Genomic DNA, 57,671 nt, shown 5'->3' on the forward strand with positions numbered 1-57,671 from the left:
GCTCATTTGTTGTAGAATAATGGGCGGGAATTTCTAACTGCGAAAAATACTGTTAGGATTGGGTCCCAAGTATCCCATTTTGGCAAATTACCATACTTTAGTTTAATGCTAAAATGGGAAGTTATTTTGGACTCGATCTTTAATTAATGACATTTCAGTTAAAGAGGTATGTAATAAAAAATGAGCATAGTTAAAGTACGAAATATTTTTCTCATCGGACCCATGGGTGCAGGTAAAAGCACTATAGGTCGTGCTTTGGCAAAGGAGCTCAAGTTAGAATTTTTTGATTCGGATGAAGTGATTGAAGAGCGCGCTGGTGCCGATATATCTTGGATTTTTGATATTGAGGGTGAAGAAGGTTTCAGGCGCCGTGAACAAAAAGTTATTGAAGAATTAACTCAAAAAACCAATATTGTTTTGGCAACAGGTGGTGGTGTCGTAATCACTCCCGAAAACAGAAATGCATTGGCAGGGCGTGGAACTGTAATTTATCTTAAAACCTCATTACAACAACAATTCGAAAGAACGAAGCGGGATACCAAGCGTCCTTTACTGCAGACAAACGATCTTGAAGGAAGATTGGAGTTATTGAGGGATGAGCGCGAGCCATTCTACAATGAGTTAGCTGATGTTAGTTTTGAAACCGATAAATTAACAGTCAAAGCGGTTGCAAATAATATAATAAAATATATTTATGGCGAACTTTGAGGTTTATGAACAAGTTGATGTCTCTTTAACTGAACATCACTATCCCATTATTATTTGTCGCAATGGTTTGCAAAGCTTGGATTTTTTGCAAACGATTGTAACCTCTTCGCAGATTCTAATTGTTACCAACCAGACTGTAGCTCCTTTTTATTTAAAGTATGTGCAAGCTGCTTTCTCTGAAATTCAATGTGATGTTTTGATTTTAGAAGATGGTGAGCACTATAAAAATCAACAAAGCTTATTTGCTATTTATGATGCATTAATCCAAAACAAACATCATAGAGATACAACACTTATAGCTTTAGGTGGTGGTGTGATTGGCGATATGACTGGATTTGCAGCATCAACCTATCAACGCGGGGTAAAACTGGTTCAAATTCCCACAACTTTATTAGCACAAATCGATGCATCTATAGGTGGAAAAACGGGAATTAATCATGCGTTGGGTAAAAATATGATTGGCAGTTTTTATCAACCTCAAGCAGTGATTATTGATTTGAATACATTAAACACACTTCCAGAAAGAGAGTTTCGTGCCGGGTTGGCGGAAATGATAAAATATGCGTTACTTGCCGGAGGTGAGTTTTTCAAATTGTTAAGTGATGCTATCCAGCAGGGATTAACCGCCAAAAGTTCGCAATTACCGCAATTAATTGCTGAGTGTTGTCGTATCAAAGCCCAATTTGTTGAAACCGATGAAAAGGAAGCTGGACAGCGAGCCTTACTGAATCTCGGTCATACTTTTGCTCATGCATTGGAAACTTACACTCAGTATCAACAATGGTTACATGGTGAAGCAGTAGCGATTGGCTTATACTGTGCTGCGGTTTTGTCGCATAAAATGAATTTAGTTAATAAGCAATTGGTGGACCAAATAGAACAAATTCTGCACTATGCAGGTTTGCCACATAAAATTCCAGGAACTATTAATTTGAAAAAACTCAAAGAATTAATGCAATCGGATAAAAAAATTAAAAATAACTGTTTACGCTTTGTGCTGATTAAAAAGCTCGGTGATTGTTATCTTGAAGCCGGCGTAACAGAGGATTGTTTATATAATGCACTTGATGCGGCTGTAGAGGAGAACCAAAATGAAAGAGGGAGTAATTCAGTCTGAGGTAGCGGCTGTAATTCAACCAAGAGTATTGTTTAAACCTGGATCTTGGCTCGCTAAGATTGATTTCATTAATCATTTAATTCTTTTTAACAATGTGCTTATTACGATTTTATCAGAGAAAGAAGGGGGTAAAACTTCTTTTGGTACTTTGTTGCAAAGTAATTTAGATCAACAAATCAAATCTGTTTCTATGACAGTAAAGCCTCCTTGCAATAGAGAAAACATTATCCAAGAAATTGCAAGCCAACTACATCTTAATCATGATGAAAATACAGATATTAGCTCTTTAGTTGCACAAATTAATGAACGTAAGGCACATGTCTTGCTATTGATTGATGATGCACAACATTTACCTGAGTCTCTAATTAAAGAAGCAATGTTGGCAATAAAAAATCAAGAAAATTTTAGCTTCTTCCATCTTTGCCTTATATCGGATTACTCAATTGTGGCAACGCTTAATAATTTAGTCGCTTCGTTTTTTGATAATTTAGTCCATAGCATAGAATTGGGGGCACTAAATGAACACGAAACAAGGACTTATGTGTTGCAACGTGCCATGGCCGCACATTTGATCAGTAAACCTTTAACTGATGCACAGTTTAAGCAGTTTTATCAACTTACCAAAGGAAACGTAGCAAAAATTAATAATAATTTGGAATCATTTATATTTAAGTGTGCTACCCAAAAGAAAAAAGAGCCACGAAAACTGATAAAAAAAATAGGTATTGCCGCCAGCGTGGCTGTGATCACCGGACTTATTGGTTTTTATTTTGCCAGAAATTATGATCTTTCATCTTTTTATCATTTAGAGACAACTTCTTCAATACAAGATAAAAGCACAGAAGCTGTAATAGCGAAGCAGCAAGTGCAGCCTGAAGTATTAGTGAGTCAAATCCCTTCTTGGGAAGATTCTTCAACGCGACAATTGGTCTATGCTGCTTTGCCAAAAAAACAAATTTTGGATGACCTCAATGATGAGATGTCTAGTGATACTGTTGCAATTATTGATAAGGTTGTTGTGATTCCCAAATTACAAATGAAAAATTTAACGGAGCAAGAGCCTAGAATTCCTGAGTCTGAGTTTAAACGGGAAAGTCCAGAAGCTGATCTGACACGGGAATCAAAAACAGTCGAGATTCCAACAGCAAAACAAAATGAAAAAGATCATTCATCCTCAAATGCAAGTAAGCCTCTTTATACCATACAGGTTGCTGCCAGCCATAATAAAAATGATATAGAGCGTTTTCAACAGAACAATAAATTACTCACTCAAAATGCCAAAATAAGACATTTCACTAATGCAAAAGGTGTATGGTATATACTGACTGTTGGAGAGTTTGAAAGTAGGGCTGAGGCACAGCGTAATATAACTAAGTTACCAGCAACTTTAGTTAAGTTACATCCTTGGGTTAGGCCAGTATCCAATCTTAGCTAAAGCGTTCTGAGCTTGATTACCCATCATAGAACGTAGCCTGGGTGCAGCGTAGCGCTACCCTCAGGCTACGCGCCACATAATGCTAAGTGTCAGTATTTAATGATTGCGTTATTTGCTCAATACGTTCTTCAGCCGCTGCATAGACTTGCTTAAAAAGATCAAAAAAATCAGGAAAAGATAGTTTTTCCAAAGAATGGGCTGTCACTCCGTGAGGGGTGCTAACACCCGCCCTTAATTGGGCAAAAGAACGTCCTGATTTTTTAGCTAATTCTGCAGCACCAAAAACAGATTCTAAGGCAATTTTTTCGGAGAGCTCTTCTGGAATGCCTCTACTGACTGCTGCTTTTTGCAATGCCTCAAGAAAGAGAAAGACATACGCTGGTGCACATCCGATAGGGGCAGTAAGCGTATCAAGCATGGATTCCTTTTCAACCCAAAATGTGTAACCTACTTCATTAAAAAGGCTCTCAACTAATAATTTTTGTTCCGAGCCTGCAGAGGAATTAGCAAATAAAGCAGATGTTCCTTTGCAAAATTCAGTGGGGGTGTTGGTCATAACACGAATAACGCCTAAATCTTTCTTGTCGAGCCAACGAGTTATGTTATCAATATTTATTACACCCACTAAAGAAATAAAAACAGGTTGTCTTTGTTGTATGGTTGAACTAATTTCTTGACATACATTCTGCATAAACTGAGGTTTTACAGCAAGAATGAGGATATCAGCGTTTACGACTGCGTCAGTGTTGTTTTTTGCTGACAGCACCCCTAGTTCTTTAACCAAACGCTCTGATTTACTGGGATCTCGATTGCTAAATATTATGGAATTTGCAGGATGTCCACTTTTAATGAGGCCGCGTGCTACAGCACTTCCCAAGTGACCTGCACCGATAATTGAAATGGTTTTATTTTTAAACATATTGTCTTATATTTTAAATTTTACTCAAAAATACCAAGATGCATGGGTTTATGTCAAGAATGGATCTAAGAAAGTATCTGCAAAATAACCATTTTACATTGAATATCTTATATATCCTGTTACACTAAAAAATTAAAAAGGATTTAATCCTATATATCTGCCATGCCTGCTTTGTGCGAACGGATTTTGATAAGTCAGTTGGGCATATCAATTTATCAATTATTTTATTATGGACAAAGAATAGTAATGATGGAAACAGTTCAGACGCAAGAAAAAATCCCTGTAAAATGGCGTGATATTAATGGTTGGAACTATTATTTTCTGTTGAAGTTCGCTCTTTTATGGGGTGGATATTTAAATTTTCATCCTTTTATTAATCTAGTATTTTTGGCTTTTTTATTATTTCCTTTACCATCAACATTTCTTCATCGCTGTCGTAATTGGATAGCTATTCCAATAGGTATCGCTCTCTTTTATCACGATACGTGGCTACCTGGTTTAAGTTCAATTATGAGTCAAGGTACCAACCTTTTTGCATTTAGTTCGAATTATCTCCTTGAGCTATTAAATCGTTTTATTAATTGGCAACTCCTAGGTATGGCTTTTATTCTCTTAGTCGCTTACTTGTTTCTTTCTCAATGGATTCGCATTACTACATTTACGGTAATTGCTTTAATTTGGTTAAATATTCTCACTCTAACCGGCCCAGCTATTAGTCTTTTGCCAGTAGAAAGCAAGACTGCTACGAATAACGTGCAAGCTGGAACAGAGGCTAACACAAGCGAGACAACAGAACTTAACAGTAATTTGCCGCCTACTAATGAAAATCTCAATAGATACTTGAATCAATTTTATGAGCAGCAAAAAGGATTACATACCGTTTTTCCAAGTTCTCTTTCTGCTGATGCACTGCCTTTTGATATCATATTGATTCAGGTGTGTTCTCTTGCATGGGCAGATATCGATGCAGTGCATTTAAGAGATCATCCTCTATGGAGTAAATTTGATATTCTCTTTAATCAGTTCAATTCAGCTGCTTCATATAGTGGACCTGCTGCCATACGCTTATTACGTGCAAGCTGTGGTGAAACACCTCATGCTGGTCTTTATAAGCCTGTGGCTGAAAATTGTTATATTTTGGATAACTTAGCCAAACTTGGTTTTTCTCCTGAAATGATGCTTGATCACGAAGGTGAGTTTGGTGATTTTCTCAAAGAGATAAAAGAGTATGGCGGTTTAGAGGACGTACCTTTAATGTCACGTGCGGGTATACGCCCTGATCTTGTTTCATTTGATGGAAAACTGCTTTCAGATGATGGTCAATTATTGGATAAATGGCTTAAGCAACAGAATGACTCAAGCAAGAAACGCAATGCTACCTATTATAATGAAATTTCGCTTCATGATGGCAATACATTTATTGGTGAAAATTCGCCTGCACCCTACGGGACGCGGGCAAAGAAACTTTTTGATCAAACGATGAATTTCTTTACTGCATTGGAAAATTCGGGTCGTAAAGCAGTTGTAGTTTTTATCCCAGAACATGGGGCTAATCTTGTTGGTGATAAATTACAAATGCCAGGGTTACGTGACATTCCTAGTCCAAGCATTACGCATGTGCCTGTTGGAATTAAATTTATTGGTTTGAAAACAAAACCTACTCAAATACAAATAAATGATCCAAGCAGTTATTTGGCTATTTCAGAATTAATTGCGCGTTTAGTAGATGGAAAGATATTCAATCAGGAAAATGTAAATTTAGAAACACTAACTAAAAATTTACCAAAAACTCCTTTTGTTTCATCTAATGAAGGTGTTACGGTGATGAAATATCAAGATAAATTTTATATTTTATTAAAAGGTGACACTAACTGGGTACCTTATCCTCAATAATTTCTAAATTATATGCTGGGGGGTGAGGTATAGTTTGTGGCCTACCTCCCGAATGATTTGCTTACAGATTAAAGATACAAGTCTGGCTGCTCACAGCCAATCCTGATTGCGAACAATCAGTCTACTTGCTAATCTGCGGCACAAGTAAGTCTAAATTTTAACTAGCGAGTTAATCTAAAACATGCAAGCACGAGTGGTTTCATGAATGCGCTGCCAAGTTCAGTTAATTGTGCATGTTGATTAATAACCTGATAAGAATCCTCATCAACTCCTATGATTTTTTTATTAAAAAATGGTCTTGATGTAAATTTAAATCCAGGTTGCTTGAAGCTCCGCTGACGATTAGTCCTCCTGGCTGCAAGCCAGGATATACTCAAGATATTTCATCTAAAGTTGGAGTAGGGTATTAATGGGATAATAGGCATGTTCATATCTCCTTGCCAGCCCTCCAATGAGTAGCGCAGGAAAAGAGCGGCATGGCTTGGGGTATAGTCTGTTGATTGCTGGATATCTATCCATCCACCGATAACAAAATGTGAGCCAAGTCGACGCTCTACCAATGCAAGTACAGAATAACCATAGCCTGTGCCAGGTCCACCTTTTTGTATGAAGTTTTGCGAAGGATCAAAATTTGGAATCAGGTTTGGTAAGGGATAAGCAAGCATATCTTGGGTAGAGTCACGCGAATAGGTTACCGAACCGCCTAATTCATAAGACCAGTTTGCAGTACGCCTGCGATAATTTATCGGGAGTGAAAATGATACATAAAAATTAGGGCTAAAGTACCCGCCTTGCCCAAGATTATATCCAAATAGATTCTTTTCATAGTGCCAGACCATGTTTGTGATTCCAATGGAAAGACGACGGTTATCTTCATTAATAATTTTGTAATAATAACCATCTAATAAAAGAATACGTGTATTAGATACTACGTTTTTTCCGGTTAGCTTACTGCCAATGATATTAGCCCAGAAGCCATGTGCTTCGCCGCGATCATAACTCAGCGACAAAGTAAGTCCGGTAGCAACTACTCCTCCCCATACGATTCCCGTATTTGGATCAACAGTTCCTGAAAAAGAAAGCAGGGAGTTAGTCATAGGTCGTTGGGATGCGGTAATTGTCCAGCCCACATGCCGTATTTCACCGCTGTAATTGATGCCGCCAATCCAATTTTTCACGGGAAATCCTATGGGTGTTTGTCCAATATCAAATCCCCAGAGAGGATTTTGCCATCCTCCATCCCAGCCAATACCTTTTGTCGCCTGTTTAATACCCGTAGTACATCCGTTGATGTCGCAAGTACCAAAATCATCAAAATAAACTCCATCGATTGGAGAAAAACTTCCTGCACCTAAATTGATTTTGTCAGCTCTAAAAAATGCACGGCCATTCGAGTATGCCCAATCTGCTTGCGCTATAGTATCTTCAGCCCGCAGGTCAGAGGTACCGGCTGAACCTGGCAACCGCCAATAATCTTCATCTACAGTAATCCGTGTTTCCTGTTGCCGATAAAGTAGAGCCGCCTCAGATCGAATACTACGTTTAAGCCAATCATCTTCTATATGATTCCGAGTTAACCAGGTATAGTAATCGTTGCTTGCAGGCCATATTGAAGTAATACTGCTTTGAACCATTGCCTTTTTGTAATCTTCCTGAGCTAATTTGGGCATGCGAAGTTGTGTTTCCAAACGAGCAGCATCGCGAAATATAAGCGCACTATCCTGACTAGGTGCCACATTAATACTTTCTTGTTTGAGATGGTTGAAAATAGTTAATGCTTTTTGAGAGTTTCCTACAGCATTCCAGGCATTTGCTAACCTTCTTTGCATGTTAAGATTAAAAGCTAATTTAAGATTTTGCTGCTGTTCCAGCAATTGATACGCTTCTTTCTTATTTCCCAAAGCGATAAGTGATTCTATAACCCCAAGATTCGCATCAGCATTGAGAGGTTCATGAGTTTTCACATCTTGATAATAATTCAATGCTTTTGCAAATTCGCCATCGAGCAAAGCCCAATCTGCTAAAGTGAGTTTGATAGGTGTGGTCTGTGTTTGACTCATTAAATAAGCTACGGCACCTTGATTATCACCACTGTCACGTAATTGTTGGGCGTGTTGTAAAATCAATGTCGTAGTCAGGCGTTCTGCCAATTGACGCATGCCCTCATTCCATTGTTTTTGTGGCAGAGTATGGAGATGATTCAGAGCTTGTTGTAATTGGTCGATACTCGATAAATAAAGGGCATAAGCATATACTTGAATCGGATTTTTTCTTTGTTTCGCTATCAACTGTTTAAATAAATCATGTGCTTTTTTGAACTGGCCTTCATGATTCAATACTAAGGCGAAATGATAAGTTAACCAAACATTATCTGGGTCAATTTTTAGTGCTTGCCTGTACTTTTCTATAGCTTGTTTCCATTGGTTGGCTTTTTCAAGACGTTCCGCTTGCTCTTGTAATAAAGCGCTTTCCAAACTAAGTTGAGCATCTTTAAATTTGCTTTTTAGATCTTCAGGCAAGCTATTTAGGTAATTTAAGGCCTTTTGTAATGATTGACGCTTGTAGATGCCGATAAGCCCAAAAACTGCAGTACCTTTTCCAGGGCTAATGACCAAAGCGTGTTTAAATGCTTGTTCTGCATTGACGAAATTTTTGCGGGCAAATGCTACTTCGCCTATCCCGACCCAAGCATCATAATTCCTATTATCTAAAATTAGGGCTTGCTGATATTGTTTTTGTGCCCAATCAATATTACCGGCTTGAAATGCAGTGTCACCACCGGAAACCCATAATTCTGCCAGTCTCTCTTTGAGAGCATAAGACCAATTATCCTGGTTGTTGTTATTCGAATACACGTTATGTGCTTTTAAAAAATTATAAAGTTCTTGCAAATGTTTAAATGCATTTTGACGCTGAGAAGGTATTCTTGAGACGATACGCCAATATTCAGTACTTAATTCTGGAGTGGGAAAAACCCCATGAAAAAGAGCATCATATTGAGCTTTAGCCAAATCGAGGTGTCCAGACATCGCCATTATTCTTGCCTGTTGCAATTTTAGGTTTGTTTCAGGCTGTGTAAGGAGTAAACTCATTTTAGCTTGTTTGTATTCAACTGAATCAGGGGCTTTTTGTTTTAATTCCTCAAGTAGTTCTTCTGCTAGAATAAGGTTCTTTTGACGTATCGCAAGTTTGATGCGAGCTTCAAGAACCTCGGGATCATTAGGAGCGATTAATTGCAAACGATCAAGAGAGTTTTTTACAAAATCATCTCTATAATAGGTTTCACCCCAAATGACCTGATCCAATAAAAGCTGTTTTGGATTGATATCAATGGCATAAACTTTTAAAGCTATTAAGCTAAACAATAATCCTAGAAAAAACAGTTGAAACCTGCTGCGCAAGCTAAAAGCACCCAATCTGCCAGATTTTTCTGAATTTTTTCGCTCACCGTAGTAATGACTACTGCTTTCGCGAAAAAATTCAAAAAAATCCATCATCTTCAGCACCTTTAATTTGCTCGTTACGGTTTCAATTGTTTTTTCCAGGATAATAAACTGAATCTGCCTATGAACATTCACTAATCCAATTATTTTGTCGAACTATTTCCTTGGAGCTTTCGACTCCGGGTTGATCAAATGAATTTATATTCCAAATTACACCTTGGACAAAAATTTTATGTTCATATAAAGAAATTAGTGAACCAAGAGTTTTTGGTGAGCATTCAGTTAAAGAGAGAATATTGATAGGTATTTCGCCGGCAATATAACTGTGGGGATTTTCTCCGTGATTTCCACCTTTCGTTAATACCTCTTTGTGGGCACGACACATTTTATTAATTACCTTATCATCAAACGTTTGAACGTTAATTAAATCAGCTGCTATTTTATGTGTTCCTTGACACAAAAGCTGGTAGTAGCTGTGTTGTGCATGATTGCCTAGGCCACCCCATATAATGGGTCCTGTCGCATAATCAACTGTACGGCCTTGCTTGTTTATTGATTTGCCATTACTTTCCATATCAAGTTGCTGAAGATAGGGAACAAAATACTGTAAGTCTTGGGAGTAAGTCATGACCAGCAAGTTATTAATGTTTAAAAAATTAATGTTCCATATACCCAATAATGCCATAAGGACGGGTAAGTTTTTTGCAAAAGGCTCCGTGCAAAAATGCATATCCATTTGATATGCCCCAGCAAGGATTTCTGAAAAATGTTCAAAACCAATGGCGATACAGGAAATCAAATTAATGGCTGAGCAGAAGGAATAACGCCCTCCAACCCATTCCCATATAGGAAGAATGGTTTTAAAACCCATTTCTTGAGCTTTTTCAACATTTGCGGTGACGGCAATAAAATGTTGATTATGATGTTGCTCTTGATTTAGCCAAGATAAAGCTTTTTGATAATGAGACAATGTTTCTGGAGTAGTAAATGACTTCGAGGAAACAATAAATAATGTAGTTTCTGGGTTTAGTTTTGTAGTAGCACGTGAGAATGCATTTGGATCAATGTCGGAAATAAAGTGAAATCCTAATCTGTCTGTTACTAAGTCAGTTAATGCATTAATACAAAAAAAAGGGCCAAGCATAGAGCCGCCAATTCCTATATTCACTACATCAGTAATGGGTTTTCCAGAATAACCTAGCCATTCTCCATTTCTGATTTTTGTAGAAATTAGTTTCATCGTATTTCGAACATGAACTATCTCAGGGATGATATTATGTTCATTAACCACTATGACTTTATTTTCTGGGGCGCGAAGTGCTGTATGCAAGGCGGGTCTATTTTCTGTATTGTTAACAGGCTTTCCAGCCATCATGGCATTAATATGTTCAAGCAAAGCGCACTCATGAGCAAGTTCAAGAAGTGAATCTAGAATCTGGCCATTAATATGTTGCTCACTGTAATCCAGAGTAATATTGTGGCTGGATACACAATAATTTTTTGTTTCAGAACTTTGGTTAATGTATGTTTTTGCATATTTTTCGAGTTTTTTCCATGAATTCATTTTTGTAAGTTGTTCCATATACATTCCCAATTAATAAATAATCTAAGCTAAAAGCCACTTGGTAAAATTTTCTCCTTCAGTCGGATGTTTCTTCCCCAAATCTACATTCGCTTTAAGAAAGCCAAGAACACTTCCGCAATCATAGCGTTTCCCTTCATAGGGAAGTGCTAAAACAGTTTCTTCTTTTACTAACCCATTAATTGCATCAGTTAATTGAATTTCTTTATGTTTTTCATGTGGTAATTTCTTGATTTGCTTAAAAATACTTGGGGTTAGGATATAACGCCCGACAATGGCAATATTTGATGCAGCAAGATGCGGTTTAGGTTTTTCCACCATATGATGTATGCTCAAAAGGTTTTTATCCCAGGGTGCACCTTGAATAATACCATAACACTCTGTGAGTTCTTGAGGAATATTTTCTACTGCAACAATGCTCCGACCGTATAGCTCGTACATTTGCATCAACTGTTGGATAACTGGTGTCGTACTCGTCATTAAGTCATCCGCAAGAATTACAGCAAATGCTTCATTGCAAACGATTTGTTCCACACATAAAACTGCATGTCCTAGGCCGAGAGGCTTGGCCTGACGAACATAAAAACACTCCATATCATCAGGCGTTACTGATTGAACTATAGCTAAAATCTCATTTTTATCATGAAGACTCAGTTCATTCTCGAGTTGATAGGCAAGATCAAAATGATCTTCAATAGCACGTTTATTATGGCAAGTCACAAAGATCATTTGGCGTATACCGGCAGCATAGGCCTCTTCAACTGCATATTGAATTAAAGGTTTGTTTACTACAGTTAACATTTCCTTGGGGGCTGCTTTTGTAGCGGGTAAGAACCGCGTCCCAAGGCCGGCAACAGGAAATACTGCTTTACGTATCGGTGGAAATGATGCATTCATTGTTAATCTATCCATTTAGTAACAATTAATGTAGATTGTACAGGTTCATTAAGTATGCACTTAAAAAATTTTGATTTATATAGTTTTTATCAAATTTTTGAAAAGGTTAGGATAAGTTTCAGTAAGGTAATTATGTATTCTTTAAATTGGCCATATGTTAATGGACTGCCAAAGTCCACAGCTCGTTTTAAATGCAGTCCAGAAGATTTTCAGGTGAATGAATTTTTTGATAGTCCATTTTCTGGAGAGGGAGAACATATTGTCTTGAGAATAGAAAAAACTGGAGTTACGACAGAAGAAGTAGTTAAATCTTTAGCAAAATTACTGAATAAACCAGTAAAATCAATTGGTTATTCCGGATTAAAAGATAGACAAGCACGAGCTACTCAATGGCTGAGTATTCATGCTCCTGGTGAGCAGATTCCGGGAATTTCACAACTTACGGCGTCAGGTTGGCGTATTTTGGAATGGACGCGTCATCATAAAAAATTGAGGCCAGGATTTTTAACTGGCAATCAATTTATTATACGTTTGCGTGAAATCTCCCATAAAAAAGATTTGCTGGAGCGCATCGAACAAATTAAAGAGCATGGTGTTCCTAATTATTTTGGAGAGCAACGATTTGGTCGTAATGGCGCTAATTTACTGAAAGCCGAAAAAATGCTGGTTCAAGGATATAGGGTCAGAGACCGATTTTTACGGGGTATTTACTGTTCTGCGGCACGTTCATGGATTTACAATCTGATTTTATCTCGTCGTGTTATGGAGCAATGCTGGAATATGCCTCTGCCTGGTGATGTGATGCAGCTTAAAGGATCAAACAGTATTTTTGCTATTGATCATATTGATGATAAATTACTTCAAAGGATTAAAGATAAAGATATTTCTCCTGCGAGCCCTTTACCTGGAAAAAGTAAAAACAAAATCAAAGATGAAGCATTGCAATTAGTTAATAAAACTTATCTTGATTGGCAGCCATGGTTGGCAGGTTTGGAACATTATGGTTTAGAGGAAGATTGGCGCGCTAATATCTTGCATGTAGAACAATTTGCATGTGTTATTAAGGATAATCTGGCGGAGTTATCTTTTAGCCTGCCTGCAGGGGCTTACGCCACTGCAATATTACGTGAGTTAAGTCTTTATCAGAATGGGTGAATTGTCTTTGTCCAGCGTCGATTTTTCACATAATGGATTATATTAAATCATTCCGCTTTCTACATATCAACTATACTTCTTTTAACAGAATGATAGATGAGATGTTCAATGAGCAGAATAGAATCATTAAAAACAGCGATAAAGCAAAGGAATTTGGCCCAATTTAAAAAGCTACTTTCAAGCCTGGATGAGGAATATTTTTTAACATCAGATGAAGAGGGTAATACGCTGGCACATCTTGCTGTGATATATGATCAACCTGAGATTTTAGAGGTACTTATCAAAAAAGGAGAGGAACTTGGTAGGCCCGTTTTTCAAGTCTCCAATGACAATGGATACACTCCTCTAGAATGTTGTTATTTATATTCATCATCTAAAACAATGCCGCTATTACAATCTCAGTCTCAATTGAGTCCCATATGTAATCAGGTTCTCTTGGGACAGCATAGCAAATTGGAAGGCTTATCATCAATGAGTTTCCGTCGGGAAAGGATTGAGAAAGTTGCACTATTTGCTAGTGCATTAGGTGATGTCAAAGCATTGGAAATTCTTTTAAAAAAAGCAAGGGATAAAGAAAGTTTGCTTCGCCATAAAACTAAAGATGGATGGTCTGGTGTACATTTTGCTGCATATAATAATCAATTGGAGGCACTTCAATTTTTTCCTGCGGAGTTCACTGCAGAAGTAACAGATAATCAAGGCAATACCCCGTTAATGATTGCGGCTGCGAGAGGAAATTTAAAAATTATTGAATATTTGTTTGAAAAAGGTTGTAACCTGTATCGAAAAAATAATATTGGAGAAAATGCAGCCATTTTTGCGGCAGGAAATGGACAGTTAGATACACTTGAGTTTTTGGATAAAGCAGGTGCTGATCTGATGGCAGTTAATGACAAGGGTGAAAATGCGTTGACGTTAGCTGCTCGAAATGGACATTTGGCTTGCGTTTCTTATTTATTGGGGCGCGGTGTTCCGGGAGACCTGAAAAATAATCAGGGAAAAACAGCTTTTCAACTTGCTCTAGAAGCAAGACAGCTTGAGATCGCTGATTTGCTTGTAACTAAAAGTACTTCCACAGAAAAGGATCAGGCTTTATTTGATGCAGTTAAAAGAGGTGATTTAGAGGGGGTACAATGGTTAGTAAAACACGGCGCTTCCTTATCGGCAACGAATGAATCCCAAATGACGCCAATACTACTTGCTGCAAGTTTAGGTAATATAAAATTAATCGATTATTTCCTGAGTATCGAGGATCTTTCTCTTATTCATGATAAGGATAGTGAGGGGGATAGCTTATTGTTTGTTGCAATAAAAGCGCAACAACCTTTACTTGTGAAGCATGTAATTGATAGGGGTTATTTTTCAGTAGAAGATAGGAATGAGAAAGGAAAAACTCCTTTATTAGCTGCTGCTGAAGTTAATTCTGATGAGCTTGTTGAGTTTTTCCACCAAAAAGGGAGTTCATTGGAAGAGCAAGATAATGAGGGAAACACTGCTTATCATTTATTGCTTGCCAAAGGAAATTTTGGAAATGCGATGAGCTATATTCATGCCCATAGCCCTGCATTGCTCTTGAAAAAAAATAATGAAGGGGAATCTCCCTTACATACAGTAATTCAGCATAAGCAAACAGATGAAATAGGGAAAGTGCTGGCTTTAGTTGCTTCAGATCCTAAGTTAAAAACTGATTTAATGGAAGCAAGAGATAAGGAGGGAAATACACCTTTACTGGCAGCTGTTGCGTGTCAACATCCTGAAGCAATCCCTATACTTTTAGCAGCAGGAGCGGATGTTTTGGCCAAAAACGATAAAGCTCAATCGGTCATTACAATCGCGCCATTGAATACGTTTCCTCAGGAAACGCTCAAACTTTTTTTTGATGCTTATCAAATTGATTATAAAGAATATTATGCTCGCCGACGGCTGTACTTTATCTTTGGTGGAGAAAAGTTGAATGAAGTTCTTAAATTTCCTGATGCGGATGTTAAATTTGGTTCAGGCTTATTCGACGAAGGGGTTCAGGTTCTTAATGAATATTTAAAGGCTTTTATTCGTGAGAAACATCCAGAATATTCTTTGCAGTTCGAACATTTATTGGGTGCGTTAGATAAACTCCAATCTGATGCAACAGTTGGGAATATATTAAACCGTTTGGATAGTGAAGGTATGGTTTTTCAGGCAACCGGTTTTAGGGGACATGGTGTTCTTGCCACTTTAAAAGATTTGCCCGATGGAAGTATGAAGCTCTCCCTTGCTGAACGAGGTGCGCGGGTAGGCGGAGCTCCATTTTTAAATGATGAAAACAAGAAGTTTGCAGCGGTCCGATCAATTATTGTACCGAAGGAAAAACGCCAGGAAGTGATTCAGCTTTTATATCAAGCAAAAAATGAGCCTCAGGCAAAAGGGGTAAATATCCTGTTTAATCAAATACCTGAGATTGTGGGTGAGCCTTACCAGTTTTCTTCCATTTACCAGAAAAAATTCATGGATATTTGTTTTTACAGTAATCCCAAAACAGGTTTGTATGAACAATTTATTGAGATTCTTGGGCCAGAGAATGGAAAAGCATTTTACAAGGAATTTGAACTCTATATGCGGGAACAAGAGTTAGATCGATATAAAGAGTTCTGTCGGTTAGCTCATCCAGATGAAAACTTACAAGAAAATCCAATTGTTGTTAAAGCACAGGAACTTGTTGATAAAAGACATGAAGCACTTTCACCGGCTACTCAAAATTTCCATGTTTAAGCTCTATTGACAATTGTACTCTTCTGGCTGCAGTTTGTATGCACTTTAATACTCACATACTTTGTGTATGCTTTGTTTCGATACTCTAAAATCGCAGTATTTTGGCTCAAGATAGTGAATTGTAAACAGACCTTATAGAGGAGAGCCTTAAAATAGCATAACTAGATAGATAAAATTGATCTTTTTGTCAAAGCAAGCTATGTTTAAATGGGTGAGTCCGATTTATACACAGTTTGTCAGGGTGTACTATGAAGAATCAGATATCAGATCCTCATGGACTGAAATCTCTTGGGCTTCAGGATGATTTGCTCATACTGAGTAGGATATATTCTTTAACTCAGTTAATGTATGTAGATATTTCAAAACAAGAAATTATCAAAGAAATAATCGAACGATGGAAAATATTGAAAGAGTTTAGTGAAATTGGCTCAAAAAAATAAATAGGACAAGAGCATGCCGGTAATTGCGTTACAAGGAATCCGTGCGGGAATAGGCGTAACCTCCATTGCTGCGGGCCTGGGTTGGGCTTTAGCGCAATTGAATGAATCAGTATTGGTTATTGATTTTACAGCGGATAACTTATTGCGCTTGCATTTTAATATGCCATTTGAACAGGTAGGGGGTTGGGCGCGTTCTTATCAGGACAATGGTGACTGGAGCGAAAGCATTCACTCTTATAACAAATATTTGAGTTATTTGCCTTTTGGAAAAATCACCCAGCCTGAGCGTATTAACTTGGAAAATGAATTCCAGAAAAATCCTGATTTCTGGAAAAAAAATATAGATAATTTAATCACAAAAAATGATTATCGTTGGATTTTACTTGATCTGGCATCTGATACTACCTTATTGACTCAACAGGGATTAGATAGAGCAGATATCACATTCTTATTGTTAACCCCTGACATTAACTGCCACGTTCGCTTGCATCAGCAAAAAATTCCAGACCAGTGTTATTTTTTAATGAACCATTATTCTGCAGCCAAGTCATTGCAAAAAGATTTATATGAGTTATGGCAACGATTGTTAGCAAATTTTTTACCAGTAATACTTCATAGTGACGAGGCACTTGCAGAGGCGCTCGCTGCTAAAAAACCTATAGGAGAATATCAAGCGCATAGTTTAATCGCTCAAGATATAAATGCCTTAGCTAATTGGTGCATGAGCAATGATTTTGGAAATACAAAATGAGTAAGATCCTGCATTTGCTTTTGTCACGTCATGCATACAAAAAAGTTGAAAAGATTTATCAACATTTTCTTCATCATCAAGCTTCATTTTTTACTGCAATTTGCGTTATTTTATTGCAAATAACTGCATGGACTTTTTTACGATTGGAATCACCCCGTTGGCAATGGGTGCGAAGCAATCATCATACTTGGTTTCCACATATTTCCCGAAAACATCCTCGTCCGGGAGATATATTTCGTTATTTAATTCAAAGTCTATGGCTTATTGTGTTTTATCCAGAACAAAAGAGAAGAACGAGTAATAATCTTTTGCAAAGAGGAATTAATTATTATTATCATTGGATAGAAGGACTTCCGGATAAGATCGAAGGCAATAAAGTAGCAAAGCAAACTGCAAGACGTTTTAACCAAACAAAAAGTATGGTACGTCGTATTCTGTTTATTATATTAAGTATTTTTTCAGCCCTATTATTAGTGCTTTGTATTACCCAGCCATTTCAACCAATAGCACAATTTATTTTTGTAGTACTCCTGTGGGCAATGGCTATGAGCATTCGTAAAGCTCCAGGACATGTAAGTACTATTATGCTGATTGTCCTTTCTGTGATTGTTTCATGTCGGTATTTATGGTGGAGATATGCATATACTTTAATATGGGATGATACAGTAAGTGCTGTATTTGGAACCTTGCTTATCTTTGCTGAAACATACATTTGGCTGGTTATGATATTAGGATATTTTCAAAGCATCTGGCCCCTACATCGTAAGCCAATGCCGCTACCTGCTGATCAATCTACCTGGCCAACTGTGGATATTTTGATTACTACTTATAATGAAAATCTGAACATATTAAAACCAGGGGTATACTCAGCTTTGGGTTTGGATTGGCCTAAAGAAAAACTAAATATCTATATTCTGGATGATGGTAACCGTCCTGAGTTTAAAGCATTTGCCGAGGAAGTAGGGGTACATTATATTGCCCGCCCTACCCACGAACATGCAAAAGCAGGCAATGTTAATTATGCTTTAGAACGTTCAAATGGTGAATTGGTGGTAATTTTTGATTGTGACTACGTCATTACTCATCCCTTTTTGCAATTGACTGTGGGGTGGTTTTTAAAAGATCCCAATCTTGCGATTTTACAAACGCCACATCACTTTTTCTCACCTGATCCTTTCGAACGCAATTTGAAATCGTTTCGAAAAACACCCAATGAAAGTGCCTTGTTTTATGGTGTGGTGCAAGATGGGAATGATACATGGAACGCAACTTACTTTTGTGGATCGAGTGGTATTATCCGTCGCTCTGCCCTGGAAAAAATTGGTGGTCTGGCAGTAGAAAGCGTTACTGAGGACGCACATACTTCATTGAGGCTGCAACGTCTTGGTTACAATTCTGCTTATATTCGTATTCCATTAGCAGCAGGTTTGGCAACGGAAAGTCTTGCAAGCCACGTAGCCCAACGTATTCGTTGGGCACGCGGTATGGTACAGATTTTACGTATGGATAATCCCTTGTTCGGTAAAGGGTTAGCCTTGGGGCAACGTCTTTGTTATTTTAATGCCATGCTGCATTTTCTTTCTGGAGTTCCCCGCTTAATTTTTTTCATTACCCCTGCAGCATTTTTAGTTTTGAATGCTTATGTAGTCTATGCTTCTGGAGTAATGATATTGCTTTATGCGATACCTCATATTGTTCATGCAGTTTTGACTAATAATCAGATTCAAGGCAGGTTTCGCCATTTTTTATGGAATGAAATCTATGAAACAGTAATGGCCTGGTATATTGCGGTGCCTACAACTATGGCATTAATCAACCCGCGTAAGGGAAGGTTTAATGTCACACCTAAAGGGGATCTTATTGCAGAAGAGCACGTAGATTGGATGACTGCCAGGCCTTATGTAGTGTTACTATGCGTTAATATTGCTGGCTTAATCGCAGCAGGATTTCGTTTGACTGTAGAGCCAGTCGCAACAATTATCGCTGTTCTTATTACTGCATCCTGGTGTTTATATAATATAGCTATTCTTGGAGGTGCACTGGGAGTAAGTATTGAGGCAAGACAAAGACGCAGGGCGCCGCGTGTATCTTTTATTATGCCAGCAGCAATCATGCGCTCTGATGGGCATGTATATCAATGTATCCTGAAGAATTATTCTGATAGAGGAGTAGGTATACAAATGGAGGAGCAAGATTTGCTTCATACAGGAGAAGAGATATTCCTTCTCCTCAAACGCGGGCGAGACGAATTTGCTTTCCCAGGAACTATTGCCTATACATTTTATCGCAATGCGGGCATTCATTTACACGAATTGTCTTTGAGACAAAATATCGATTTTATTCAGTGTACTTTTGCACGGGCAGATGTTTGGTCATTATGGCAAGAAGAATTTAGTCAGGATAAGCCTCTGAAAAGTATGCGTGATGTATTTGCGCTGGATTTGCGTGGTTATTACGATATCATAGAATATACACCACGTGTAATTCGTAACATACTTATAGGCTTTACTAATATGATTATTTGGATGGCCACATTTTTTCCTCATCGGCCTAAATTAAAGAGTAATCTCTAAGTATGGATTGCCAAAGCTGGAATAAAATTTATAAACTAATGGATGAGATAATGATAAGAAAAATAATTTGGATTACATTACTGGTTCTTGGATGTCACTTTCACGCGGTGTTTGCTGTTACAACAAATCCTGGCCAGACTGCAAAACCTATATTATCTGTTCCAGCCAATGTTCCAACACGAAAAGTTAAGCTATATTTTAATAACTTAAATCAGCAGCAAGGTAATTTTACTTTAGGTAACTTCACTACAGGAAGAAATATCGAATTTACCATGCGTAAAGATGAATTGATATTTCAAGCAGTATTACATTTGCAATTTACCCCTTCACCTGCGCTGATTCCTTTGCTTTCACAACTTAAAATTTATCTAAATGACGAATTGGTCGATGTGATCGCAATCAGTGCTGAACAATTAGGTAAATTGAGTTCCATAGATATACCCATTGATCCTCGTTTTATCAATGATTTTAATCGTCTCCGTCTTGAGTTTATTGGTCATTATAAAGCGATTTGTGAAAATCCAGCACATAGTTCAATATGGATGGATATTGACAAGAGCAGCTATCTTGAGTTGAATTTTCAAACCTTACTTTTGAAAAATGATCTCTCACATTTTCCAGAGCCTTTTTTTGATCCATTAGATCACAATCAGTTAAATCTACCCATTATATTTTCTGGACAACCTAATTTAGCGCAACAACGTGCCGCAGCAATTCTGGCGTCATGGTTTGGAAGTAAGGCTTTATGGCGTGGAGCGACTTTCCCTGTTTCGTTTAACCAGATCCCTACAAGCAATGCCATAATATTTGCGACGAATGCACAAAAACCTGATTTCTTGAAAAACTATAAAACTGTGACAGCCCCCACAGTCGAAATGATAAGTCATCCAAATAATCCTTATATTAAATTACTCTTGATTTTGGGGCGTGATGACAAGGATTTAGTAACTGCTGTTCGGGGTATAGCACAAGGTAATGTCCTTTTTCGCGGATCAAGCGTTATTATCAATAACGTAAAAATGTTAGAACCTCGAAAGCCTTATGACGCACCAAACTGGATGCCTACTGATAAACCAGTAGCTTTTGCAAAATTAAAAGAATTTGACGAGCAACTACAAACAAAGGGATTTACTCCTTATCCCATCTCACTTAGATTTAATTTACCGCCTGATTTATTTTTACACCAAAGCAGAGGTATTGATTTACGTTTAAAATATCGTTATTCATTACCACCGGCAGCAAGTATGTCGCAGCTGCATATTAGCCTAAATAATTCTTTTGTAAAAAGTTATGTGTTAGAGCACGAGGGAGAGAAGGCCCTTGCAGGAAATATGGCAGTCACAAGTAAAGAACTCTATATTCCAGCAAAATTAGGGGCGAATAACCAATTTACCTTTGATTTTGCATATGGAACACAAATTGCAGGAGGAATGCTCAATGAGCAATGCATTACTTATCAGGTAATTAATAATTTAGGAGTCATAGATGATGCTTCAACTTTAAATCTCTCCAATTATTATCATTATATTGCAATGCCCAATTTAAATGCATTCATGAGCTCCGGTTTTCCTTTTAGTATTTTGGCTGATTTGTCACAAACGATAGTTTATATTGATCCACAATCAAAACCTGAAGCAGTGACTTCTTTACTTAATGTTGTGGGTAACATTGGTGCAGCAACTGGGTATCCTATTTTAGCGATGACTTTGACAGATAACTGGTCGCAAGTTAAAAATAAAAATGCTGATCTTTTGATTATTGGCACGTTACCTAAAGATCTTCGTGATAATGATGATCTTAATTTGCTGATTAATAAAACCCAAGATTGGGTTAAAAAGCCTTTGAACAGAAATGCAATGCCAGATACACATCGAGTGACTCCTTTCAGTGCAGCTGAAAGTAAAACTACTGTCACAGCAATGGGCTCTGTAGCAGCTATTCTCGGTATTCAATCCCCATATTACGAAAAACGCAGCATCATTGCTTTGCTAGCGGAAAGTCAGCAAGGTTTTGATCTACTCAATAAGGCATTAACTCATAATAAAAATGTCGACAAAATTTTTGGTTCTCTAGCAGTAATCCGTGACTCTGGAATTGATAGTTTTCGGGTAGGCAATAAGTATTATTTGGGTTATTTGCCATTTTGGGATCGCTTTTGGAACTTATTGCAAGAACACCCAATTAGCCTTGCACTCTTATCTCTTTTGGCTGCAGTCCTAATTACATTTTTGATTTGGAATGGTTTGTCAAGACTCATTAAACATCGTTTAAAAGGCACACAGCAGGATAAAACGTGATTTTTAAAAATAAGAAATGCTTATTAATTATTATCTTATTGATATTGGGTATTTGTAATGCTATGGCAAGTACCCCATGGCCAATTTGGGAGAAATTTAAACAGTACTACATCAGCATGGATGGACGAGTCATTGATCCACAACTTCCGGAGCGAAAGACTACTTCTGAGGGGCAAAGTTATGGATTATTCTTTGCTTTAGTTGCTCATGATCAGCCTATGTTTGATAAATTACTACGCTGGACTGAAAAAAATCTTGCTGCAGGCGATTTGGGAAAGCACTTACCTGCATGGGAATGGGGACAAAATGCCCAAAAAAAATGGATTGTTTTAGACAGTAATTCTGCTGCTGATTCTGATTTATGGATTGCTTATGATTTACTAGAAGCAGGACGCTTATGGAACAATAAACGATATGGCTCTCTTGGTAAAAAACTTCTACAACGTATTCTGAAGGAAGAGGTAGTTCAAATGCCAGGATTTGGACTTATGGTACTTCCAGGTAAATTTGGGTTCAATTTTAAAAACTATTGGCGTCTTAATCCCAGTTATTTACCTCCTCAGTTATTTGCTCGATTTGCTCAACTCAACAGCCAATGGAATATTCTTGAGCGTAATAGCAGACGTTTGTTGTTAGAAACTTCCCCCAAAGGATTTGCGCCGGATTGGGTAATTTGGAAAAAGAATCGTGGCTGGCAGCCTGATCTAAAGTATCCTAATTTAGGTAGTTATAATGCGATTCGTGTTTATCTTTGGGTAGGGATGTTAGCTCAGGATGCGCCTCAAGCAACAGAATTGATAAAACACTTTTTGCCTATTATTGTCTTGACACAACAATTAGGAACTCCACCAGAGAAAATTAATATCCTGACTGGTAAAACACAAGGGAAAGGCTCTATTGGTTTTGCCGCGGCACTCTTGCCATTATTAGCCAATAATCCTTCAGAACTTGCTGTGCAAAGACAACGCATTGATGCTGAAGAACTGACTGCTGATGGTTATTACAGCTCCGTACTAAGACTTTTTGGTCAGGGGTGGGATCAAAATCGATATCGTTTTAATGCCCAAGGTGAATTGATCTTACCTTAACAGGTACAGTTAATTCTTTTATGACCATGCTGTTTTTACCTTCATTTTTGGCTTGATAAAGTGCTTTATCTGCTAATGCAATTAAATTATCAATTTGGAACTTATAATTACCTTGAGTAGAGACTATACCCATACTCAATGTGATGAGTTTCATTATGGATTTTTTTTTAGATTTTTTATTATTGAATTGCTCATTGAATGAATGACACACGGTGAGACATTCTTGAATGGTTTGGTTGATAAGAATGACGAAAAATTCATCACCTCCAACACGATAAATCGTATCATTAGCGCGACGAAATATTTTTTTTAATAATTTAGCAGTATAAATCAAAAAATTATCGCCATAAGTATGCCCCAAGTTATCATTAATCAGTTTAAAATTATCTATATCAATGGATACTAAAATTATTGAATAATGATTGCGCTGCGCTTTATCCCATTCTTTCTGTAAGATAGATTGAAAATAACGTCTATTGTATAAACCGGTTAATGCATCTGTTATAGAAAGCATTTGTAAATCATCAATTAATCGTTCTTTTTCTCTAAATAACAGGAATACTTTTTTTAACGAAGAGTGATTCATTCGTGCAGAAATGATTATCATGATTAAAAAAAATAAAAACATACTTGCAAGAACAATTCGCTCTCCTTTATCTATCCAATAGTTGTAGGCGGTTACTTGGATAAAGATAGGAATGATATAAGCATAATAAGCAGGAAGATAAATAGACAATGATGCTATAGCACCAACACTTAACCCACCTAACACTAAAATGATAATAAATTCTTGTATAACTGATATGTAAGGAAAGATAAGACAATAAAAGATTCCCCATGCAGTTCCAGTAATAAACGTAAGAAGAATAAAATAAATTAAAGAGAGAGAACTTTTGTACTGTCCTAGTCCTTTTTTGAGAAAGTAACGACAAAAAAACCATCTACATGCGCTGAACAGGATAACAGGTGCTATCCATATAACGTGTTGCCAAGGAACGTGCATATACAGAAGTTCTAAAGTTAATAATATGGCTAAAATGGTGTTAAATGGTATGGCGCGAAGCGAACCTTCAAAAAGAAATACGATTTCCTCTTTATGGGGTAAGGTCATTTAAAACCTCAGGCACAATCCTTTGTGTTTATAGTATAGCGCATGATAGTGAGGGATAATTATTGCATCTGGTTTGCTGCCAATTTATCTTATTCACTGTATTCGCTCAGTACGTTAAGGAACTGATGTCCATAATGAGCCAATTTATGTTGACCTACGCCGGGTATTGTAAGTAATTGTTCCAAATTTTGAGGTTTTACTTCAGCCATTGCGTGTAAGGTTGCATCACTGAAAATCATAAAAGGTGGTTTGTTTTCTTCATCAGCCAGCTGGCGTCTTAATGCACGAAGCAATTCGAATAATGGGGTGTTTGTTGTTTCAACAGAGGGTCGCTCTTTGGTTTTCTTTTTACCCCGTTTAAGATCATCACTAGGTAAAGTAAGCGAGATTTTTTCTTCGCCTTTAAGCAAAGGAATGGCTTTGGGGGTTAATTTAAGAACATTAAAGTGATTCATGTCCTGCACACAATACTCTTTATGAATGAGTTGCCAGGCCAGGTGCTTCCAGTAGTGGGCAGATTTGCCTTTACCAATGCCAAAGGTACTTAGTTGCTCATGACCGTATTGCTTTATTTTATCTGAAGAACTACCACGCAATACGTCTATGGTATGTGTTAGACCATAATTTTGCCGTAATCGATAAATACAGGATAAGAATTTTTGCGCATCTTCTGTTGCATCAGCTGTTTTTGGAGGATTTTCGCACACATCGCAATATTGGCATTCCGTATCACAAGGTTCATCAAAATAGCGTAATAAAATCTGGCGACGGCAATAGGCTGCTTCAGCGAAAGCAAGCATGTGATTGAGCTTATTGGTTTCAACCCGTCTTTGTTCATCGAGCGGATTATTAATAATCCAGGAGCGTAGTCTCGCACTATCCGCTGCATCATAGAGTAAAAGTGCTTGGGCTGGCAATCCATCACGTCCAGCACGTCCTGTTTCCTGGTAGTAGCCTTCAATATTTTTAGGTAAATCATGATGAATAACGAAACGAACATTGGGTTTATCAATTCCCATCCCAAAAGCAATCGTGGCAACAACAATGTCAATACGATCATACCTGAATAAAGTTTGGACTTCTCGACGTTCTTTATGGGAAAGCCCAGCATGATAGGCACGAGCTTTGAAACCGATTTCTTGCAGTTTTTTGGCAAGATTTTCCACGCCAGTACGGGTACTACAATAAATAATCCCGGATTGTTGTTCTACTGTTTGCAAAAACTGATTCAATTGTTTCACTGCATTGGTTTTGGGGACTACTTTATAATAGATATTAGGTCTATTGAATGAAGCAATATATTTTTTAGGTGAATAGTTTAATTTATCAACAATATCCTGGCGTGTTTGTTTATCAGCAGTTGCAGTTAAAGCAATAATTGGAATATTAGGAAAATGGTTTTTTAAAATACCTAAAGCAGAATATTCGGGACGAAAATCGTGTCCCCATTGAGAGATGCAATGGGCTTCATCAATGGCAAAAAGTGCTATGCGGCATTCTTTTAAGCGCTCCAGAAATGATGGGTTAATCAAACGTTCGGGAGCGATATACAGTAAATCCAATTCATCATGATGTAATTGCATTAATACGTTTTTTGCTTCTTCACTGGTTAAAGAGGAGTTATAATATGCCGCACGAATTCCCTGTAATCTAAGTGCAGCCACTTGGTCTTCCATTAATGCAATCAATGGAGAAACAACGATACCTGTTCCTGGTCTTACTATAGCAGGTATTTGATAGCATAGGGACTTTCCACCGCCTGTTGGCATTAAAACAAGAACGTCACGTCCAGCAATGACATCATGTATGATGTCTTCCTGAGGTGTTCTAAACGAGTCAAAACCAAAGTATTCTTTGAGTACAGTAAGTGAGTCATTATGAATTACAGGTGCTGCAAGAGTTTCCATGTGATCATCCTAGAAAAAGCAGTTGAAACCTGCTGCAAGCTAAAGGTACTCAATCTGCCGGATTTTTTTGAATTTTTTTCGCTCACCGTAGTGGTGACCACTGCTTTCACGAAAAAAATTCAAAAAAATCCATCATTTTCAGCACCTTAATTGGCTCGTTACGGTTTCAACTGCTTTTTCTAGGATTATTCTTATTCTTTTCACGAGCAGGAAATTTGCAATCATATCATTATCCTTAAAAAAGCAGTAGATACTTAGTTATTCTCACTATGAGGCCCACTGCTTTAAGGATTATGGTTTGGAAATAAAAGGATTATCTTTTATATAAAAGCGCAGTAATTTTTCTGCCCAATCTTTTGCATAATGAACCCCAATTCTTGGTTTTTCCACAATGGTAAACGGATCTTGGTTTTCTGCTTCCGCAATGTAAAAAATATTACCGGTTAAATCATATTGGTTCAATTGCTTGTCTATATGCATTGCTTTGGAAAGCAATCCAGGGCCTTGTGTTCGTCCTTGAATGTTTTTGATGGGTTCAACAGCACGTAACAATATTGCAGAACCTGTGCCTTCAGTTTCAGTAACGACATTGGTACAATAATACATTCCATAAATTAAATAGATATAGGCATATCCAGCTGGCCCAAACATGACTTTCGTTCTTTGGGTAAGACCTTTAGAGGAATGGGAGGCGAGATCATGTTGTCCCAGATACGCTTCTACCTCGACAATCTTTCCTATATATTCAAGTCCGAATTGGTTATGGATAAGGTATTTTCCTAAAAGTTCTTTGGCAACACTGATTGTATCGCGTTCATAAAATGTTCTCGGTAATTTTCGAAGCATATCTCTTTCATGGATGATAAAAATTCGCAATAATAATACATTTAAATAAATTTTCTAAGGACAGTTTATGGATTTTGAATTCACAGCAGAACATTTGGCCTTTCGTGAGATGGCAGCTGATTTTGCGCGCGAGAAATTGGCTCCTATGGCCGATAATTGGGATGAGCATCATTATTTTCCCATAGAGGTTTTACGCGAAGCCGCCTCATTAGGAATGGCTGGGATGATGGCGCGTGAGGATATTGGTGGAGCCCAATTAACAAGGTTAGACTCCGCATTATTGTTTGAACAATTAGCAACAGGTTGCATCAGTACCAGTGCTTATCTTTCCATTCATAATATGGTTACTTCTTTAGTGGACCGATATGCTGATTCTGAGTTACGAATGAAGTGGGGACCTAGATTAACCTCCATGGAAGTATTTGGTAGTTATTGTTTGACTGAACCTGAGGCAGGTTCAGACGCAGCTTCTTTAAAAACCAGAGCTGTAAAAGATGGAGACTATTATATTCTTAATGGTTCCAAAGCCTTTATTTCAGGTGGTTCAGTAAGTGATGTTTATTTATGTATGGTTCGTACTGGCGATGAATCGCATCATGGAATAAGTTGCCTATTGATAGAAAAAGATACACCAGGATTAAGTTTTGGGAAATTAGAAAAAAAATTGGGATGGCATAGTCAACCTACCTGTATGGTGTATTTTGAAAATTGTCGCGTACCGATTGCTAATCGTGTTGGTGATGAAGGCATGGGATTTAAAATTGCATTGAATGCTTTAAATGGGGGGCGGATAAATATTGCCTCATGTTCATTAGGTGGAGCCCTTGCTTGCTTACGATTAACTCAGAACTATATGCATGAGCGTAAACAATTTGGCAAACCACTCACCGAGATGCAAGCATTACGTTTTTATTTTGCGGATATGCTGACAGATTACGAAGCAGCACGTTTAATGGTTTATCGAGCAGCAAATGCTATGGATAAAAATGATTCTCAAGTCCCTCTATATTGTGCCATGGCGAAACGTCTGGCTACGGATGTTGCTTTCCGCATTTGTGACAAGGCAATGCAAATTCATGGGGGATATGGTTATTTACGTGATTATCAAATTGAGCGTATATTCAGGGACTTGAGAGTGCATCAAATTCTTGAAGGAACTAATGAAATCATGCGCGAAATTATAGCGAAGACAACTTTGGATGAGGAGCACTTTTTGTGCTGATTGATATTATAGATTGGGTGTGGCATGGAACCTTGAGATAGACACCAACTTAAAAAGTAGTTTATTGTTACTAATTAATTTTAATAAACCTCCCTACGTACCGCGCTTAAAGCGCGCAGTACGTAGGGTAAAAAAATGATGAGGTTTTTTCAGAGCTGATCCTGAGTTTTTAGCGCAGAATGAACTCCTAAAGCGGGTTCTGCTACGTTGCACACAGGCTATGATACTAGTATGTTCTTACAGAAAAGGAGTGAATGAAATGAATTTAATTGAACAAGATTTAGATAGCCAGGGAATTTTGACTTTAACTTTGAACAGACCCGAAAAGTTAAATGCTTTAAGCTCGGAAGTATTAGATGCTTTAGAGGAATCATTCCATTCTGCGAAAACCAACCCAAAAGTTAAGGCGTTAATAATTACTGGTCATGGTAAAGCCTTTTGTGCTGGCGCAGATATTAGCCGATTGGCTGAATGTACTGCACAAACAGGATATGAATTTGCTTGTCGTGGACAAGAGGTTTTCCGTCTTTTGGAAACTTTAGGTAAACCTTCATTAGCAGCAGTGAACGGATTTGCCTTCGGTGGCGGTTGTGAATTAGCTATTTCTGCAACGTTAAGGATCGCTTCAACTAAAGCTCAATTTGGTCAGCCCGAAGTGAAACTGGGGGTAATTCCTGGCTATGGCGGTACACAACGATTGGGGCGTTTAATCGGTAAAGGACGTGCTTTAGATTTATGTTTGACCGGACGATTTATTAATGCTGAAACGGCATTAAATTGGGGGTTGGTGAGTGAGGTTGTAGAGCCGGAAGCTTTGTTGGATCGTGGGAAAACATTATTGCATGGAATTTTGAGCATGGCTCCTCTTGCGGTTGCAAGTGTTATGGAGGTTATTGATCATGGTTATGACTTGTCTTTAACCGAGGCCTTGCATCTAGAAGCAATTCACTTTGCCAAAGTATGTGCTTCTGAAGACAAGAAAGAAGGGGTGGCGGCATTTTTGGAAAAACGAGCTGCAGGGTTCGAAGGAAGATAATCATGACTGATGAAGTACTTTTTAATCAAGAAGGTTCATTGGGTGTTATTACATTAAATAGACCTGGTGCACTGAATGCGCTGACTTTAAATATGATTCTTAACATACAAAGGCAGTTAAGCCTTTGGCAAGGAGATGATACTATTCATGCGGTAGTCGTGCGTGCTGTTTCGGGAAATGCATTTTGTGCTGGGGGAGATATACGCTCGCTCTATTTTACCGGACAAGTAAATGATGCGGAGCAAATGCAGTTTTTTTGGCACGAATACCGATTAAATCATTTTATTCATCATCTTGGTAAACCCTACATTTCTCTAATTGATGGTATTGTTATGGGAGGAGGGGTGGGGATTTCCATGCACGGAAGTCATCCCATAGCCAGTGAGCGTTTCGTATTTGCTATGCCTGAGACGGGTATTGGTTTTTTTCCTGATATTGGTGCGAGCTATTTATTAACCCGATGTCCAGGATATTTGGGCACTTACCTGGGCTTGACCGGCAATCGCCTAGGCCCACATGATGCGGTGAAAGCTGGATTGGTTAAAAAAATGGTGTCCTCAGAACAAATGCCTGCTTTATATGATGCATTAATGAACGAAGATTTATCAATAGATGCTTTTGAGCGTGTCAATCAATGCTTGCAGCGCTTTTCTTTTGTACCTGCTACAGAGGAGGTCAGTCAAATTAAGCCATTGATTGATGTCTGTTTTGCGCATCCAACAGTTGAAATGATTCGAGAGTCCCTGCAAAGTGCCAATACAGTATGGGCGGAAGCGGTCGATAATACTTTAGCTCAAAAATCTCCTTTGAGCCTTAAAGTGACTTTAGCTCAATTACAAAAGGCAAAAGGGCTCTCTTTAGCGCAATGCTTGCAAATCGATTATGATGTAGTCAGTCATTTTATGCACGATTATGATTTTTATGAAGGTGTCAGAGCGTTATTGATTGATAAGGATAAAAAACCTCAATGGCATCCAGCGCGTTTGGATTTAGTTTCAGAGGAAATGGTTCAGAAGTATTTCGAACGTTCCCATCCTGGTTTGGAGTGGGTATAATTTTGTTGGTTTTTTGTAAGACAATTCGGCTCGGTGTTGATAAATCTAATTTTTACAACACCGATCTTTATGCGTCATTCATGATGATAAATGACAACGAGGGATGGATTTTAATATCCAAGCTTAATCCCTGGCGCATGCACTTCATTACCGTGTTCAAGTGAAAGAGTTATATCCTTTCTAAAGGAATCACTTTGCTCTTGTCCTTGCTCTTGTCCTTTTGTTTTATTTTGAATATAAGTTCCGGCACGATAAATACCACTACCTACTGCGGCTGCTCCAATTGAATAAGCCGTGGTTTCAAGAACTGGTTTAAAAAACATCCCGAGACGTGACATCATTTTATCATCCTTTTTAATAGTGTTAAAAACTGCAATGCGTGGTTTAAAATTAAACATTGCAGTTCTCTATAATACACTATTTTTGCATAGAGCAAACTATTTTATGAAAATTAGTTTGCCATGCAATTTTTTTCAAACACTTAGTCTAGCTTGCTACTCGTGCTTTTGTCCTTTTCATTGGTTTCTTCAACTTCTTCAATACGAGGAGTTGTTGTTTCTTTAGGCGCAAACATACTGTGTTTGGATTTTCCTGGTGAGGGTTGGCATTTTTTGGGAACAACTTTTTCCAAAGGTTCTTGCCCCATAGTTTCACCAACACCAGCAACCAGAGCAAATATAACCCCTGTTAAGCCCATTCGAATGGGAACTTGTTTTAGAGCCATTGATCCAAATGATTTTAATGAAGCTCCTGGATTCTCGATGAAGCAATAAAATAACTCTTGAGTTAATTTAATTGTGCTTACATTGTGCAGACGTCCATCTTTAACCGTAGATTGCACTAGGGCATAATCTTTAAAAGATGTAAATGGATATGAGAAAAAGGCAGCAGCCATACCACTGAACATTCCAGAAGTGAAATGAGCTACATTTTTATCTTGAATTGGCAAGCCCTTTGCTATTCTCTCTTCAAGAATACATAAAGCAGCAAAATTAACCATTCCAGAACCATATCTGGGTATAAAACCACCCATCATCAATTTCCAAGCGTTATTAGGCGTTTTCCATACAAAGTCAGGAGGAAGAAGACCCGGAACTTTTTTCAATGTGGATAATGATTCAGGTATTTGGGTCACCAGGATATCGCCTAAAGCCATAGCCATAACATAGGTATAATTCGTTGCAGAGTATTTTTTACCTTCTTCTTTATTCGCCTCATGAATCCCTTCTTCTAGAGGCTTGCTGCCGCCTTTAGCTCCGGTAACATACCCAGTTCGAATTACTGATCCTGAAATAGAAGCTGAAGTTCCAGCATACATTGCTCTCATAAATCCCCAAATCCCACCTTGATAAGTAGGGACCATATTACCGCTCTTGGATAAATTAACTAACACCGTTTTTACTGGACTTTGAACCGCTACGATACTAAAACTTGTAGCTAATGCAACAGTTACAAAATTAGCTCCATTCCACAATTGTTGTTGAATTGTTTCCATTGACGGCATTGCTGACCAAGCATAACTAGGTAAACCTCCTACTCCTGAGGTCTCAGGTTTATGAGAGGGCTTGGTTTTTGAGGTTTGGACCTGTTGCTTTAGTAAATCCAATGGCATTATCCCAGGAAAAGGATATATAGTGGGTAAATTCCACACTGATGGAGTTACAGGTTGCTGCTTCGTTTTTTGAGTTTGTAGTGTTTGTTTTACTATTTCAAATGGTGAGTACCATGAAGGTATGCTCCACACAGATGGTTGCTTCGTAGTTTTCAGTGATTGTTTTACTACTTCAAATGGTGAATACCAGGCGGAAGTAAATATACTCGATACGCTCCATACAGGTTGCTGGTACGTTTTTTGAGTTTGTAGTTTTTGCTTCACCACTTCCAACGGTGTTACCAACCATGGAGCATTAGAAAGGTTTGGCATGCTCCATAGTGAAGTCACAGGTGGTTGACCAGTTTTTGGAACTTGAGTTTCTTTTTTAGTCTGCATGATAATATTTTACATCGTTGTTAAATTGGATTTGTATTATAAGGAGCAAAAATTAACTTAACCTTAAGAAATATGAATAATTAGAACAAAAAAAAATCTTGGGGGTTATTTTGTGGGCACAAGGGTGTTCAAATTGGACAAAAACTCCCAGAGGTTTTGCTTGTTTTATTAAGGAGGTTACAAAAAAATCTTTTATTTATAGTAACTTATATCGAAATGCATGAGTAATTCAGGAAGCAAAATCGTAAATCTGGGAGATAGAATATATTTATTAAAAAAGTTATAAAATTTGTAAAAATTTAATAATAAAATTAGTTATCAATGTTAAAACTATTTCAACCAGTCACTGAGAATATCAATGATTTTCTGCGCTTGTTCTGCGCTGGATATATTAAATTTGGATTTTTGCCAGTATTGATTATTACGTTTTTGATAACGTCGAATTGAAAATTTAACGGGTCCATAGCCGTTTTGGGCATTATCCCAATCCTGATACTTAAACATAATCGTAGTCCAGGCCCCTTTACTTAATACCTTCTTATCCAGCTCTTTAACTGTTTCTATTCCATTTTCACTAAATGCAATAGTGAGTTCATCTATGCTTGCAGTCATTTCAAAACCTACCTCAACAAATATTTCAAGAAAAGCAGTGACCTCATTAATTTGAATGGAGTTCTGCGCTAAAATTTTGAGAGTGTATCTTATTTTTTTAACTTACCATAGTGTTGCACTGTGATTTGCCTAAAAATAGGGAATAGAATGAAATAGGCAATTATTATACCCTATCGCTTTGCGACTTATTGAATGGATTGCAATTTACCATTAACAAAAGTCATGGTAACGGCAGGTTGGTACTCCCCGGGCTGATAGAGCCAAACTTGAGGTTTTTCGGCGGTTGGTACAATTTCATTGATAAAAGTATTATTTACCATAGAAGGAGATCCACAGGAGTAATACACTTTTTGTACTGGATCCCCCGCTTGAATGTTTGCGCCCTGACAAACAGATACCGCATTGCTATCTGAGCCGTTTAATTTAATAGAGCGTACTTTTTGATTGACAATATTTACTTCAAGTGAAACACCCCCATTGCCCGTGGGAACATTCCATACTCCGTAAAAGGCGGTTTGAGTTCCCATATTATTATAAATGAGCTGTTGCATGGGAATTTTTTGCATAACAGGTTGATTTGATTCTTGCTGGCTCACTGGTTGGCCACACGCTGCGATTACTTCATCGGGTGTCATTCCTAAATTAATATATCCGTGGTTTTGCGGGCAATAATAAGATTGAGTATCAGCAAATAAACTAAAAGGTAAAAGGATTAATCCCAAGCTAGTACTTCTGAGGAACGTTAATTTCATGATTCAATCCTACTAATCCTCTGCTTAAAATTAAGTATAGCTGCTTTTATAATAATCTCCAGGGTAGGTTTGCGCTAATAAATAAAGTAATTATTTTCAGTAAAATCATGATGATAAAAGGCGAAAAATCAAAACCAGAAATGTCCGGAACAATCTTTCTACCGAGTTTTAACAAGGGCTCTGTTAGCAAACGTAAGAAATCAGCAATTGGACCTTGCCACTCTGGATTGATAAAACTCATAACAACACGGATAAGTATGGCAAAAAACAAAATATCACAAGGCTGGATGATTAAGTCGGCAATTATATAAATGAATATGAATATAATAGGAATTAGTCCATTTAAGATAAGAAGGCTGAAGAAGATAATTTTTAATAGCTCAACCAAAACCAAGGTGATAATAGCCGGGATATCATATTTTTGTCCCGGCTTATAAGGTTGTTTTGATATCAGTTGAATTGGATTTACTATAGGGTTGGTTATTTTATGAATAAGCTGGCTTACCGGATGAAGTGCACTGACGCGTAAATAGCGTAGCGCGATGCGTAGCCATAAACTAAAAATAATAAGTGAAAAAAATAAAGAAACAATAAAAAGTGTTACGGCGATAAGACCAGACATATTTTCCCCTATCCTGCATACCTACAACTGATTTATTAGGATTATATCGCGTCGCTTTGTTTTTGTCGCTCACCAAATAATGCCCGTCCAACACGCACTATAGTAGCGCCTGCCTTAATTGCGGAGACTAAATCATCACTCATGCCCATAGATAATGTGTCCATATTGAGCCGAAGTTCCTGATTTAGTGCATGCATCAGTTGATTGAGTTGCATAAATAAATCATATTGAGTTTGTTTATCTTGTTGGGGAGGAGGGATAGTCATCAAACCTCTTAGCTTGAGGTGTGGAAGTTGACTGGCTGTCAAAGCTAATTCAGCAGCATCTTCAGGAGGAATTCCTGATTTTGTTTTTTCATCTACTAAATTAATTTGTAAACAGATGTTGAGCGGATCTAAATGAGGTGGGCGATATTTATTAAGATGCTGGGCGATTTTCAAGCGGCTAACACTGTGAACCCAGTGAAATGAGGTGGCAATCCCTTTGGTTTTATTGCTTTGAATGGGGCCAATGAAATGCCAACATATGGGCATGTTTCTTAATGCATTTATTTTTTGTTGGGCTTCCTGAAAATAACTTTCTCCAAAATGGGTCACTCCAAGATGAAATAATTGGCTAATCGCCTCAATGCTTTGTTGTTTGCTGACAGCAAGTAATAGAACACTCCCTGGTTTTCTGTCAAAATCCAGTTCAGATTGCTTAATTAGTTGTTTTATTTGATGTAGATTTTGCTGAAGATTCATAATCATTTAAGTATGTTTGCGAACCTTAACAATAGCAAAAGAAACAATGTTTGCCGAGTATCACTTCGTGCGCTAAGCTAGTAGCATCATATTTTATAGGTAGACTGGTATTAATAGTTCAGCCTATCATCAGATAATAATCAGGACGAATTAAGCAATGGATATAGCAGAACTATTAGCATTTTCCGTAAAAAATAAATCATCAGATTTACATCTTTCTGCAGGATTACCCCCTATGATTCGCGTGGATGGTGATTTGCGCAAAATTAATTTACCTGCCATGGAACATAAAGAGGTGATAAAAATCATCTATGATGTGATGAATGATCGGCAAAGGAAAGAATTTGAAGAGTTTTTGGAAACCGATTTTTCTTTTGAAATAACTAATCTAGCCCGTTTTAGGGTGAATGTCTTTAATCAGTTGCGTGGAGCTGCAGCTGTTTTCCGTACTATACCTTCTGAAATTTTAAGTATGAGTGACTTAGAATTACCTGCTATTTTTGAAGAAATGGCCAGTTATCCTAAGGGGTTAGTGCTCATTACTGGTCCAACAGGATCAGGGAAAAGCACAACTTTGGCAGCCATGATCGATTACATTAACTCAAGTCGTTATGATCACATTTTAACTGTGGAGGATCCCATAGAGTTTGTGCATCAAAGTAAAAAATGCTTATTGAATCAACGCGAGGTTCATCGCGATACACTTAATTTTAATGCTGCTTTGCGTTCCGCATTGCGTGAGGATCCTGATGTGATTTTGGTAGGTGAGTTACGCGATCTGGAAACGATCCGTTTAGCAATGACCGCTGCAGAAACCGGACATTTGGTATTTGGTACCTTACATACTAATTCTGCAACCAAAACCGTCAATAGGATTATTGATGTGTTTCCGGCTGAGGAAAAAGCTATGGTGCGTTCAATGCTGTCTGAATCACTGCAAGCTGTAGTAGCGCAAACTTTATTGAAAAAAAGTGGGGGTGGGCGAGTTGCCGCTTTGGAAATTATGATTTGCACCAGTGCGATACGAAATTTAATTCGTGAAGATAAAGTGGCACAAATGTATTCCTCCATCCAAACAGGTCAGGCTAAAGGCATGCAAACTTTGGATCAGCATTTAACTGAGCTGGTGAAAAAGAATATTATTTCATCCCATACAGCACGCGATATAGCACTTGATAAATCGTTATTTTAATTATTGATTCACTGCAAAACCAAGGGTTTCTTAAACGATTGGGCACATTTTGTAATATCATTGCTGGACTTTTCAGCCCAGCCGTTTTGGGTTCCAATATTTTTCTTAAATTGACCTCAATGGCAGGAGTACTTATGCATTTTTTTGTAATTCAATTAATTGAGGAATACCCATTTCAGCAAGTGCAAGCATGCTGTTTAATTCATCACGATTAAAATGCTTGTCTTCGGCAGTGCCTTGAATTTCGATGAAATGTCCTGCTTCATTCATAACTATATTCATGTCAGTTTCGGCAAGTACATCTTCAGCATAATCCAAGTCAAGTACGGCTTGGCCTCGATATATTCCTACAGAAACTGCAGCGATGTAATGAAATACAGGCATTTTACGTATTTTTTCTCGCTCTACCATCCAGTTTATTGCATCTCTCATCGCGACACAGGCACCTGTAATAGCTGCTGTTCTTGTACCCCCGTCAGCCTGAATGACATCACAGTCTAGCGTTATCGTATTTTCACCCAGAAATTTTAAATCAACACAAGCTCTTAGCGAGCGGCCAATGAGGCGTTGGATTTCCATGGTTCTGCCGCCTTGCTTACCTTTACTTGCTTCCCGCTCAGTACGACTGTGTGTTGCGCGCGGGAGCATACCGTATTCAGCAGTTACCCAACCTTGATTTTTTCCTTTAATAAAACGGGGAACTCCGTCGGTTACTGATGCATTACACAATACCTTAGTTTGTCCAAATTCAACAAGAACTGAGCCCTCAGCATGTTTTGTATAGTTTCTGGTTAATTTAACAGAACGTAATTGATTGGCTTCACGGTTACTTGGGCGCATTAGATAATCCTCGATAAAAATAAGAATTATAACGCTTAACTTCCCATGTTGCATCCTAAAGTATGAGGGACGTGATAAAAACACATAATCATCGTTTTTATTATCGATATGCTCATGGTGTGCTCGGAAAAAATGATATGTTGCGCTCTTGATGTGAATCTCCAAACATATGGTTTTAATTTGGAGCAAAAAAATTCTTTAAGTCCATGTTGACTAATAATGACTCATCATGGTAGCTTGAACTTTAACTTAAAAAAAGCCTTCATTATGAACAATCGTAGTTATGAAAACAGCGTGGCATTATCTGCAGGTTTGCCTGCAAGCACGCTATTAGTCTGCGATTTAGTTTCCTTACACAATATTTCTTCTTTAGTGATTCTTTTCTTACCTTCCTTTCCCTAGGGCGGTCATTTGTCATTATCCGTGCCTCTCTAGGGAGAAGCACTCAGCGGGTAATGAATTCATTTGACTTAACTATCGGAGCATCATTATGATTCAAGCAAAATTTGAGGCACGTAAAGAAGAGGCATACCCAAAAGAAAAGAAAAACAATCTAAGTATATTCCAAAGCATTATCTCAGGAAGTATTACTGGCGCTTTCGAAGTGTTTGTTGACCATCCTTTGTGGTCAATAAAAACACGAATGCAAAAAGGAGATCCTTTTACGCTAAATCCGCAAGTATTGTATCGAGGTATATTGCCGAATGCAGCAAGTATGATTCCAATAACTGCAGTGCAAGTAGGTTTGAATTGTTTTTTTCAAAAATGGTTTCTGGGAAATAAGTATGAATTGTCTGATGCTCAAAAGCTAACGAGCGCATTCGCTGCCGGGGTTGGTTCTGCTTTGATAAGCTGTCCAACTGAAATGATAATGACGCATCCAAAAACAGGTTTTTTCTCAACAGGATCAAATCTGGTGAGGCAAAGAGGCTGGTCTCGTCTTTATACAGGACTGATGGCAACGATGCTGAGGGAAGGGCTATTTTCTACATTTTTTCTAGCAGTGACTCCCACATTGAAAGTAAGAATAAAAGAGTATTATCCCAATGATTATGCTGCTTCTCTGCTTGCAGGAATGCTGGCTGGAGTAGGAGCAACATTGGTTTCTCAAAAATTTGATGTAGTGAAAACAGCTCAGCAGTCTTCAATTAATGAGAACTCAGCCGGTTTTTTCAAAACGGTTCAAAAGCTCTATACAACACAGGGTGTTTATGGATTTTTTAAAGGAGGATTTCCTCGAGGCCTCAGAGTGATGTCTGCAGTAACCCTTATGAGTTGGATGAATGAAAGGATGGATGAGCTTTTGTCCCAAAATCAGCAAAAGACATCAATCTCTTCACCAAATAAGCAATTATAAAATAAGTCATTATTTAGTCTCGGGTTAAAGAGTTAACTCGGGATAAAATAGGTGATTTGCATTAGAGCTTTCATGAAATTATTGTATCTATGTATTTAATTAAATATCAAAATGGTGTAATATTGCTCACTTAGCCTCGTGATCTGATTAACAATTTCAGTCAGATTGTCTCTGTCCAATTGCTTTAAATTGGAGTATATTCGCGCAAGGTAGTTTTTTTCATTGGTATCTATATGCTTCAAAGTATGACGGCTTTCTCGCGTGTGCAAAAGCAAATCGAAGAAGGTCATTTTTGTTGGGAAATAAAGTCTGTTAACCATCGCTATTTAGATGTTTCATTTCGTTTGCCTGAATCGTTCCGATTTATAGAGCAACAATTGCGTCATTTGCTGCGGGGTAAGATCAATCGCGGAAAATTGGAGTGTCAGCTGAAATATCAAGACACAAGTGCTAATAATCAGTCTATGCTTATAAATATAGGCATGGTAAATGCATTAGTGAATTTAAGTGAGAAACTTGCTGAGTCACACCATTTGCCGAATGATTTAGGTGTTAGTCGCGTCCTATCCTGGCCTGGCGTGATGCAAGCAAGTATGCCCGATGTGGAGGTGTTAGGAGAGCATGCACTTTCCTTGTTTAATGAGGCAGTCGAGCAGCTACGTCAAATGCGTACCACAGAAGGGAGCGCATTGAAAGCACATGTGGAAGGACGATTAAATGAATTAGGTCAAGAAATTAAGAAAGCTCGATCTATAGTATTAATGCAAACGGAACAAGTGAAAGACAAGTTATTGACCCGATTGCACTCTGTGAAACTTGAAGTTCAGGAGTCGCGTGTAGAGCAGGAAATTGCTTTGATTTTGACGCGTATTGATGTGAGCGAGGAATTAGATAGGTTACAGACTCATCTTGATGAAGTGAATCGGACACTAAATTGCGATAAAATAGCAGGCAGGCGTCTTGATTTTTTGATGCAAGAATTAAATAGGGAGGCGAATACGCTAAGCTCAAAGTCTGACTCTGTGGAATTGACTCAGAGTGCAGTGGAAATGAAAGTTTTAATTGAGCAAATGCGTGAGCAAATTCAAAACATTGAGTGAGTATTATTGTGGGTGATTATTCGGGTAATTTGTTTATTGTTGCAGCACCTTCTGGGGGAGGTAAAACAAGTTTAGTAAAAAAGTTAATTGAAACTCTTGATGATATTGAAGTATCTATTTCGCATACAACACGAATGATGCGACCTGGGGAACAGCATGGAGTGGATTACTTTTTTATTGATGAAGAAGAATTTATACATATGATTAATGATTGTGCTTTTTTAGAGCATGCCCGAGTCTTTAATCATTTATATGGAACATCGATGGAGCAAATTACTAACCGTTTGCAAAATGGCATCGATGTAATTCTGGATATAGACTGGCAAGGAGCAGAGCAGATTAGGCGTTCCTTTCCGGATGCGGTGAGTATCTTTATTATACCGCCGTCGTTGGATGCCTTAAAACAACGGTTATTGAATAGACGACAGGACAAGGATGAAGTGATTAGTGACCGGATGAAAAAAGCCCAGGATGAGTTGAGTCATTATCCTGAGTTTGATTATTTAATCGTTAATGATAATTTTGAAAAAGCAGCGATGGAGTTGGGTGCAATTGTGATTGCAAACCGTTTACGTATTGAGCGGCAGATAAATAAACAATCAAAATTGCTTTCTTTCCTGTTATCATCGCAGTAAAATGCAGGGTTTTGCTACTGGAGAATGAATTATGGCGCGAGTTACAGTTGAAGATTGTTTAAAGAACGTTGCAAATCGATTTGAACTGGTTATGGTAGCCACTAAACGTGCGCGTCAAATTGCAGTTCGAGGAGATCAGCCTATGGTTGAATGGGAAAATGATAAACCTACGGTAGTGGCTTTGCGTGAAATAGCAGAAGGATTAATTACGCCAGAAATTTTGGATAAAGAATAATTTTTTGGATGGGTCTTTGTTCAATCGTTGTAAACAGAGACCCCAGGAAAAATATTCAAGTAGCTTGGGTAAAGTGAAATGGTTCCCCAAGTTTTGAGTGACTAAAATTCCCAGATTCGTTTCACTTCACCCAAGCTACGAATCATAAAGGATTGTGATTTATATGGGACACCTTAAATAGGGTGAATTATGGGTATAGGGGTATGGTCATGTTAGATACTAGGGAGTACTGCGTGAGCTACTTTAAGGAGCTCGATGAAGAGCTGAAATGCTATCTTGAGCAGTCGCAAATAGAGAAATGTTACCAAGCCTATCTGGTTGCTGAAAAAGCGCATCAAGGGCAGATGCGGCGTTCTGGCGAGCCTTATATTACTCATCCTGTTGCAGCAGCGTTGATTCTTGCCCGAATGCGGCTGGATTATCAAACAATTATGGCTACTTTGCTTCATGATGTGGTTGAAGATACCTCCGTGAGCAAAGATGATTTAACACGCCAATTCGGCGAAGAAATTACCTCCCTCGTGGATGGTGTGACCAAACTGACTAAAATCAAATTTGAATCAAAGGCAGAGGCTCAGGCGGAAAATTTCCGTAAAATGGTCTTGGCCATGGTTAAAGATATTCGTGTAATTATTGTTAAGCTAGCCGATCGTTTGCATAATATGAAGACCCTAGGTGCAATGCCTTATGCAAAACGCAGACGTATAGCCATAGAAACTCTGGAAATTTATGCCCCAATTGCAAATCGTTTGGGGATGCATTCGATTTATGTAGGGCTTGAGGATTTAGGATTCCAGGCTCTATATCCTATGCGCTACAGAGCCATTAAATCAGCAGTTGAAAAATCTCGTGGTAATCGACGTGAATTGACCCAGACAATTGAACGTGATTTGCAACTGGCTTTAGCGCAATTAAATATTCCTTATGAACAAGTGTTCGGTAGACAAAAGCATTTATACAGTATTTATAAAAAGATGCGCCAGAAAAAAGCCTCATTTACCGAGATTACTGATGTTTTTGCTTTTCGTGTGATTACTGAAGATATTGATTCTTGTTACCGTATTTTAGGTGCTTTACATTGTACCTATAAACCTGTTCCTCAACGCTTTAAAGATTATATTGGCATACCTAAGGCGAATGGATATCAATCCCTGCATACCACTTTGTTCGGGCCTTTTGGGGTTCCTCTCGAAGTGCAAATTCGTACTCGTGACATGGATAAGGTTGCTGACAATGGGGTAGCTGCGCATTGGATTTATAAATCGTCCGGCCTTGAAGTAAATGAAGCGCAGTTGCGTGCAAGAGAATGGGTGCAAAGTCTGTTGGAAATGCAACGGAGTACTGGAAGTTCGTTAGAGTTTATTGAGAACGTCAAAATCGATTTATTTCCAGATGAAGTATATGTTTTTACTCCTAAAGGCCATATTATGGAATTACCCAAAGGAGCTACGCCGGTTGATTTTGCCTATTCAGTTCACTCAGGAGTGGGTAATAGTTGTGTGGCGGCGAAAGTAAATAGAAAACTGGTGCCGTTAAGTATTCCTTTGTCTAATGGGCAAACGGTTGAGATTATTACGGCACAAGGTGCTCATCCCAACCCGACTTGGTTAAATTTTGTAGTTACTGGAAAAGCGCGTTCTAATATCCGTCATTTTCTGAAGAGTCAACAAAATACAGAATCAATTAGTTTAGGAAAACGCCTTCTCGAGCAGTCATTAAACGAACTATCTAGTGATTATGCAAAAATTCCACCAGAATCCATACACGCATTATTAAGTGATTTACATTATAAAACGATGGATGATTTGCTCTATGCGATTGGTATAGGCAATCAAATGGCAATGGTAATTGCCAAAAGATTGGTAGTAAGTCAAGACTCTAATGAACTGGATAAAGGAGTTAAAACACGTCCCTTGGCAATTAAAGGAACGGAAGGAATGGTGGTTCATTTTGGTGAATGTTGTCAGCCTATTCCTGGCGATAATATTGTTGGAAAATTCCAACAGGGTCGAGGAATTATTGTTCATAGCAGTGATTGTACCACTTTAAAAAATTCACGAACTAATCCAGAGCAATTTGTTGCCTTACGTTGGGATGAGAAGGTTGAAGGTGAATACTGGGTTGATATTACAGTTGACGTAGTAAATGAGCGTGGTGTGTTAGCTGCTCTGGCAACTGCTATTGCAGAAGCAGGATCCAATATAGGTAATATCAATGTGGATCCGCGAGATGGACGACATAATGCAGTTACATTCTCAATTAGTGTTATTGATAGAACGCATTTGGCTCGTGTAATGCGTAGGTTACGGGCAAATAAAGTGGTGATGCGTCTTTATAGAAAAAAACAAGGGGATAATTAATGCAACCGGTAAATACAAAATTGGCTCCAGAAGCTATTGGAACTTATTCACAAGCCATTAAGTGTGGGGATACAGTTTATCTTTCAGGACAAATACCACTTGATCCTGTAACGATGGAAGTATGCAGCGAAGATATTAAATTGCAAATCACCCAGGTTTTAGAAAACCTGTCGGCAGTTTGTGAGGCTGCAGGTGGTAGTTTGGCACATATAGTGAAATTAAATGTTTATCTTACGGATTTGCGTCATTTTCCTTTAATTAATGAAGCAATGAGTCGTTATTTTGCATCACCATATCCAGCAAGGGCAGCGATAGAAGTCTCTGCATTGCCACGTGGTGTTCAGGTTGAGATGGATGGTATAATGGTTTTATCTTCGAAGTAATTTATTGGAAAGTAGCCTGGGTACATAGAAAAGGTATGGCCTGGGTTTATTAGTTTGCAATCTTCAGGGCTTCACCTCGCTGCACTCAGGCTACACATTTATAATCAGAGTTTATTTATGAGTATTATTTCCCTTCATGGCGTCTCTCTCAATATTGCAGGTAATCAGTTATTAGATAATGCTGATTGGCAGATCCAATCTCATGATCGTATTGCATTAGTTGGACGAAATGGGGCAGGTAAATCCACTTTGCTTAAGCTCTTATTGGGAGATTTGGTTCCTGATAGTGGTCAAATCAATCAGCTTTCTGGATTACGAGTTGCTGGATTGACTCAGGAGGTTCCAATTACTGAAGAAGAATCTGTCTATCATTTCCTCGTGAAAAGCCTTGGCGAAGTAGGGGAGATTTTATCGCGTTTTAATGAATTATCTCAATTGGGTGACACGGATAAATTAGCTTTGTGCCAGCAACAAATGGATAATTTACATGCTTGGGATAAATTGCCGCAAATTGAAACTATGGCCAGTCGTTTAGGTATAGCTACTAATGAGCGCATGAATAACTTGTCAGGTGGGATGAAACGGCGTGTGCTTCTGGGGGCGGCACTCATCGCAACTCCAGATTTATTACTATTGGATGAGCCTACAAACCATTTGGATATTGAAGCGATTGAATGGTTGGAGGCTTATTTAAAGAGTTTCAAAGGAGCTGTCCTTTTGGTGACTCATGATAGAGAGTTTTTAAGTCAAGTATCCAACCGGATATTAGAAATTGATAGAGGAAAACTATACCAACACGATTGTAACTATGAAACTTATCTGGACAGAAGGGAAACCATTCGTCTTAGCGAGCAAAAGCAAAATGATTTATTTGATAAAAAGCTGGCAGAGGAAGAGGCATGGATCCGTACAGGAATCAAAGCGCGACGAACACGTAATGAAGGACGGGTGCGCGCATTAAAGGCAATGCGTGAAGAATATAAGGCACGCCGCAATCAATTGGGTAAGGTCAAATCATTCTCTCTCGATGTAACTCGTTCAGGTGCAGTGGTTATCGAGGCAAACCAAGTGAACTATAACTTGGGAAATAAAACAATTTTACGTGATTTTTCCTTACTGTTAACTCGCGGGGATAAGCTTGGAATAATCGGTCCTAATGGATGTGGTAAAACGACTCTGGTCCGGCTATTGCTCGGGGAATTACAGCCAGACTCTGGACAAATAAAGCGTGGCACTTCTTTGAGTGTCGCTTATTTTGATCAATTGCGTCGTCATTTGCAGGAAGATCAAACAGTTATGTTTAATGTGGGTGATGGTGCGGATTATGTAACAATTAATGGCAAACAAAAACATGTTGCCAGTTATTTGCGTGAATTTTTATTTTCACCCGAGCGTTTTAATCAACCGGTTTCAGTGCTTTCTGGTGGAGAAAGAAACAGATTATTATTAGCCAAATTGTTTGCCAAACCAGTAAACCTGTTAGTAATGGACGAGCCTACCAATGATTTGGATATTGAAACTTTGGAGCTCCTTGAAAGCATGTTAGTTGACTATCCTGGAACTTTAATATTAATTAGCCATGATAGAGCATTTATTAATCAAGTCGTTACCAGTGTTCTGGTTTATGAAGAAGCAGGGCAGTTTAATGAATTTGTGGGTGGTTATGATGAATATAAAATGCATAAAAAACAACAACAGCGAGAGCAAGTAGTAAAAACACCTGTTGTGAAACGAAATCCTGCAACAAACAAATTAAGTTTTAATGAGCAACGTGAACTGGCGCAGTTGCCACAAAAAATTGAACAGCTAGAAGCAAAAATAGCCGAATTACAATTACAAATGACTGAACCCAAATTTTACCAACAGGATGCCCAACTGATTACAAAGATTAATCAAGGTCTGGCTGAAGATGAGGATTTACTGACACGACTTTATGCGCGGTGGGAAGTATTAGAAGATGTTGAGAAAAGGAACAAATAAATGTTATTAACACTGGCTTGGGTTGTTCTTTTGAGTGCGATTCTGGTTTTCTTTTCAGAGGAATTTATTAAAGCCTTTAACAAGTTCTTTGCCATAAAAGGAGCTAAATTGCTTGTACCGCTATTTGCTGCTTCTTGGCTAATTTATACGTTTACCTTTTGGTGCTTATGGGCAATTTTTTATGTGCGTGAAATATTGTATGAAGTAGAGAATTTTTTAGTGGGCATTATGCCTTTTCAGAAAATCGCGGTTCCAGTTGTACTAATATTCATGTTGACTTTTCTTTCCGTTGTTCCAGTTCTTATTCTTGATATTCTTTCACGAAGAAAAAAATACAAAGGATATCAGTACCCTTATGTAACCAGTGGAATAATTTGGTTACTATCTGTTTTCTTGTTGGTCATTGTATAGGCTTTCTGTAAAGAAATGTAATTTTTATGTAAAGACTTATTTTTTTGTTAATAAAACCTTAAGTTTTCTTTTTTATACTTCTTCGCGACAAGTGTGGAATTTAATAAAAATCAAAAGGAGACTAAAGTGGAATTTAGCAGCAAACAACATCATCATGATCATGTTACTCATGGTGCCCATCAGCATGGCCATAATCCTCAATATTCCTTATATCCTCATGTTGAGGTGACGCCTTTTCGTAACCCCCATGTTGAGGTAACGCCCCGTAAACCGCATGTGGAGGTCCGTACTACTTCTCGCGTACATAATGGTTATCATCACCATCATCATCACAGTTATTCTTCGACTGGCCGTGGTGGACGTGTCTTATTGGTTGGATTTTTTATCCTTTTGCCCATTGTGGTTGTTGCTGCAATACTGAGTTCAACGCTAGGCGCGATGAGTTTAACTACTGCATCGCTAACTACTGCTGGAGCCGGAGCTGCAGGTGCAATGGCTTTTAGTGCCGCGACTTTTGGAATCGGCGCACTTGTACTCTATGGTGCCCTGGGTTTAGCATATTTATATTCTAGCGCTAAAGAATGCTATAGCAGCGACAAAAACGTGTTCGATGTGATTAAATCACGTGTTGTAAATGAAGATGGATTGAGCTTTAAAGGGGTTATGAAAACCATAGGCTCTGTATTGTGGTCTCCATTTTTATTCCTTGGTGGTTTGTCGGGTATGGCAGTTAAAGCGACTGTGAATGCTTGTGTTTCAACCCGTTCAGTGCCCCCTACAGTTGAAAGTGTGCAAATAACACAATCCTATATAATGATGAGCAACAATGATTTACAATCCAAGAGTAGTCATAACACGCGGAAAGATGTACCACCCGTCCATACTGAATTATATAGTAAAATTCCAGAAGGCGGTGAAAAAGAGCATCATCTGTTAGACTCTCAGGTTACTTTTCCTATCACTATATAGTTCTCATTAGTAGCGGCTTATGCTGCTGTTTGTGGTGGATTTTTTCAACAGTTTTTTGGGTTCTTTATTATAGAACCCAAAAAACAATGAGTATTCTAAATAATTAAAATCTTTGAAATTTAATTCTCTTTGCATTGTTTACATACTCAGCAAATAGGGAGTTCTCCTGGGCTGTATCCGCTTTTTCTTCCAAAATAGCCTATAATTTAATCAAGATGCTTTTTGGGAAGTTCTCATATGGTTTCTAATCGATCGGAAATTCCAAGACATACTGCAGAAATTGTTACTTCAATGTGGCACGAGCTCAATGAAGCAGAACGAACCCTTATGGAGGGAAGGCTGGAGCAATGGTTTGCAGATATAGAAAAAAGCAATGATCCCAACAATAGTGAAACAACTCCCTATTTAGCTACTCAATTTCTTTCCCGTTTTGGATTAAAAAATGCTGCAGAGGTGTTTTATTTTCTTAAAACAGCTGGAGGGAAAGAAACAGTTACTATGATAGCCCGAGAACTGATGGAAAAAGAGGAGCAAATTCATGCGATTAGAGAACAAAATGAAGAAGCAATCCGGAAGCGACAACATAGAGTTTTTCTTCTTATGGGACTAATTGCAGAACGGGACGCTTTAGCGAAAAATGTGGATCAACTTTTTAGACTCGAAATTGAAAAGCATCTTGCAAAGGATAAACATATTGAGCATAAAGAAACAATTTTTACCCGTCTTCCCATAGAAATTATAGAGGCTATGATTTACAACTACCTCGAGACAGTTCATGCTCTAGATGTAGAACTGAATAAATTGGAGGAACAATTAAGTCAGATTGAAAAAGAATTGATTGCTCTTGAAGAGGAAGAAGCACAGATGGCGGTCTATCATGAGGAGCTTCATACACATTTCGATATATTGGATACGTACTTAACATTGCCTATTTTGAGTCATCCTTATGAAGATCCTGTTGCTTTTGCTGAACGAAGACGTTCTATTTTGATGCAAGATCTCGAAAGATATAGGGAACAAGAGATACTACATAGCAATACACTTTTCGATAATCCTAAAGTTCAAGAAATGGAGCAGCGCCGTATTAGTGGACACATCAGAACAATTGAACATGAACTCAATTTTCATCAAGCTCACTTAAGTCAAACTATCACAAATTATGAGGAATTATTTCGTTTAGCTCTAGAGCAAACGCGATCTAAAATACAAGAGCGTAAGTTGCAACAATCTTCTCCAGGACAATTTGACACTGAAATGGAAGGATTGCAATTACGGGAACAAGGATTGATTTCTGCATTAAAAGTTATGAGAAATAAGAAAATACTCCTTAATGAGCAATTGGAACAAGTTTTTGATTTTTCTCAGGCCCGTTTTATTGTCAAACATGAGGAGGCAAAATGCCTTATTCAAAAAGAAGATGGCTCATATGCTTTAATTCCTAAGGAGGTGGATCCTAAAACATTGACTCAAGAGCAATGGGAGGAAGCTAAACGTAATTTTAATCAAGAGAAAGAACGTATTCAAACTCCTCGCTTCAATTTTATGGAAAAGATACAAGAAAATTTGCAGAAACAAATTCAACGCAAAGAGCAGCACCTCAGCCTAAGAGAAATATTGCAAGTTCAAAGATCTGAAATGCAACACGCCAGAGAAAAAATGGTAGAAACCTTAAGCGTTGCTCAAGCTAGAAAAGCAACATTATTGAGCAATAATCCTCGTTTGTCGGAAAGGCCTTCTCCAAAACCTGATCCTCATGCAAGCTATACGCAAATGATAGAAAAATTTGAATCTTTGGTATTAAAAGCTCCAAAAAAAGAAGATATCGAAAAAGTTCGAGATGTTGTCAAAAATTCATCAATATCACCTGAGAGCAAAGGAAAGCTTGATAAATTAATTGAAGAAGTCACTCCAGAGAAGATTATGGAGCCGCAAAAACAAAGGCTTCAATGGTTATATAGCGCCAAACGAACAATAATGGATTCAGCACCCAGGTCCGAAGTCGATCCGACTAAAACAATGAAGTAACACGTTTAAGAATACTTCTCTTTAATTTCTGTCTCACATTGCGGCTATCCCCGCGGACAAGCCCTAAGCGATCCACACGAAATTTACCTCCCTACGTACCGCGCATAAAGCGCAGTACGTAGAAAGCTGAGTATATTTCATTTAAAAACATAAAATTACATTCAAATTTTGCGTGGCTCTCTCAGGGACAACCCCGCGAACAAGTCGTAGGGGGGGACGTCGAAGTAGAACTGGGCTGGTTTTGCAGCGATGTGTAGAAGATTCAGCTTTAATTTGTAGGCAATCTCTTATTCAATAGGGATGATGAATCATTGTATTCCGTGTATAATATCGGCAATTTATTTTCAGGTTGCTCTATGAATAAACAGGATTTTTACTTTGATTTACCTCCAGAATTAATTGCGCAGTATCCTTTGGCTCATCGCAGTGATTCGCGTCTTTTAATTTATAATCGTCAAAAAGATGAATATGGTCATTATCAGTTTCGCGAAATAGCTGATTTTTTAAATCCTGGCGATTTACTGGTTATGAATGATTCCAAAGTGATTCCTGCTCGACTTTATGGTCATAAAACTACTGGTGGAAAAGTTGAGCTATTAGTGGAGCGTATTACAGGCGAATTCACTTTTCTAGCTCATATTAAAGCCAGTAAAGCATTAAAGGCCGGGTCAATTATTAAGTTAGAACACAATAAAGAACTCGAAGTCCTTGATAGGAAAGATGATCTGTTTATATGTAAAGCAGATATCGACGTTTTGCAATTATTAAATGGAATAGGGCACATTCCATTACCCCCCTACATTACCCGAAATGATGAAATTTTGGATCAGGATCGTTACCAAACAGTCTATGCAAAATATGAAGGATCTGTCGCAGCTCCTACGGCTGGCTTACATTTCGATGAATCTGTATTGTCCAGCTTACATTCCAGAGGAGTTGCTGTAGCTTATCTTACTTTACATGTAGGAGCAGGAACATTCAGACCTGTTCGTTGTGATAATATCAAAGACCATAAAATGCATAGTGAGCAATTCACAATTAGTCCGGAATTATGTGCTGCAGTACACGCTACAAAGGCAGCGGGAAATCGAGTAATTGCAGTAGGTACAACTGCTTTGCGCAGTCTAGAGAGTGCAGCACAAAATGGAGTATTAACTGCATGCAGCAGGGATACAGACATCTTTATTTACCCAGGATATGAGTTTAAGATTTGCGATGGGTTAATGACTAATTTTCATTTGCCTGAGTCTACCTTGCTCATGCTGGTTTCAGCTTTTATCGGCCACAAACAAGCAATGAAGCTCTATCAAGAAGCAATCAAAAAAAGATACAGATTTTTTAGTTATGGTGACACCAGTTTATTGCTGTAAATCAGGAGATCAGGAATGTTGGCTGCAATACAGAATTTTATACCTGTTTTAACTTCAGAGGCAGGTTTATGTCTTACAATGGCAAATTGGCACGAAGTAAAGATAACCGCGGCATCCTATTCTTTAGAACATTTGTTATATAAACCAGGTCAGGCAGTCCTCGAAAAAATACCTGATTTAGCCCGTTACTTGGCTTGTCCCGGGAAAGTGGTCATTAATGCAATGTCACTTATAGCTAATAAGGAAAAAGTTTATGTGCTCAAATCACCCTATGATGGCTCTAGAGTTAAACTTACTTTAGAGAAATTAATCGATCTTGTCCATCAATTAAAACCTAATGCTATTATTTTACCTCAAAATATCCTGCGCGATTTTCCACAAATCTGGGATAATTGGGATGATGCAATTGTTCCATTTATTCATGTTCATGATTTGCAAAAATATGAGGTAGTTAAACCCCATGGGGTTTATTTTAATATTTTGGATGAGCTGAATTGGGAACAATTAGAGCAATGGTCTCATTTAGCACGTTATGTTATAGGACGTTTTGATCCTGAGTTAATTAACCGTTTGCATAATAAGGGAATAGAGTTTATTGAAACAGATGAGCCTGCCCAAGCAGCGGCTCAAGGAAAGGTTTACAGCCAGGCAGGAACCGTGGATTTAACTGATTCAAAAACACAGATGCAATTTGAAATGATTGATGGAGATTGCGCTTGCCCCACTTGTTCACAACAATTTACTCGGGCTTATCTGCATCATCTATTGCAACACACCCCCTTATTATGTCAGCGATTTTTAATTCAGCATAATGTGTTTCATGTGCAGAATTATTGTTCTTCTTGAAATATTTTTAATCTTATTCTTATAAACGGTCTTTCCCGCCTTCGTGGGAAAAACAGCCTATATTTTTAAATTCATGGTAGCGATCTGACCTCTCCCATAAATGGGAGAGAGGGATAATATTTGACAGTTTTTCCCATACACGATAGCATTACCAACAATTTGATGGCGCGGGGTGTCGTGATAAACGTCTGAGAAATACCCGTTGAACTTGATCTGGTTCGTACCAGCGTAAGAACGCCTTAAATCTGTATTCATTTTAAATTGATTGCTCCCTTAAAGAGTCTCATCTATTGGCTATTTTTAAGAATCATTGCTCTGAATACAGGTTCATTTCTTCAATTAGGCCTTCACTCGATATCTTTTGCCATCCTTTATTTTTTAATTAATACAAGGAGTCATGGCATGAGTGCGTTATCAACAAGAACAACTCTATTACTTAATTGGTATGCAAACCCTTATCATACCCCAATTTTTGTTGCCCATTCATTAGGGTATTACCAGCAAGAAAACATAAAACTTGCGATTTTGGAGCCTAGTGATCCTGGCGATGTTACTGAAATTGTGGGTATGGGGCATGTAGATTTTGGAGTTAAGGCTATGATTCATACCTTGGCTGCTCGCGCAAAAGGCTATCCTGTAACTTCAATTGGCACATTGCTGGACGAGCCACCAACAGGTCTTATTGCGCTTAAATCCAGTGGTATTAGCTCATTTCAAGATATTGTCGGCAAACGAGTAGGTTATATTGGCGAGTTTGGCAAAATCATTATCGATAATTTGGCAAAGTTAGCGGGTATTGAGCCCTCAAGTTATGAGACAGTGCGCATTGGTATGAATGTGACTGATGCGATTTGCCGCGATATTATCGACACAGGTATTGGTTTTATTAATTTTCAGAAAGTTGAATTAGAGCATTTACGTGGTGAAACTGTATTTCTGCGCCTGGATCAGCTTGCAGGCCTAGGTTGCTGCTGTTTTTGTTCCATTCAATTTATTGTGCCAGAACGGATGTTAAAGAATCCTGAAACCATTAAAGGATTTCTCAAAGCTACACAACGTGGAGCCGCCTTTACCACTGAAAATCCGGATGAAGCTTATGAACTTTTATGTCGTATGAAACCTCAATTACGAACCCCCATGTATCATACAATATTCATCCGCAGCTTACCTTTTTTCTCCCGTACGCTTTTAAATGTGGAACGTGATTGGAATAAAGTAGGACGATTTGGCAAACATTTAGGAGTAATTAATGAGTCTTTTGCGGTGAATGCGTGTTATACAAATGAGTTATTACCTAAGATGCCTCATTCTGATTTGGAGCCTATCGCGTGTTGCGTGGGTGAATAAAGATAAATCGCGGCCTAGGTGTTTGTAGCCTGGGTGCAATAGGGCTATTTTTGAGTGATTCTAATTAAATGAAAAATGCTGTTGTGGTAGGTGCTGGGATAATGGGATGTTTGTTGGCTTTGCGCTTACAAAACGAAGGCTGGCAAGTAACATTATTTGAAGCAGAAACTTCTTTCAATAATTGCAGCAATGCAGCAGCAGGACTTTTGGCTCCCCTGTCTGAGCTTGATAAGGCGGAGCAAGTGATTTTTAATTTGGGGATGGAATCGGTTGAAATATTATGGCCATCCATTCTCAATCAATTAGTAGAACCCGTATATTTTCGTCAACAAGGTAGTCTTGTAGTGCATCATCCACAAGATAAAGCAGAATGGCAGCAGTTTAGTGCCAGAATTGTTAATAAATTAAGTGATTCATGTTACCAGTTCCTCAATGATGATTTATTAAGTCAGCTTGAGCCAGAACTTCGTCAATTTAAACGAGCCTATTATTTCCCTAAAGAAGCACAGCTTGATAATCAGACTCTGTTGCCCGCACTTAAAAATCATCTTTGCAAGCAAGGTGTTATTTGCAGAGACCATACTTTTGTTTCTTCTGTCTATCCAGGAAGGGTAGAAGTAAGGAATGAATCATATCGATTTGATTGTGTTTTTGATTGCCGAGGCTTAGGGGCAAAAACCTCTTTTCCACATCTGCGTGGACTGCGTGGGGAACTTATTTGGTTGCATGCACCTGAAGTTCAGCTACAAAGACCTATTCGGCTCTTACACCCCAGGTATACCATTTATATTGCGCCACGCCCTGATTCTCATTATCTTATCGGTGCGAGTGAGTTGGAAACAGAGGATTGCAGCCCAATTTCGGTACGTACAACACTTGAATTATTAACTGCTGCATACTATGTGCATCGAGGTTTTGCCGAAGCACGAATCATTAAGACGGTGGCCCATTGTCGTCCGACTTTGGTACATCATCAACCCCGCATAAAATATGCGAAACAATTTATTGCTGTTAATGGACTTTATCGTCATGGATATTTAATTGCTCCGGCATTGGTAGAGGAAATTCTACGTGGATTAAACAGCAATCAACACGATATTTGTTATCCTGAGCTTTGGGAGGCTTATTCATGATTATTTATGTAAATGATAAACCATTAACGCTTGATACGTCCTGTACGCTGCAGGAAATGCTCGCACAAAGAGAAGGAATTGCGGCGCATGTAGCAATCGCAATTAATAATCAATTTGTTCCTAAATCCATGTTTTCTAGCACCATTTTGTGTGAAGGGGATCGTGTCGATCTGATTATACCAATGCAGGGAGGATAGCTATGTGGTATTTAGCAGATAAAGCTCTAACAAGCCGTTTGCTCTTGGGAACAGCAGGTTATCCATCACTTGAGGTGATGACTCATGCCGTTCAGGCTTCTAAAACCAATGTGATTACCGTGTCGTTAAAACGGCAAATGCCTGGGGATTCTGGCACGGATTTATTTTGGCAAACCATCCAATCTTTGGGGTGTTATTTGCTTCCCAATACCGCAGGTTGTCGTGATGCACAAACTGCAATTACTACAGCTGAAATGGCACGTGAACTTTTTCAAACCTCATGGATAAAATTAGAAGTAATCGGTGATGATTACAGCTTGCAGCCTGATCCCTTTGAATTGTTATACGCGGCAACTGAATTGGTAAAACGAGGATTTGAAGTTTTTCCATACTGTACGGATGATTTGGTTTTATGCCAGCGTTTAATTGATTGTGGTTGTCAGATTTTGATGCCGTGGGCAGCTCCTATAGGTTCTGGAAAAGGATTACTTAATCCTTTTGCTTTGGAAACTTTACGCCAGCGATTACCGGATGTCACATTGATTGTTGATGCCGGGATTGGCAAGCCATCTCATGCGACACGTATTTTAGAGTTAGGTTTTGATGCGGTACTGTTAAATAGTGCAGTTGCTTCAGCAATTCATCCAGTAGCGATGGCTGAAGCCTTTTCACATGCGATCATGGCAGGACGAGGTGCTTTTGAAGCAGGCCTTATGCCTGAGCGAATTACAGCACAATCGTGTACGCCTCTAATTGATACACCATTTTGGCATCAGGAAGCTGCATTATGAGCACTGTCTGGACCAATACTGACAATGAAGCGAATAGGCAAACTTTTCGAGGGCTGGGCCTTGAACTTCAATCACAGCAATTTTATGAAGATGCTCAACCTGCTGCGATTAAAATTAACGGGGAAATTTCTTTTGAGGAACTTCAGTTTCTCGATCGTTATTCTGGTCCAGTGGTTTTCGATTTTACTTTACCTTCAGTGCAACATAGTGATGAAAAAAATTTAAGCGACGCGAGGTTTTCTTATGCAGATGTTTTGGTGCTAAATACGCTTGAAGCCGAATTTATTTTAAAGCGTAAGATTATCACGTATCAATCTGTGCAAGAAGCGGCTCATAAATTATTAGCTTATGGCGCAAAAAGCATTTTTCTCTTTGGCCTGCATGGGCAGGGAGCTTCGTGGGGACATGATTATTGGACAAACGGTGTTGATTCATTTTGGCTGACCCAAACTTATTGTTCTTATGCGGAGTATCCCGAACTTCGTTCAGTTCTCTCCGCGGCAATTACTGCATCATTGGCTCTTGGACATGTGCTTAAAGATGCACTCATCATTGCAAAAATGTACGTACACCAAGCAGTACGTCGAGCACAAACTGGGGTGTATTATGGTCATTTTCCGGAAGATGAAATAGATTTACCTTATCTTTCATCTAAACCATTAGATAAAGCACCTCAGCCATTTAAACCATGTCATCGATTAGGACTTTATCCTGTAGTTGATTGTTTTGCCTGGGTGGAAATGTTGTTGAATCTTGGGGTAAAAACCATTCAATTGCGAATTAAAGAAAAAACAAAAAATCTTGAAGAAGAGGTGCGGCGAAGTATTGCTTTGGCTAAAAAACATCATGCCATTTTATTTATTAATGATTACTGGGAAATGGCTTTAAAATTGCATGCAGCAGCGGTGCACTTAGGACAATCAGATTTAGATACTGCGGATATTGATGCAATTAGAAAGCAGGGACTTTTACTGGGAGTGAGTACTCATTGTTACTATGAAGTTGCACGAGCACATGCTCTTAATCCTTCCTACATTGCAATTGGTCCTATTTTTCCGACTACCAGCAAAGAAATGCCTTTTATAGCGCAAGGTATCGCATCGCTACAACGCTGGAAACGGACTTTAAATTATCCCTTGGTTGCAATAGGGGGAATCAATGTTGAGCGCATTCCTGATGTGGTTGCTACAGGGGTTCAAGGTGTAGCGCTTATTTCTGCAATTACTCACGCCAAAGATCCACAAAGAGCAACCGAACAACTTTTGAGTTTCATTGACTGATATAAACTGGGCACCGAAGTAAAATCCAAGCCAGGTATAAGGAAACCCTAATATGACTGTTTCATCGGAATTAGAACGTTACTCTCAGCAAATCAAATTAGAGGAAATTGGCATTCAGGGACAAATAAAACTACGAAAAGCAAAGGTATTATGCATTGGTGCGGGTGGCATTGGAGCTACTCTGCTTCCTTACCTTGCTGGTGCAGGAGTAGGAACAATAGGAATTATTGATGGTGATCTCATCGAAGAAAATAATCTGCATCGACAAATTCTTTATCAGGAAATCGATGTGAGCAAGGCAAAGGCTAATGTTGCAAAAATGAAAATACACGCTTTAAATTCCAGTAATACGATTCACGCACATGCATTTCGTCTCACTGCGTGTAATGCAGAAGAAATTATTGCGCAATACGATCTGGTGGCCGATTGTTCCGACAATTTTTATACGCGTTATCTTGCTCACGATACCTGTCATCGTTTAGGAAAACCCTATGTTTATGCAAGTGCTTATCAATTCCAAGGACATTGCTCTTTATTTTACAGGCAAGAGAATCCCTGTTTACATTGCTTGTTTCCGATTATTCCTGACATGGGCGCCAATTGTCAAAACGGAGGGGTTATAGGTACTCTTCCTGGATTATTAGGACTCTTGCAGGCTACAGAAATTATCAAATGGATTACTACAAGTAATGCTTCATTACTTAATCGATTGCTTTGTATTGACTTGCTCACTATGGAAATAAAAAAAATTCAGTTGATTAAAAACGAAGAATGTCAATTTTGTGTTTTTGGTCAAACCCTTGAGGCAAGTGCTTTTTGTATCCCTGTAGATGAGATGCAGTCTTTTACCATTGCACGCGAAGATTTGTCGCAGTTTTTGCAAGAAAATCCTGAGACGTTTTTATTGGATGTGAGAACAACCGAAGAGCACCACTATCAAAATTTAGGGGGAAAATTAATTCCTTTGGCTGAGTTGCCCATGCGTCTTGATGAGCTTGATCCTTTAAAGCCTACTCTTATTTATTGTCAGTCAGGCCAAAGAAGTCAGCGTGCAGTACTGTTATTAAGACAAGCGGGATTTCGCACGGTTTATCATTTGGCTAAAGGACTGGATTCATTGTAGATTATACATATAGCCGGGTGAAGCGCAGCGAACCCCTAGGTTTTAATATACGTTTCCTGGGTTCCGGTTCCGAGAAGCCTCACTAATTTTTCATTCGACGTACCGCGCTTTATGTGTGGTATCTAGAACAATGCTTTGAGTGCTCCTGAGTTTTTTAAGCAACATCCCTGGATACCGTGCATAAAGCCGCGGTACATAGAAAGGCGTGCGCTTTACTCAGGCTACGATTTTATTTACGAAAAGTATCTTTCTTATAATCAGGTATTTTGATGCCTTTATAATTGATAAAAGTCATCATTCCTGTTGCTTCGTGATAGAGCATATGACAGTGAAACATCCAATTCCCTGGATTATCAGTATCAAATTGGATTTTGACTGTGGAATTAGGTAAAACTAAAACGGTATCTCGCATTGGTCCATTTTTAAGGGGTTTGCCATCAATTTCTGTGACTTCAAAAAAATGTCCGTGTAAATGCATGGGATGAGCCATACCTGTTTTATTCATGATAACGATTTCGATTCTTTTATTTTTATCTACACTTAATGGAGTAATATTAGGCCAAGCTTGATTATTCATTTTCCAAATATAATTCATCATATCACCATCTAAAGTGACAGTGAGTGTTTGCTTTGGCTGTTTCACGGGGAGAGGCGCCAAGGAGTGGGTTTTAAATTCTTGCTCATTATTTAATCCGCCAGCAAGAGTAGATGCTTTTTCGCTCACTGATATTTTAGAAGCACCTGGTGTAGATAAAATTAATCCGGTTTGCAGTTGTGTTCCAGCACCCTGAGCAAGGATAGGATATGCTCCTTCACCTTCAGGAATTTTGATGAGGATATCAATGCGTTGGCCAACAGCAAGTTGAAATTGGTTACCCGGAATTTCTTTGATGGGTTGCCCATCAACAGCAATTGCTTTTCCCTGAAGTTTGCCAAGATTAATAAAAAAGTTAGTCATTGCTGCACCATCAATAATGCGGAGCCGCACAACTTCTCCACTGTGAACTGGGATTACTTCAGGATTGGAAAGAGTATGATAATTTGTTAAAAAAGCATCATAAGCCACATCATTTAAATCAGGTTTTATTGTTCTAAGTGTAGTTTTTTTCATTGAATTATTATTCATGGGTGTTTTTTGTTGCATATCACCCATTG

At 38.3% G+C, this 57,671-nt stretch carries 48 protein-coding genes and 1 riboswitch (1 of these 49 running past the window's edge); of the genes, 33 read left to right on the forward strand and 15 right to left on the reverse strand.

Going from position 1 to position 57,671, the window contains the following annotated elements:
• Nucleotides 1–180 precede the first annotated feature (180 nt).
• The 3 genes from aroK to DY223_RS05180 are packed head-to-tail and all read left to right on the forward strand — an operon-like array spanning nt 181 to nt 3,260.
• A complete protein-coding gene (gene aroK, locus DY223_RS05170; protein WP_010653139.1) occupies nt 181–708 on the forward strand; it encodes a shikimate kinase AroK in 528 nt (175 codons plus the stop codon).
• Nucleotides 695–1,825: a 3-dehydroquinate synthase gene (aroB, locus tag DY223_RS05175; RefSeq protein ID WP_058460411.1), complete on the forward strand. Its 1,131-nt coding sequence runs from the start codon at nt 695–697 to the stop codon at nt 1,823–1,825. Before aroK ends, aroB begins: the two co-directional genes overlap by 14 nt.
• The gene (locus DY223_RS05180) at nt 1,800–3,260 is read left to right on the forward strand and encodes an SPOR domain-containing protein (RefSeq protein WP_058460412.1); all 1,461 of its coding nucleotides are present in this window, start codon (nt 1,800–1,802) and stop codon (nt 3,258–3,260) included. Before aroB ends, DY223_RS05180 begins: the two co-directional genes overlap by 26 nt.
• An 82-nt stretch (nt 3,261–3,342) precedes the next feature.
• Here the strand turns inward: DY223_RS05180 and proC are convergent, their stop codons facing one another.
• Entirely contained in the window at nt 3,343–4,179 is an 837-nt protein-coding gene (gene proC / locus DY223_RS05185; RefSeq protein ID WP_058460413.1) for a pyrroline-5-carboxylate reductase, read from the reverse strand.
• Nucleotides 4,180–4,425: 246 nt separating this feature from the next.
• On the opposite strand from proC, the gene bcsG reads away from it, so the two are divergent.
• Nucleotides 4,426–6,072 (forward strand): cellulose biosynthesis protein BcsG, encoded by a 1,647-nt coding sequence (gene bcsG / locus DY223_RS05190; protein WP_058460568.1) that lies wholly within the window; start codon nt 4,426–4,428, stop codon nt 6,070–6,072.
• A gap of 383 nt (nt 6,073–6,455) precedes the next feature.
• On the opposite strand, the gene bcsC is transcribed toward bcsG, so the two are convergent.
• The 3 genes from bcsC to galU form a co-directional block, all read right to left on the reverse strand.
• Nucleotides 6,456–9,569, reverse strand: coding sequence for a cellulose synthase complex outer membrane protein BcsC (gene bcsC / locus DY223_RS05200; protein ID WP_235810554.1), 3,114 nt, complete (start codon nt 9,567–9,569; stop codon nt 6,456–6,458).
• Nucleotides 9,570–9,636: 67 nt separating this feature from the next.
• Complete coding sequence (gene pgi, locus DY223_RS05205; RefSeq protein WP_058460415.1) at nt 9,637–11,097, reverse strand: glucose-6-phosphate isomerase; 1,461 nt, start codon at nt 11,095–11,097, stop codon at nt 9,637–9,639.
• A 24-nt stretch (nt 11,098–11,121) separates the two neighbouring features.
• Nucleotides 11,122–11,994, reverse strand: a complete 873-nt coding sequence (gene galU / locus DY223_RS05210; RefSeq protein WP_058460416.1) for a UTP--glucose-1-phosphate uridylyltransferase GalU — start codon at nt 11,992–11,994, stop codon at nt 11,122–11,124.
• A gap of 132 nt (nt 11,995–12,126) precedes the next feature.
• Between galU and truD the strand changes: the two genes are divergently transcribed.
• The 7 genes from truD (at nt 12,127) to bcsZ (ending at nt 23,046) form a co-directional block, all read left to right on the forward strand.
• Nucleotides 12,127–13,149: a tRNA pseudouridine(13) synthase TruD gene (gene truD / locus DY223_RS05215; RefSeq protein ID WP_058460570.1), complete on the forward strand. Its 1,023-nt coding sequence runs from the start codon at nt 12,127–12,129 to the stop codon at nt 13,147–13,149.
• A gap of 108 nt (nt 13,150–13,257) precedes the next feature.
• Nucleotides 13,258–15,897 carry an ankyrin repeat domain-containing protein gene (locus DY223_RS05220; protein ID WP_058460417.1) on the forward strand — a complete coding sequence of 880 codons (2,640 nt, stop codon included), beginning with the start codon at nt 13,258–13,260 and terminating at the stop codon, nt 15,895–15,897.
• Nucleotides 15,898–16,145: 248 nt separating this feature from the next.
• Nucleotides 16,146–16,337, forward strand: a complete 192-nt coding sequence (bcsR, locus tag DY223_RS05225; protein WP_058460418.1) for a cellulose biosynthesis protein BcsR — start codon at nt 16,146–16,148, stop codon at nt 16,335–16,337.
• A gap of 13 nt (nt 16,338–16,350) precedes the next feature.
• On the forward strand, nt 16,351–17,088 hold the full coding sequence (gene bcsQ / locus DY223_RS05230; protein WP_058460419.1) for a cellulose biosynthesis protein BcsQ: 738 nt from the start codon (nt 16,351–16,353) through the stop codon (nt 17,086–17,088).
• Nucleotides 17,085–19,661: a UDP-forming cellulose synthase catalytic subunit gene (gene bcsA / locus DY223_RS05235; protein ID WP_058460420.1), complete on the forward strand. Its 2,577-nt coding sequence runs from the start codon at nt 17,085–17,087 to the stop codon at nt 19,659–19,661. Before bcsQ ends, bcsA begins: the two co-directional genes overlap by 4 nt.
• A gap of 50 nt (nt 19,662–19,711) precedes the next feature.
• A complete protein-coding gene (gene bcsB, locus DY223_RS05240; protein ID WP_058460571.1) occupies nt 19,712–21,958 on the forward strand; it encodes a cellulose biosynthesis cyclic di-GMP-binding regulatory protein BcsB in 2,247 nt (748 codons plus the stop codon).
• Nucleotides 21,955–23,046, forward strand: a complete 1,092-nt coding sequence (gene bcsZ / locus DY223_RS05245; protein WP_058460421.1) for a cellulose synthase complex periplasmic endoglucanase BcsZ — start codon at nt 21,955–21,957, stop codon at nt 23,044–23,046. The genes bcsB and bcsZ overlap by 4 nt, the downstream gene beginning before the upstream one ends.
• Here bcsZ and DY223_RS05250 read toward each other — a convergent pair.
• From DY223_RS05250 to DY223_RS05260, 3 genes are all read right to left on the reverse strand, one after another.
• Nucleotides 23,015–24,157, reverse strand: coding sequence for a GGDEF domain-containing protein (locus DY223_RS05250; RefSeq protein ID WP_058460422.1), 1,143 nt, complete (start codon nt 24,155–24,157; stop codon nt 23,015–23,017). The genes bcsZ and DY223_RS05250 overlap by 32 nt on opposite strands.
• Nucleotides 24,158–24,246: 89 nt before the next feature.
• Nucleotides 24,247–26,064, reverse strand: a complete 1,818-nt coding sequence (gene recQ / locus DY223_RS05255) for a DNA helicase RecQ (protein WP_058460423.1) — start codon at nt 26,062–26,064, stop codon at nt 24,247–24,249.
• Between the two features lie 291 nt (nt 26,065–26,355).
• Complete coding sequence (locus DY223_RS05260; protein ID WP_058460424.1) at nt 26,356–26,910, reverse strand: DNA-3-methyladenine glycosylase; 555 nt, start codon at nt 26,908–26,910, stop codon at nt 26,356–26,358.
• Nucleotides 26,911–26,977: 67 nt separating this feature from the next.
• Here DY223_RS05260 and DY223_RS05265 point away from each other — a divergent pair, with 67 nt between their 5' ends.
• From DY223_RS05265 to DY223_RS05275, 3 genes are all read left to right on the forward strand, one after another.
• On the forward strand, nt 26,978–28,132 hold the full coding sequence (locus DY223_RS05265) for an acyl-CoA dehydrogenase family protein (protein WP_058460425.1): 1,155 nt from the start codon (nt 26,978–26,980) through the stop codon (nt 28,130–28,132).
• 259 nt (nt 28,133–28,391) lie between these two features.
• Nucleotides 28,392–29,168 carry an enoyl-CoA hydratase/isomerase family protein gene (locus DY223_RS05270; RefSeq protein WP_058460426.1) on the forward strand — a complete coding sequence of 259 codons (777 nt, stop codon included), beginning with the start codon at nt 28,392–28,394 and terminating at the stop codon, nt 29,166–29,168.
• Between the two features lie 2 nt (nt 29,169–29,170).
• Nucleotides 29,171–30,223 (forward strand): enoyl-CoA hydratase/isomerase family protein, encoded by a 1,053-nt coding sequence (locus DY223_RS05275; RefSeq protein ID WP_058460427.1) that lies wholly within the window; start codon nt 29,171–29,173, stop codon nt 30,221–30,223.
• A gap of 110 nt (nt 30,224–30,333) precedes the next feature.
• On the opposite strand, the gene DY223_RS05280 is transcribed toward DY223_RS05275, so the two are convergent.
• From DY223_RS05280 to DY223_RS05305, 6 genes are all read right to left on the reverse strand, one after another.
• Nucleotides 30,334–30,564: a hypothetical protein gene (locus DY223_RS05280; RefSeq protein ID WP_131744455.1), complete on the reverse strand. Its 231-nt coding sequence runs from the start codon at nt 30,562–30,564 to the stop codon at nt 30,334–30,336.
• Nucleotides 30,565–30,704: 140 nt separating this feature from the next.
• The gene (locus DY223_RS05285; RefSeq protein WP_058460429.1) at nt 30,705–32,213 is read right to left on the reverse strand and encodes a hypothetical protein; all 1,509 of its coding nucleotides are present in this window, start codon (nt 32,211–32,213) and stop codon (nt 30,705–30,707) included.
• Between the two features lie 330 nt (nt 32,214–32,543).
• Nucleotides 32,544–32,825 (reverse strand): hypothetical protein, encoded by a 282-nt coding sequence (locus DY223_RS05290; protein WP_058460430.1) that lies wholly within the window; start codon nt 32,823–32,825, stop codon nt 32,544–32,546.
• A gap of 185 nt (nt 32,826–33,010) precedes the next feature.
• Nucleotides 33,011–33,577, reverse strand: a complete 567-nt coding sequence (locus tag DY223_RS05295; RefSeq protein ID WP_058460431.1) for a DUF2845 domain-containing protein — start codon at nt 33,575–33,577, stop codon at nt 33,011–33,013.
• Nucleotides 33,578–33,623: 46 nt separating this feature from the next.
• Complete coding sequence (locus DY223_RS05300) at nt 33,624–34,199, reverse strand: YggT family protein (protein ID WP_058460432.1); 576 nt, start codon at nt 34,197–34,199, stop codon at nt 33,624–33,626.
• Between the two features lie 41 nt (nt 34,200–34,240).
• The gene (locus DY223_RS05305) at nt 34,241–34,942 is read right to left on the reverse strand and encodes a YggS family pyridoxal phosphate-dependent enzyme (RefSeq protein WP_058460572.1); all 702 of its coding nucleotides are present in this window, start codon (nt 34,940–34,942) and stop codon (nt 34,241–34,243) included.
• A gap of 157 nt (nt 34,943–35,099) precedes the next feature.
• On the opposite strand from DY223_RS05305, the gene DY223_RS05310 reads away from it, so the two are divergent.
• Nucleotides 35,100–36,134, forward strand: coding sequence for a type IV pilus twitching motility protein PilT (locus DY223_RS05310; protein ID WP_058460433.1), 1,035 nt, complete (start codon nt 35,100–35,102; stop codon nt 36,132–36,134).
• A 132-nt stretch (nt 36,135–36,266) separates the two neighbouring features.
• On the opposite strand, the gene rph is transcribed toward DY223_RS05310, so the two are convergent.
• Entirely contained in the window at nt 36,267–36,974 is a 708-nt protein-coding gene (gene rph / locus DY223_RS05315) for a ribonuclease PH (protein ID WP_058460434.1), read from the reverse strand.
• A 490-nt stretch (nt 36,975–37,464) separates the two neighbouring features.
• Between rph and DY223_RS05325 the strand changes: the two genes are divergently transcribed.
• The 18 genes from DY223_RS05325 (at nt 37,465) to DY223_RS05410 (ending at nt 56,516) form a co-directional block, all read left to right on the forward strand.
• Nucleotides 37,465–38,331 (forward strand): MC/SLC25 family protein, encoded by an 867-nt coding sequence (locus tag DY223_RS05325; protein ID WP_058460436.1) that lies wholly within the window; start codon nt 37,465–37,467, stop codon nt 38,329–38,331.
• A gap of 233 nt (nt 38,332–38,564) precedes the next feature.
• The gene (locus DY223_RS05330; protein WP_058460437.1) at nt 38,565–39,431 is read left to right on the forward strand and encodes a YicC/YloC family endoribonuclease; all 867 of its coding nucleotides are present in this window, start codon (nt 38,565–38,567) and stop codon (nt 39,429–39,431) included.
• A 5-nt stretch (nt 39,432–39,436) separates the two neighbouring features.
• Nucleotides 39,437–40,066: a guanylate kinase gene (gene gmk, locus DY223_RS05335; RefSeq protein ID WP_115684353.1), complete on the forward strand. Its 630-nt coding sequence runs from the start codon at nt 39,437–39,439 to the stop codon at nt 40,064–40,066.
• Between the two features lie 31 nt (nt 40,067–40,097).
• Nucleotides 40,098–40,301 carry a DNA-directed RNA polymerase subunit omega gene (gene rpoZ, locus DY223_RS05340; RefSeq protein ID WP_010653170.1) on the forward strand — a complete coding sequence of 68 codons (204 nt, stop codon included), beginning with the start codon at nt 40,098–40,100 and terminating at the stop codon, nt 40,299–40,301.
• 233 nt (nt 40,302–40,534) lie between these two features.
• Complete coding sequence (gene spoT / locus DY223_RS05345; protein WP_058460439.1) at nt 40,535–42,661, forward strand: bifunctional GTP diphosphokinase/guanosine-3',5'-bis pyrophosphate 3'-pyrophosphohydrolase; 2,127 nt, start codon at nt 40,535–40,537, stop codon at nt 42,659–42,661.
• A complete protein-coding gene (locus DY223_RS05350) occupies nt 42,661–43,044 on the forward strand; it encodes a RidA family protein (RefSeq protein ID WP_058460440.1) in 384 nt (127 codons plus the stop codon). The genes spoT and DY223_RS05350 overlap by 1 nt, the downstream gene beginning before the upstream one ends.
• 117 nt (nt 43,045–43,161) lie before the next feature.
• Nucleotides 43,162–45,024, forward strand: coding sequence for an ATP-binding cassette domain-containing protein (locus DY223_RS05355; protein ID WP_058460441.1), 1,863 nt, complete (start codon nt 43,162–43,164; stop codon nt 45,022–45,024).
• Complete coding sequence (locus tag DY223_RS05360) at nt 45,025–45,435, forward strand: hypothetical protein (RefSeq protein ID WP_058460442.1); 411 nt, start codon at nt 45,025–45,027, stop codon at nt 45,433–45,435. It begins immediately after the preceding gene.
• Between the two features lie 126 nt (nt 45,436–45,561).
• Nucleotides 45,562–46,404 (forward strand): hypothetical protein, encoded by an 843-nt coding sequence (locus tag DY223_RS05365; protein WP_058460443.1) that lies wholly within the window; start codon nt 45,562–45,564, stop codon nt 46,402–46,404.
• A 237-nt stretch (nt 46,405–46,641) separates the two neighbouring features.
• Nucleotides 46,642–48,429, forward strand: coding sequence for a hypothetical protein (locus DY223_RS19405; RefSeq protein WP_058460444.1), 1,788 nt, complete (start codon nt 46,642–46,644; stop codon nt 48,427–48,429).
• Between the two features lie 356 nt (nt 48,430–48,785).
• Nucleotides 48,786–49,799 carry a tRNA preQ1(34) S-adenosylmethionine ribosyltransferase-isomerase QueA gene (queA, locus tag DY223_RS05375; protein ID WP_058460445.1) on the forward strand — a complete coding sequence of 338 codons (1,014 nt, stop codon included), beginning with the start codon at nt 48,786–48,788 and terminating at the stop codon, nt 49,797–49,799.
• Nucleotides 49,800–49,814: 15 nt separating this feature from the next.
• Complete coding sequence (locus DY223_RS05380; RefSeq protein ID WP_058460446.1) at nt 49,815–50,645, forward strand: tRNA-guanine transglycosylase; 831 nt, start codon at nt 49,815–49,817, stop codon at nt 50,643–50,645.
• Nucleotides 50,646–50,803: 158 nt separating this feature from the next.
• A riboswitch (TPP riboswitch) is annotated at nt 50,804–50,897 on the forward strand.
• A 150-nt stretch (nt 50,898–51,047) separates the two neighbouring features.
• Complete coding sequence (locus tag DY223_RS05385) at nt 51,048–51,992, forward strand: ABC transporter substrate-binding protein (RefSeq protein WP_058460447.1); 945 nt, start codon at nt 51,048–51,050, stop codon at nt 51,990–51,992.
• A gap of 68 nt (nt 51,993–52,060) precedes the next feature.
• Nucleotides 52,061–53,125, forward strand: a complete 1,065-nt coding sequence (locus DY223_RS05390) for an FAD-dependent oxidoreductase (protein WP_058460448.1) — start codon at nt 52,061–52,063, stop codon at nt 53,123–53,125.
• Nucleotides 53,122–53,322 (forward strand): sulfur carrier protein ThiS, encoded by a 201-nt coding sequence (gene thiS, locus DY223_RS05395; protein WP_058460449.1) that lies wholly within the window; start codon nt 53,122–53,124, stop codon nt 53,320–53,322. The genes DY223_RS05390 and thiS overlap by 4 nt, the downstream gene beginning before the upstream one ends.
• Before the next feature lie 2 nt (nt 53,323–53,324).
• Nucleotides 53,325–54,113: a thiazole synthase gene (locus DY223_RS05400; RefSeq protein WP_058460450.1), complete on the forward strand. Its 789-nt coding sequence runs from the start codon at nt 53,325–53,327 to the stop codon at nt 54,111–54,113.
• Complete coding sequence (gene thiE, locus DY223_RS05405) at nt 54,110–55,393, forward strand: thiamine phosphate synthase (protein WP_058460451.1); 1,284 nt, start codon at nt 54,110–54,112, stop codon at nt 55,391–55,393. The genes DY223_RS05400 and thiE overlap by 4 nt, the downstream gene beginning before the upstream one ends.
• A 52-nt stretch (nt 55,394–55,445) precedes the next feature.
• Nucleotides 55,446–56,516, forward strand: a complete 1,071-nt coding sequence (locus tag DY223_RS05410; RefSeq protein WP_058460452.1) for a ThiF family adenylyltransferase — start codon at nt 55,446–55,448, stop codon at nt 56,514–56,516.
• Between the two features lie 229 nt (nt 56,517–56,745).
• Here the strand turns inward: DY223_RS05410 and DY223_RS05415 are convergent, their stop codons facing one another.
• Nucleotides 56,746–57,671 carry the 3' portion of a multicopper oxidase family protein gene (locus tag DY223_RS05415; protein ID WP_058460453.1) on the reverse strand. The gene runs 562 nt beyond the window's last position, so 926 of the gene's 1,488 nt are visible here — the last part of the coding sequence; its start codon lies off the right edge, out of view — the gene reads right to left on this strand; its stop codon occupies nt 56,746–56,748.

Source organism: Legionella bozemanae, from assembly GCF_900450575.1.
In the GTDB taxonomy this organism is placed as follows: Bacteria; Pseudomonadota; Gammaproteobacteria; order Legionellales; family Legionellaceae; genus Legionella; species Legionella bozemanae.

Bases quoted from the DNA above. Each gene is read 5' to 3' on its own strand.
- bcsQ (WP_058460419.1), top strand. From the start codon at position 16,351: ATGCCGGTAATTGCGTTACAAGGAATCCGTGCGGGAATAGGCGTAACC.
- DY223_RS05355 (WP_058460441.1), top strand. From the start codon at position 43,162: ATGAGTATTATTTCCCTTCATGGCGTCTCTCTCAATATTGCAGGTAAT.
- DY223_RS05310 (WP_058460433.1), top strand. From the start codon at position 35,100: ATGGATATAGCAGAACTATTAGCATTTTCCGTAAAAAATAAATCATCA.
- bcsA (WP_058460420.1), top strand. From the start codon at position 17,085: ATGAGTAAGATCCTGCATTTGCTTTTGTCACGTCATGCATACAAAAAA.
- DY223_RS05290 (WP_058460430.1), bottom strand. From the start codon at position 32,825: ATGACTGCAAGCATAGATGAACTCACTATTGCATTTAGTGAAAATGGA.
- DY223_RS05350 (WP_058460440.1), top strand. From the start codon at position 42,661: ATGCAACCGGTAAATACAAAATTGGCTCCAGAAGCTATTGGAACTTAT.
- DY223_RS05265 (WP_058460425.1), top strand. From the start codon at position 26,978: ATGGATTTTGAATTCACAGCAGAACATTTGGCCTTTCGTGAGATGGCA.
- DY223_RS05270 (WP_058460426.1), top strand. From the start codon at position 28,392: ATGAATTTAATTGAACAAGATTTAGATAGCCAGGGAATTTTGACTTTA.
- DY223_RS19405 (WP_058460444.1), top strand. From the start codon at position 46,642: ATGGTTTCTAATCGATCGGAAATTCCAAGACATACTGCAGAAATTGTT.
- galU (WP_058460416.1), bottom strand. From the start codon at position 11,994: ATGAATGCATCATTTCCACCGATACGTAAAGCAGTATTTCCTGTTGCC.
- recQ (WP_058460423.1), bottom strand. From the start codon at position 26,064: ATGGAAACTCTTGCAGCACCTGTAATTCATAATGACTCACTTACTGTA.
- bcsC (WP_235810554.1), bottom strand. From the start codon at position 9,569: ATGATGGATTTTTTTGAATTTTTTCGCGAAAGCAGTAGTCATTACTAC.
- DY223_RS05380 (WP_058460446.1), top strand. From the start codon at position 49,815: ATGTTGGCTGCAATACAGAATTTTATACCTGTTTTAACTTCAGAGGCA.
- DY223_RS05305 (WP_058460572.1), bottom strand. From the start codon at position 34,942: ATGAATCTTCAGCAAAATCTACATCAAATAAAACAACTAATTAAGCAA.
- DY223_RS05385 (WP_058460447.1), top strand. From the start codon at position 51,048: ATGAGTGCGTTATCAACAAGAACAACTCTATTACTTAATTGGTATGCA.
- DY223_RS05220 (WP_058460417.1), top strand. From the start codon at position 13,258: ATGAGCAGAATAGAATCATTAAAAACAGCGATAAAGCAAAGGAATTTG.
- aroB (WP_058460411.1), top strand. From the start codon at position 695: ATGGCGAACTTTGAGGTTTATGAACAAGTTGATGTCTCTTTAACTGAA.
- DY223_RS05250 (WP_058460422.1), bottom strand. From the start codon at position 24,157: ATGACCTTACCCCATAAAGAGGAAATCGTATTTCTTTTTGAAGGTTCG.
- bcsB (WP_058460571.1), top strand. From the start codon at position 19,712: ATGATAAGAAAAATAATTTGGATTACATTACTGGTTCTTGGATGTCAC.
- DY223_RS05285 (WP_058460429.1), bottom strand. From the start codon at position 32,213: ATGCAGACTAAAAAAGAAACTCAAGTTCCAAAAACTGGTCAACCACCT.
- DY223_RS05275 (WP_058460427.1), top strand. From the start codon at position 29,171: ATGACTGATGAAGTACTTTTTAATCAAGAAGGTTCATTGGGTGTTATT.
- DY223_RS05410 (WP_058460452.1), top strand. From the start codon at position 55,446: ATGACTGTTTCATCGGAATTAGAACGTTACTCTCAGCAAATCAAATTA.
- DY223_RS05280 (WP_131744455.1), bottom strand. From the start codon at position 30,564: ATGATGTCACGTCTCGGGATGTTTTTTAAACCAGTTCTTGAAACCACG.
- DY223_RS05295 (WP_058460431.1), bottom strand. From the start codon at position 33,577: ATGAAATTAACGTTCCTCAGAAGTACTAGCTTGGGATTAATCCTTTTA.
- proC (WP_058460413.1), bottom strand. From the start codon at position 4,179: ATGTTTAAAAATAAAACCATTTCAATTATCGGTGCAGGTCACTTGGGA.
- bcsR (WP_058460418.1), top strand. From the start codon at position 16,146: ATGAAGAATCAGATATCAGATCCTCATGGACTGAAATCTCTTGGGCTT.
- queA (WP_058460445.1), top strand. From the start codon at position 48,786: ATGAATAAACAGGATTTTTACTTTGATTTACCTCCAGAATTAATTGCG.
- DY223_RS05400 (WP_058460450.1), top strand. From the start codon at position 53,325: ATGTGGTATTTAGCAGATAAAGCTCTAACAAGCCGTTTGCTCTTGGGA.
- rph (WP_058460434.1), bottom strand. From the start codon at position 36,974: ATGCGCCCAAGTAACCGTGAAGCCAATCAATTACGTTCTGTTAAATTA.
- DY223_RS05330 (WP_058460437.1), top strand. From the start codon at position 38,565: ATGCTTCAAAGTATGACGGCTTTCTCGCGTGTGCAAAAGCAAATCGAA.
- DY223_RS05390 (WP_058460448.1), top strand. From the start codon at position 52,061: ATGAAAAATGCTGTTGTGGTAGGTGCTGGGATAATGGGATGTTTGTTG.
- DY223_RS05180 (WP_058460412.1), top strand. From the start codon at position 1,800: ATGAAAGAGGGAGTAATTCAGTCTGAGGTAGCGGCTGTAATTCAACCA.
- thiS (WP_058460449.1), top strand. From the start codon at position 53,122: ATGATTATTTATGTAAATGATAAACCATTAACGCTTGATACGTCCTGT.
- rpoZ (WP_010653170.1), top strand. From the start codon at position 40,098: ATGGCGCGAGTTACAGTTGAAGATTGTTTAAAGAACGTTGCAAATCGA.
- pgi (WP_058460415.1), bottom strand. From the start codon at position 11,097: ATGGAACAACTTACAAAAATGAATTCATGGAAAAAACTCGAAAAATAT.
- DY223_RS05325 (WP_058460436.1), top strand. From the start codon at position 37,465: ATGATTCAAGCAAAATTTGAGGCACGTAAAGAAGAGGCATACCCAAAA.
- aroK (WP_010653139.1), top strand. From the start codon at position 181: ATGAGCATAGTTAAAGTACGAAATATTTTTCTCATCGGACCCATGGGT.
- DY223_RS05360 (WP_058460442.1), top strand. From the start codon at position 45,025: ATGTTATTAACACTGGCTTGGGTTGTTCTTTTGAGTGCGATTCTGGTT.
- DY223_RS05300 (WP_058460432.1), bottom strand. From the start codon at position 34,199: ATGTCTGGTCTTATCGCCGTAACACTTTTTATTGTTTCTTTATTTTTT.
- truD (WP_058460570.1), top strand. From the start codon at position 12,127: ATGTATTCTTTAAATTGGCCATATGTTAATGGACTGCCAAAGTCCACA.
- thiE (WP_058460451.1), top strand. From the start codon at position 54,110: ATGAGCACTGTCTGGACCAATACTGACAATGAAGCGAATAGGCAAACT.
- DY223_RS05260 (WP_058460424.1), bottom strand. From the start codon at position 26,910: ATGCTTCGAAAATTACCGAGAACATTTTATGAACGCGATACAATCAGT.
- bcsG (WP_058460568.1), top strand. From the start codon at position 4,426: ATGATGGAAACAGTTCAGACGCAAGAAAAAATCCCTGTAAAATGGCGT.